This is a genomic window from Hyphomicrobium sp. (assembly GCF_019744875.1).
Taxonomy (GTDB): Bacteria; Pseudomonadota; Alphaproteobacteria; order Rhizobiales; family Hyphomicrobiaceae; genus Hyphomicrobium_C.
Genome location: NZ_JAIETU010000015.1, coordinates 1 through 56,863, shown reverse-complemented (window position 1 = coordinate 56,863; position 56,863 = coordinate 1). Strand labels below are relative to the sequence as shown.

Genomic DNA, 56,863 nt, shown 5'->3' with positions numbered 1-56,863 from the left:
GGGGGAGACACTGTTCTCCATTCCGGGCGCGATCGACGTTACTTCCGACACCGTGCTGCACACCGGGCGCGTCGGACTGGCGTATCGCTTCGGCGGCGGTGGCAGCGACAGGGCGCCGTACGAACGCCTCACGAGTTCATGGACCGGATTCTACGCCGGCATCGGCACCGGTGTCAGCGGGCTCGATGGCGAGATCAATGCTTACTCGCCATTTTTCGGCTCATCCAGCAACGAGGGCATGGGCGGTGGCGACTTTGGCGGCTCCATCATGGTCGGCTACGACCACCGGGTGGCGCCGAGCTGGCTCATTGGCGTGTTCGGCGCCGTGGACAAGACGCTGCAGGACTCCGAGATCGAAGTCAGCGCCTTTGGCTCGACAGTCGGCACAGTTCAGCTTCCGCAGATGGACGAGCTCTACACCGTGGCCGCGAGAGCCGGATATCTGCTCGCCAGCGACACGCTCGTCTACGGCCTGGTCGGATATTCGTGGCTCGACATGAGCGACCTCCATATCGTGTCGGTCGGCTTCCCGACCGACACGCTCTCCATACCGTCCTTTGGCGGCGTGACTGTCGGCGGTGGTGTTGAAACGCTGATCGGAAAGAACCTCTCGCTCCGCGCCGAGTATCGTTATGCGGCCATGGGCGAGGAAACGCTCATCAGCACTCCGATCGGAACCGTGACGTCCGAAGCGGATGTCCACACGACGCGCGTGTACCTCAACTACCGGTTCGACTAGCACACCAGCTTCCGCCCAAGCAAAAAGCCCGGCCGCTCTGCAAGCGGGCCGGGCTTCATGCGTTGGGTTTTGCGAGCGGTCAGTTGCTCTTGGTGGTGATCTGGTCGTAGACGCCGCCGTCGGCGAAGTGCTCCTTCTGCGCTTCAGCCCAGCCGGCGAAGTACTGCTCGAGCTTGAACGTCTTGATCTCCGGGAAGCGCGAGGCGTTCGCCTTCAGCACTGCTGCGTCACGCGGCCGGAAGTTGTGCTTGGCGATGATCGCCTGCGCATCCGCCGTGAACAGGAAATCGAGATAGGCCTTTGCTGCCTCGCCCGAGTTGCGCTTCTTCGTCACGATGTCGTTAACCGCAACCGGCGGCGCGGCTTCGATGCTGAGCGAGGGATAGACCACGTCGAACTTGTCGCCGAACTCGGCCGCCACCAGCGCCACCTCGTTCTCGAACGTCACAAGCGCATCGCCCACGTCGCGCTGCGTGAACGTGGTCGTGGCGCCGCGCCCGCCGCCATCGAACACCGGCACGTTGCCGAACAGCTTGGTGACGAAGGCGCGTGCCTTTTCCGGCGTCTTCTCGTTCTCGAGCGCATAGCCCCACGCCGCAAGGTAGGTGTAGCGGCCGTTGCCCGATGTCTTGGGATTGGGAATGACGACCGAAATGCCGGGCTTCACGAGATCCGACCAGTCCTTGATGCCCTTCGGATTGCCCTTGCGGACCAGGAACACGCTCGTCGTGGTGTAAGGCGCGGCGTCATGCGGGAACTTCGTCTTCCAATCCGCGGCAATCACGTTCTTGCTCGCGAGAAAATCCAGGTCGGTCGGCTGGTTCAACGTTACCACGTCCGCTTCAAGGCCGTTGGAGACCGAGAGCGCCTGCTTGGTCGAGCCGCCATGAGATTGGTTGATGGTGATGTCGGTGCCCTTCTTCGCCTTCCAGAACGCGGCGAAGGCGGGATTGATCTCCTTATAGAGCTCGCGAGAGACGTCGTAGGACGCGTTGAGAAGCGTGTCTTGCGCGTGCGCCGAGATCGGGGCGAGCGCGGCAAGCCCGAGGCTGAGACCGGCGAGAAGGAAGCGGGACGTGGACATCGTATGAGCCTTTCTTGGACGAACGGATCTTGGACGAAACGGAATTTCGGAAAAATGGGCCGGCCTGCGCGGGCAAGCCGGCCCAAGTGTGAACCACATGCCGGTGAAGGCCGGGCCCAGGGAGGTCGTGCATCAGGAGAAGGGGCGTGATGAAAGCGGCGGATCTCGAAGGGTGGATGACCCGGCCGGCGCCACAGGGAGCCAGCCGGGCCGAAGGTCAGGCTGCTCGTGCTTTCTGCTTCGGGGCGCGCCCGAACTGGGCCAGGGCGGCCCGCTCCGCATCGCGCGGCGCAGAGAAGATCTTGCCGTCGAGCGCATAGTAGCGCGGCAGAGAGGCGTGGAAGCGGAAGCTCTTCTCGCTCTCCAGGCGAACGACGATACCGGCGGTCTCATCGGCAACTTCGATAACGTAGGCGTCTGACATGGGGGTGTCCTTTCCCGTCAATGGCGGGCTAATTCGCAAAGGGTGTGAAGGGTTTCAGCAGACCGGAGTCTGCGGATTTACGATCAACAACACCGGCACGAACACGAGGACACGGGATGGCGGAGGCTTGGCTCGCAAGCCGCGGCGGGACGGAGCCCGGTGGGAAAAGTCGCGGAGGTCATGGATGCTCCTTAGCGTTTGGTTACGCGGCGCAAGTGAACTGGAAATCACCGCGGCAATGGCGAAATGCGCTTGCAGGTCCATGAAGCCTGGATTGGCCCGAGGGGTCAAATAACAAGAATTGCAAAGCATAGAACGGGATGGCGTCGCCCGCCCGGCTGTCGGACTGCGCAAACCCGTTCGGCAGCGGAACTTTTTACTGCCCTCGCGCGTCTTCATACGGGATGTCGCGTTATTTTCCGTAGATGCACAGTCAAGAAAGTCTCTGCAACCCGGCCCGCCGTCGTCTTCTCCTTGCTGGAGGACGGCGCGAGCAGGTCGTGCTACTAAGGGCGTAAGTCATTGGGCACGTTCGGGAGTTGGCTGCACGGCGAAGGCCTGAGATTGCGATCCGGCGGGCAACGGACGGCCTGAGAGTTACGTGAGGAGGGCACGGCCCGGAATGGAACGCCCGTTGTCGATCCGACCCCCCTGGCCGGTTTCTTTCCTGTTGGCACTATCGATTGTCGCACTCGCAGTGCCCCTGCTTGCGTTCCTCGGCATGGAAGCCTGGCGTCTCGCGTCCGCGGAGCGCGCCCGGCTTTTCGGCGAGGTCCGCATCGGCGCCGAGCGCATTGCCGCCGACATCGACCAGACGTTGAACGGCTACATCGCCATCCTCGAAACGCTGGCCACAACGCCCGCGCTTGCAGAGGGGGACTACGCAACCGTCTACCGTCAGGCGCAGGCCGCGTTGGGCTCACGCGGCCTCTATGCTTTTTTGCGCGATCTCGATGGCCAGCAGCTTCTCAATACGCGCCTGCCATTCGGCGTGGCGCTGCCCAAGACGACCGGCTTCGATGTCGACGTCTCGCAACTGGCGCGCCCGCACGTCTCCGGCGTCGTCATCGGAACGGTCGCAAATCGCCCTGTGATGGCCGCCAGCGTACCCGTGCTGCGCAATGGCAAGATTCAGTACGTCCTGTCCCTTTCGCTCGAGCCGGCCCTGATGAAGGAGCTGCTCGACCGTCAGCAGTTGCCGGCCGAATGGCGCGCCACCGTGACCGACAGCAATGGCGTAATCATCGCGCGCTCGCGCCTGCACGACGAAAACGTCGGCAAGAAGATGACGGCCCCCCAGGGGATCGCGGGCGGCGGCACTGAAATCTCGAGCGACGATCTCGATGGCCGCACCGTGAAATGGGGAACGGCCCCATCCCGCGTCTCGGGGTGGAATGTCTATGTCTCCGTGCCCTCTGCCTCGGTGGAGGATGCTGCCCGCAACGCGCTCCTCAATTACGTCCTGATCGTCGCCGCGTTCACGTGTGTCGGCATCGCCGGCGCCGTTGGCGTCGCGCGCGTCATTTCCGTGCCCCTCAACCTTGCAGAAAAAGCCGCCAAGGCGCTGGGTGAGGGCCGCGCCGTAACCTTCGAGCCGACGGTCGTCGCCGAGGCCAATGCTGTTGGTGACGCGCTCGTCGAAGCCGCGCGCCTGCGCGAGCAGGCGGAGCAGCAGATCATGCTGCTGATGCGCGAGGTCAATCACCGCTCGAAGAACATGCTCGCCGTCGTGCAGGCCATCGCGCGCCAGATGCCGGTCAAGGATCCGAAGCAGTTCGTGCGTCAGTTTTCGGATCGCATCGTCGGCCTTGCCGCGAGCCAAGACCTGCTGATCGAAAGCAACTGGCAGGGCGTGCGCGTCGCCGATCTCGTGCGCTCCCAGCTTGCGCTCTTTCGCGAGCTGATCGGCACCCGCATCGAGATCCACGGCCCGTCCGTCCGCCTTCAGCCCCCGGCCGCCCAGGCGATCGGCATGGCGCTCCACGAGTTGGCTACCAACGCGAGCAAGTACGGCGCGCTCTCCGACGAGAACGGACGCCTGCGCGTCACGTGGAGCCTGGAAGGCGACGGCGACGACCGTGAATTCCTGCTCTCGTGGGAGGAGAAGGACGGCCCTGAAACCAAGCCGCCCGAGCGGCGCGGCTTCGGCTACACGATCATGGTCGCCATGGTCGAGAAATCGCTCGATGCCACCGTCATCGTGGACTACGCGCCGGCCGGTCTCGTCTGGAAGGTGCGCGCGCCGGCCCGCTGCACCTACGAAGGGCCGGAAACCGCGGGGCGCGCCGCCAAGCGCAAAAAGGACACGGACGCCTGACCGCTTCGGCCAGCGCTCCGCCGTACGCGTTCCGGCGCATTGCGCCTATTTGCAGATGCCCTTCAGGCCGCTGAGGCCGTGGCGTGCAAGATCGACATGGAAATGATCGTGGTGGGCGCGATCGTGATCCGGGCTCAGCACCGTCGTGAACTGCTCGCAGGCGCCGCGACGGATTGCGCGCAGAAACGCCTGCTCGTCCTCGGCGCCTTTCCACCCACGGACCAGCGTAATCTTTCGTCCGCTCGCGAGCGTAAATCCGGAGACGTCGAGCGCGTTGGCATAGCCGTGCTCTGAGAGCTTGGCGCCCGACACGTTGTTCATCGGCCGGCACGAATAGGACGCCGCGACCGTGATCTCGACAAGCTCGGACCCGAGATAATAGCGGGCTGCGGGACCCACGCTTTCGCGGATCCATCGTTCGACCTGCGGGATCATGGGACAGCGCAACATCGCGGCGGGTTTCAAGCGAACCCGCCCGTCGTCGACGGCGGAAAGCTCGAACGGCCGCTCCGTGCCGCAGACGCTGGGGCCACCGAGTGCAGACCGGCTTTTGATGAAGGTGGTGTGGGCGAGAACGCCCGAAGAGAGGCACGAGTTCTCTTCCTTCGCCCGCCAAGGCTCATACTTGGCGACGAATTCCGGACCCGAGCTGCAACCGGAAAGCAGTGCGGTCGCGAGGACCGGCAAGGCGAGAACGCGGCGACTGATACGCATGACGTCGGAACGCTACACCGATTAAGGCTAACGAACGGTGAAGGTCCCATCCTCCGAAAACAACGTGTGCCCCATTTTTCAGGCTGTTTGCGGTCGGGCGTGCGGCGCGCGTGCGGCTGGCGAGCGACATTTTGCGGACGCGTTGGGGCGAAAGTTATCCACAGCCTGTCCCCAACAAACAGAATCCGCCGTCGAACAATCGAAGTCTCTGCTACAATGCGAAGGCTCAGTTGTGTGACGCCAGCCGGATCTCTACCCCTCCCTCTCAGAGGTATGCGAGATCCAACAAGTGGGCGCAGTGTGCGTAAGGCGTCAGACTTTCTCCACGTGCGTTGAGGCCCCGGCCCGTAGATGGACTTGCTCGCTCGGCATCCCCCACGATGTTCCCTCGACGAGCAACGGCCATCGCGCCGGGGCCTTGTGTTTCCCGGGGGCCATCCGAAGCGCGCGTGAACGCGCCAGCCCTCAGAACTTGAGCCTTCAAAACTTGTGACGCGCCAGAAAATCCAGCGCGGCCGCCTTGAAGCTGCGGTCGCCCACGGCCTTCATGTGCTCGCGCCCCTCGATGACGAACGCTTCGGCGCCCGGGATGAGCGCGGCGAGGGCAGGGGCCGGACCGCCCACCACGTCGCCGTCGCCGACCGCCACCAGCACCGGCGGTTTGAGGCTTCCGACAGCCTCCGCCGTGATCGGCGCCCGGGCCGAGCGGATGCACGCCGCCAGCGCCTTGAGGTCGCTCTTGGTCTGCTCGGCGAACACGCGGAACGTCCGCGCCGCGTCGCTCTTGACGTCGTCGGCGCTTGCCGCCTCCAGCGCATGTGCGATCGGCCCAGTTCCGGCCATGCCCCGCACCATGTTGATGCCAAGCCCGCCGAAAACCAGCGACTGCACGCGATCGGGATGCGCGAGCGCGAGAAAGGCCGCGATGCGCGCGCCCATGGAGTAGCCGATGACATGCGCCTTGGCGATCCCGAGGTGATCGAGCAAGCGGCGCGCGTCCTCGGCCATCAGCGGCGCTCCGTAGTCCTCGAGCCGATAGAGCTTTTCGCTTTTGCCATGGCCGCGGTTGTCGAAAGCGACAACGCGGTATCCGGCGCGCGCCAGTTCGGCCACCCACCCGGTCGGCACCCAGTTGGTCGAGACGTTGGATGCAAACCCGTGGATCAGCAGCACCGGCTCCGCCCCGGGCGCGGCCGGCACGTCGAGGTAGGAGATTTCCACCCCGTCGGAGGAGAAGCGATCCATCTGAGGCAGTTGAAGCGTCATGCGTGGCCCTCTTGCAGCGTAGGGACTGGGTAGCAGCGCACGGCGGCGGCAGCAAATACACTGCCCTTTCGGCCGGGTTTCAGACGTCGCACCGGGCGTGTATGCAAGCGCGGTCGGCAACGGATTGTCGCAAGAATGCGCGACAAAACAAAAACTAGAATTCGCCGGTTGCCCCGCTATGCTTTGCCGACGCAGAAACCGCCGCGAGTGACCGGACCCCATGGCCAAGAGCGCAATCCCCCATTTCGCAAACGATCTCGGCGCCGAGAAGATCTTCGTCGGTGTGAGGGAGCTGCAATGCATGGGCGCGCGCGCCCCGTTCGACCATCCGCATGTGTTCCTCGACATGGGCGCCGACAGCCAGATCCTGTGCCCCTATTGCTCGACGCTCTTCGTGCATGATCCCCGCCTTACGGAAGACGAAAGCGATCCTCGGGATTGCCTGGTGTCTGTCGTGGCGGGTCACGCTGCGGCCTGAGCGCGTCCGAGGGCGGCATGACGTTGGAACCGCTCGATCGATCTGAAGCGCGACAAGCAACAGACCTCGGCGGCGTCCTGATCGCCGGCGGCGGCATCGGCGGCCTTGCCACGGCGCTGGCCCTTGCAAAGCACGGCATCGCCTCCGCCGTGCTGGAGCGGCGCTGGGTTTTCGGCGACGACGGCGCGGGCATCCAGATCGGCCCGAACGGAACGCGCATTCTCGAGCACCTCGGCGCAGCCCCGTTCCTGCGCGCCCGCGCCATGACGCCGGACGCACTGCGCGTGCTCGACGCCGCCAACGCAAGCCCGCTCGGCACGTTCCCGCTCGGCCGCTGGATGGCCACGCGGCACGGCTCACCCTACTGGGTCGCCCATCGTCGCGATGTGCATTCGGCGCTCTATTCGGCCGCCGAGCGCGAGCCGCTGATCACGATCAAGATGGGCTTCGGCGTCGGCGTCGTGAAGGAGGAGATGAAACGCGTCTACGCGCAGGGGCCCGACGGTGAATTCGTGAGCGGAGAATCGCTCATTGCCGCCGACGGCGCCTGGTCCGCACTGCGCCTGCGCGCGTTCGGCGGCGGGCTGGCGAACTTCACCGGCAAGACAGCCGCCCGGACCGTCATTCCCATCGACGACGTGCCCGAGGCCCTGCACCGCACGGAGGTGCATCTCTGGCTCGGCCGCGACGTGCATGTGGTGCACTACCCGGTGAGCTCCGGCCACGCGGTGGCGATCGTCGCCATCTTCAACGACGCGCGCATCGCCAACGACTGGAGCACGCTGCGCGACCGGGCCTGGATCGGCGCGCGAACGCGCCATCTCGCGCCGCTGCTGCGCGATCTCTTGGCGCGACCCGAGCAATGGCGGAGCTGGCCGTTGCTGGCGCTCGCCAAGCGGCCACGCTTCGCCGTCGGCCGCACCGCACTGCTCGGCGACGCCGCCCATCCGGTGTTGCCGTTCCTCGCTCAGGGCGGCGTGATGGCGCTCGAAGACGCGGTCGTCATCGCCCACGCCCTCAGCGCCCATCCCGGCGATCCCGCCCGCGCATTCAAGGTCTATGAAAAGCAGCGCCGCGCCCGCGTCGCCCGCGTCGCGCGCGCATCCCGCATGAACGGGCGCATCTATCACCTCGGCGGACCGCTCGCCGCCGCGCGCAACCTCGCGCTCGCCCGAACCCCGCCCGAGCGCTTCATGAGCCGCTTCGATTGGCTCTACGGCTGGCAACCGCCCGCTTGAAGCCAACGTCGCACGCCGTCATGGAGTTGGCGCCATCACCGTCTTTTCCTCCCAAGGGGTAAAGCCGTTGCATCCGCTTGGGAAAGACTGGCGATAAACCTTGAGAGTATCGGCGCTGGGAAGGGAGAGTTCGAGTTCGACAAGTTTGGGCTTATCGGCATTTTCCGGAGCGGGTTCGAACTTGAACCGGACCTCGACGGTCTTGTTGCCGACTGTGGTCAAGGTGCCGATGTTGTTCTTGTCGCCGTCCTTGTCATAAAGGTTCGTTCCGACGTAGCAGAGCAAGGTCCGGCTCGCCGCCAAATTGCGCAGGAATTGGACAAGGGTCGACATGCTGACGTCTTCCTTCTCGGCCGCGGCGAGGACGAGCGGCACGCTGTCGATGAACTGTATGCGACTGCTGCCTTGACGATCCTTGAGCGCGAGGCTTGCGGCTTGCTTCACCTCGCTGTCGTGCTTGGATTGAATGATGACGCCGATGTTCTGTATGACGGGCTCCAGCACGGAGATGGGAACCTCTTGAGGTTCCTTAGCCTTCGCCTTTGCGCCGGGCGCGGCGTTGTCCGGCAGAGCGAGGTCGACTTTGTATTCTTTGAGAACCTTGCGGTCCTCGGGGCGGAAACAATCAGGGTCCCAGTTCTTTTTGAATGGGCCGATGTTTCTGTCGATGTACGAGTTTAGCGCCAATGCGGCATCCGCAGCGACAAGTCGCTCCGACAACGCATTCATGATGTCGCCGCAGACATCGGAAATGTTTGGTTTTTCTGAGCTCAGGCTGTTGATGGCCGGCTTTGAAATGTCGTGACCTTCGATGAAATTCCGAAGGGAATCGAAATTGTCTTTGAAATAAATCTTCTTTGCGAGCACGTTCTGCGAATTGACGGTGGTGCTTTTGTCGGCAAGGAGGCTCGTGAGGTATTCCCCGCTGACATCGAGTTTGAACCGGCCGTAATCCACGCCTGGCGCCTTGAAGTCGTAGACGAAGCCGACCAGATCACCCTTTTTGTGCCGGAACATTGCTGTCCGGGAAAGCTCTTTGGAAACCGAGAATTTCGCAAGGAGAGATTCCGCCGTTTTGAGCTTTTCATTGTAGCTCACCCACGTCGGCAGCTCCACGAGGCTGCTTATTCCACCCGCGACGGTCGCGAGCTGGGCTGCGATGTTGAAAAGATCCTTGGCGTTTTGCAGCGTGACGGAGGTCGAGTTGGTGTGGCGAATGGTCAGCTTAACATAGATGGGCTCATCACTTTTCACCGGAAACCCGAGTTCGCCTTCGAGGGCGAGGGAGTCGAGGTCCTCCAGGCTGGCGAAGCTTTCGTTCTCGGTTACGTAGAAAAGCGGCTTGGTTGCAACCAGCTGAGAGTTGGCCGAATCCCGATACGCATCGAGGGTAACGAGGAATGTCTGGTTCGTGGATATGAAGATGCTTTTCACCCAGGCCCAAAGAGAGCGGTCGAGAAAAGTCTTCACGCGCGCAGGCGAATCTTTGAAGGCGAGCAGATCCTTGTCGACAAAGGAATAGCGGATCTTCGTGTAGCCTAGCGCAACGTCGTCATTGCGTCTTCGAAACTTGAAATGATTGTAATTGGCTGCAGCTTCGCTGGCATTGCCGATGGCCGGCTTGTCGCTGAAATCGGAGGGCGGCTTCGGGTCTTCGGAGTAGACGGGACAAAGCGGACAAGTTTCGCTGGCCGCCTGGCTGGGAAAGGTGAAAACAAAAGGACCGAGAAGTACCGCACAAAAGAGAATGAGACCGCGCAATGACACCTGCATAGTCGCCCCCCACGAAAGAATTTAGGGTGCGACCGCAACTTGACGTTGTCAAGTGGTCTGATGGCGGAGTGTCACTCGGCGGACGACGTAGGGCTTGTCGCTAAAGCGAATTGACGAACGCCAGCAGAGCCATGCGCTCGTCGGCTGAGAGAGCCGCATAGGCGTCGCGCGCGGCCTGCGCTTCGCCGCCATGCCAGAGGATCGCTTCCTCGACATTGCGGGCGCGGCCGTCGTGCAGCAGGAACGTATGCCCGCTCACGGTCTGCGTGAGGCCCACGCCCCACAACGGCGCGGTACGCCATTCTTGCCCGTCAGCGAGACCCTCCGGCCGCCCGTCCGCAAGCCCGTCGCCCATGTCGTGCAGCAGGAAATCGCTGTAGGGCCAGATCAACTGATGGCTGAGGTGCGGTTGCTCGTGAACCGCGCCCGTCGTGTACGACGGCTGATGGCACGCCGCGCAGCCCGTCGCGTGAAACAGCGCTTTGCCTGCAAGAACCGCTTCATCTCCCGCGCCACGCCGCGCGGGCACGGCGAGGTTCTGCGAATAGAAAGTGACGAGATCGAGCAGGTCTTGCGGAAGCTCGAAGCCTCCGGCCTGCTCGGAGTTGCCGTTCGGCGCATTCATGCAGAACGACTGCGCCGGAGTGCAGTCCCCAGCCGCCTGCGGCACGAGCGGGTTCGAAAGGCCGACGTCGCCCGCCGCCGCCGCCGCGCTCTGGTCCATGATGCTCGGCTCGCCCGCCTTCCAGCCGAAGCGGCCGAGACGCACGGCCTTGTCCCGCAGGGACCAGACTTCATTCGTGCGGCCCGAGATGCCGTCCTTGTCGGCATCATCCGGATCGGCCTTGGCGCGAATGTCCGCTTCCGGGATCGCCTCGACCAGCCCGAGACCGATCATCTGCGTCGCGATGCGCGGCGACATCATGAGCTTTGGATGCAGCGGCCCGTAACCGAGGTTGGTGATCGAGTAGGTGGGCTTGCGCAGCGTCACCACCGCGCCGCCCGCCAGCGTCACCGGCACATCCGTATAGTCGATGTGCATCTGCCCTTCGGCCGAGTGCCCCTGAACGGCGATGTTCTGCAGTTGCCCGCCGTAGACTGGATCCGAAATGCTGAGCGCGCGCCGCTCGTCGAGCAGGCGCTTCTGCTCTTCCGTTTCCGGCGGAATGGAGAGGCGCAGAAACATCGAGACGGCCGTCTCGTCGGGCCAATTGGCCAGCGGCGGGCGTCCACGGCCGTCCTTCAGATGGCAGTTCTGGCAGCCGCGCGCATTGTAAAGCGGCCCCAGCCCATCGGAGGCTTTCGTCGACGACGGCGCGGCGACCCAGAGCTTGCGGAAGATGGCGTTGCCGACGCTGAACTTGGACTGGCCTTCGAAGCTGATGCCGTTCGAGAAATGCGAGAACGCATCGCGGTCCGTCACGCTCTTGCGCGAGGTCGCGGCTCCTCCCGGCAGGTCTTCGCCGGGTTCGAGCGTCGCAAGGTGAGAGGGCGCCTTGCTCGCCGATTGAGCGACGAGGCTTGCACCCCCGGCCAGCAGGGGCACGGCGGCCGCGAACAGTACGAGCGTCAAAGTCGGTCCAGAAACAACGCGCATGGACGTCCGACGATCCTCGCTTCAGAGACGGGCTGGGCGGAGCTGCATAGCACGCGCGCCAGCCCGGGCAAGCCTGCCGGGTGAGGCAGCCTTGGGGAGCGTCAGTTCCCGCCGCCCACCTTGTCGGGCTGGTCGAGGCTGTCCGATCCTTCGAACTTGATGTCCTTGAGGTTCAGGACCGCGATGGCGCGTTCCAGTTCCTTGGTCTGCGCGATCAGCGCATCGATGCCCGCCTGCACCGTGGCGGCGCCCTCCGCATTGTTGGGGCCGATCATCTGGTCGTAGGCTTCCACGGTCTCGGCGCGCGCCACCAGCGCATCCATCTTGGCAACCGTCGTATCGAGTGCGGCGCGCACGCGCGCGTCGATGTCAGGCGCCTTGTCGCGCACGAGATCCGACACGCTGGGGCCGGAGACGGTGCTGCCGTCGGTGCGCTTATAGCTGCCGAGATAGACGTTGCGGATGCCGATCACGTCGCCGCGGTGCGAGTTGTGCGTATTGTCGGAGAAGCAGTCGTGCTCCTCCTCGGGGTCATGAATGATGAGGCCGAGCTTCATGCGTTCGCCGGCCAGCTCGCCGTAGGAGAGGCTGCCCAATCCGGTGAAGGCCGCCGTCAGCCCCGCCTTCTCGTCCTTCATAATGAAGGCGCGCGCGTCGCCCTTCGCGCCCCACTGCGCCGTCATCCATGCCAGATCCTCGATCAAGAGGTCGGTGGCGGCCGTAAGGTAGGCGGCGCGGCGGTCGCAATTGCCGTTCGTGCAAGCCTTGAGATCGTAGTCGGTCGCGGGCCGCTCGCCGGCGCCCGCTTCCGTGCCGTGCAGGTCCTGGCCCCACAGCAGGAACTCGATGGCGTGATAGCCGCTCGCGACATTCGCTTCGACGCCGCCCGCCTCGTGCAGCTTGTCCCGGATCAGCTCGGGAGTGATCTTGGATGCGTCGACCGTCTGTCCGCCGATCTTCAGGTGCGGGTTCGCGATCACGTTGGCGGCGTAGAATTCGTTCTCCGGATTGTCCCCGCCGTAGGCTTCCGACACGTAGTCGATCAGGCCCTCGTCGAGCGGCCAGGAGTTGACCCGTCCCTCCCATCCGTCCACGACCGGATTTCCGAACCGGAACGCTTCCGTCTGCATGTAGGGTGTGCGGGCGGCCTTCCAGGCGGCCCGTGCGGCGGCCAGCGTCTCGGCGCTGGGGCTCTTCAGAAACCCATCGATGGCCACCTTGAGCGCGCGCGCGGCCGCGAGGCTATCTCCATACGTCGCCTCGGCAATATTCGAATAATTGACGAGAACGTCTTTCGCCGGCGGGGCTTCGGCGCGCACGGCAGCCCCCGTTGCGGCCAGCGACATCACGGCGAAGGCGACAGCCTTGCAAAACCGGGTCATCGAAACTCCTTGAGGTTGGCAACCGGGGTCGAACCGTCTAGGCTTATTGACGCAAGCAGTCAACAATAGCACTATTCACCAGATTGGAATTAGTCTAGATTGAGGATAGCGGGCAGGCTAACGTGCTCGACAGACGAATCCTCACGGACGAAGAGCTGGATAGACAATGCGCTTAAGCAAGACGACGAACTACGCGATACGCATTCTGCTCGATTGTGCGGTGGCTGCTCCAAACCTCGTGAAGGTGGCCGAGATCTCCGATCGCCGCGACATCACGCTGCAGAATACGTTCAAGATCGTGCATCTGCTCTCGCGCGCCGGCTTTATCAAGGCCACGCGCGGCCGTCACGGCGGCGTGCAGCTTGCGCGTCCCGCCGCCGACATCCGCATCGGCGACGTCGTGCGTGCGATGGAGCTTCTCAACCTCGAGATCGAGCGCGAGGACGCCGGACAGTCTGCCGCGCAAGGTCAGCTCGCAGCGCTCGACCAGCTCTTCGACAACGCGCTCGATGCCTTCATCAGCGTGCTGGACGAGCACACGCTCGAGCAGATGATCAAGGTCCAGCGCAAGGAAAAGCCCGCCAATGCGCGCCGCACGAAGGCCGTAGCCGCCGGGAGCGACATGTCGCGGCGCAGTTCCCCGGCCGCCGCCGATCGCCGCTGAAATCAAATCCGTACTTTTGAATTCTTCAAAAGAAAGATTTGAATGATTTCAAATGTCTATTGCGGCGCTGCTCGCTCTTGACTCGCGCGCCGGAAACAGGTTGCTTACGTCCCAATCAGCGTTCGCGCTGACCGATACCCAACATCCTTTTCGGGGCCTTGAACCCCGACAATAGGAAGGCACGTTCGATGGGACTGTTTTTCCACCCGATTCGGGTGACGCACGCATGTCGTGCGAGCGCAACCGCAAGCACATGCTGCTCGGTTTCCGCCGCTGCCCTCCTCACAGTGGAGGCTCGTCATGCGGCGCTCTAATCTCCACATTCATCCCGCCGTCGCAGCCGACGCCCAGGCGCTGTCTGGCGCGCCGGATGCAGAACGCCTGATCGGCCTCGGCTTCCGCCATTGGGTCGCGGGCTACAAGTCCGGCGACATCGATCGCTGGGAAGAAGCCTGGCGCCTTTACTCCCACGCGCTCGGCCCCAATGCCGCCCGCACGGCCGTGTCCGAACTCTCGGCCTGGGTGCGTGCCGTCAGCGCCGCCGCCCGCCGCGAGATCACGGTTTCCGCAACCGATTGCGCCGCCTTCTGCCGCGACGAATGCCTGGCCGTCTCGATGATCGCGGCCTGCCAGCACAACACCTGCCCCGCCATGCGCGCCTGCGCCTTCGCTCTGATCGAAAGCTCGCTGATCGACGAAGTCGTCCACCACGCCGAGACCTTTGCGCTCACCATGCGCGGGCTCGACCAGGTGCTGCCGCCGGGGCTCATCGTCAATGCCGCCGCGTACGCGTCGCAAGCCCACGTCTCGGCGCGGCAGTAGGCGGCAGGAAACAGCACCATGATCGTATGTTCCTGCCAGCAAGTTTCGGATTTCGACATCGAGCTCGCGCTCCTCGACATCCTGAACCAGCCGCAAGCCCCGATCCCGACGCCGGGCGTGGTCTATCGCTACATGCAGAAGCGCATGCAGTGCTGCGGCTGTGCCCCGCTTGCCGTTGACGTCATTTACGCCAAGCTCGAGGATCTGGAGCGGCGTGGCCTCGTGTGCCCCTATCTCAGCGTCTCGACGCGCGAGCGCCTGTCGCGCATGCAGCGCCTCGGCAAGCAACCCGTGCCGGCCGGCGATCCCGCGCTCTGCGAGTAAGCAGCGAGGCGGCCGGCGCGCATTGCCCCTTCCGCAAAAACCGCGGCTAGCCTAGAAAACGGCGCTGTCTGCCCAGGAGCCGTCGCGTGACATCACATTGGTTACGGAACACGGTGGCGCTCGTCGCCTCCGGCTTGCTCGTCGCGGTCTCGGCCGCTCCCACCGCCCACGCGCTTCCCGTCAGAAAGAGCCACGCCGCGCTGGTCGTGGACTCGATCGACAAGTTCATCATCCCGCACAACGAGGCCTTCAAGGCCGCCACCGCGCGCCTCGCCGGAGCCATGGCGGCCGTCTGCAGTGCAGGCGGAGACGCGCCGTCGCGCGCGGCCGCGACCGCGGCCTTCGCCGACACGGCCCGCGCGTGGGGCTCGCTCGATTTCATCCGCTTCGGCCCGGTCACGCGCGCCCATCGCCTGGAGCGCGTTCTGTTCTGGCCCGACCCGCGCGCCACCGCCCAACGCCAGCTCGGAGCCCTCATCGCCGCGCGCAAGCAGGACGTGATCGCCCCCGGCGCCCTCGCGTCCCAGAGCGTCGCCGTCCAGGGCCTCACTGCGCTGGAAATCCTGCTCTATGACGACAAGGCGCCGCTCGGCACGGGTACAGACGAGACGGCCGTCTATCGCTGCGCCTTCGCGCGCGCCATCGCCGACAACCTCGCGACCATCGCGCGCGAGATCGCGGACGAATGGACCGGCGCGGACGGCTTCCGCCTCAAGATGGTGGCCGCCGGATCGGACAACCCGCTCTACAAGGACGCCTCCGAGACGGCCCGCGATGTCGTCAAGGGCCTGGCCACGGGGCTCGAACTCTGCCGCGATCGCTTCCTGATGCCGGAGCTGACGGCGCTCGCGGCCGATCCGCCGAAGCGCGCGCGCCTGCCGTTCGATCGTGCCGAGTTGATGGGCGCCTACCTCAGCGCGTCGCTGATCGGCCTGCACGACCTGTTCGACGCGACGGGGCTCGTCGCTTTCGTTCCGGCCGACAAGCCCTGGATGGCCGAATTCCTGCCGCGCGCCTGGAAGAGCCTCATTGCCGACTCGGCAACCCTCGACGGCCTGCGCACGAGCCAGCGCGGCTCGGAAGCGCATCTGCACGCGCTGCGGAAAATGCGGTTCGACATCGGCGGCATCCGCTCGATCGTCGTGCGCGAATTGGCGACGAACGCCGAGATCGATATGGGGTTCAACGAGCTCGATGGAGATTGACCGCCGAGGGCTGATGACGGGGGCACTCGCGCTGCTGGCGCTCCCGCGCGCCTTTGGATGCAGCGAGGCATCCGCCGCGGCCGGCGCCTCTCCCGCTCACGTCTATGTTTCAGCCGCGCGCTTTCCGAAAAACGCGTACGGCGTCGTCATCTTCGCAGAGGATGGCCGCGTTCTGCGCGAGATCCCGATCCGCGAGCGCGGCCACGACGTCGCCGTCGATCCCGTCTTCCGGCGCGGCGTTGTTTTCGCCCGCCGCCCCGGCGCGTTCGCCCTGGCCTTCGATATCGACGGCGCGCGTGAACCGAGCCTGTTTGCCCCGCCGCCGAACCGGCATTTCTACGGCCACGGAATTTTCGCCCGCGACGGTCGCCTGATCTACGCGACAGAGCACGATGCCGAAACAGGCGAGGGCGTCATCGGCGTTTACGATGCGACCGGCAACTGGCGCCGCACCGGCGAGTTCCCCTCTTACGGTGTTGGCCCGCACGAGGCGATCGTGCTGGCGGACGGAAAAACGCTTGCCGTGGCCAACGGCGGCTTCAGCAACGATCTGGCGACGGGCCGCGAAAGCATCGGCATCGGCGTGATGGAGCCGAACATCGCCTTCATCGATCTCGCAACGGGTAGCCTCAAGGCGCGTCATGGCCTGTCCGGCGACTTGAACATGCTGTCGCTGCGCCACCTCGTCGAGACGCCGCGCGGCGATGTCTGGTTCGGCGGCCAGTGGCAAGGCGCGATGGAGGAAGCCCCGTCGCTCATCGGCTGCGTCGGGCTCGACAAGTCCGTCCGCCTGCTGGACGCCGCCGACGCGCCGGGCGTGGCGCTGCGCGGCTACATCGGCGCGGTTGCGCTAAGTGCGGACGGCCGCTATCTGGCAGCAACCGCCCCGCGCGCCGACCGCGTCATTTATGCCGATACCGAGACGGGCAAGATCGTCCGCGAAATCGCCATCGACGACAGCAGCGGCATCGTGCCGGCCGGCCGCGCCGAGTTCGCCATGAGCACCGGCAAGGGTGTCGTGCGCATTGGCCACGACGGCGGCGAGCCCGATCTCAGGACCTTCTCCAGCACCGAATTCGACAATCATCTCCGCCGCGTTTGACGCCGCGCCCGCGCAACCGTAGAAGCGTCGAAGTCTTCAGCCGCGGCCGAGACATCATGCGTCTTTCGTCTCTCATTGAAAATCTGGACATTGCTGTGCCAGCCTCTGGCATGGACGCCGCGCCTGCCCCCGGCAGCGACGCCGCAGCGGTCCTGGATGCGCTCGACGTGACCGCACTCTCGGCCGACAGCCGCAACGTCGCGCCCGGCACGCTGTTCGCGGCGCTCGCCGGCGTCAAAGCCGATGGCGCCCGCTTCGTGGCCGACGCAGCCGCCAAGGGCGCCGTCGCCGTCCTCGTGGGCGAGCAGGCGGAGGTGCCGGCCGCGCTCGCCGTGCCTGTCCTGCGGACCAAAGAGCCACGCCGCGCGCTCGCGCAATTGGCCGCGCGCTTTTACGGCAGCCAGCCCGAAACGGTCGTCGCCGTCACCGGCACCAGCGGCAAGACGTCGGTGGCGGAGTTCTCGCGCCAGATATTCGCCGCGGCCGGGCGCAAGGCGGCGTCGCTCGGCACCATCGGCGTCGTGAAGCCGGATGGCGCCGTCTATGGCTCGCTCACCACGCCCGATCCGGTCACGCTGCATGCCACGCTGGCGTCGCTCGCGCGCGAAGGCGTCACGCATCTGGCCTTCGAAGCCTCCTCCCACGGGCTCGATCAGTACCGGCTCGACGGCGTTCGCGTGTCCGCCGCCGCCTTCACCAATCTCGGCCGCGATCACCTCGACTACCACCCCACGACGGAGGCCTACTTCGCGGCCAAGATGCGCCTGTTCGAGGAGCTGCTGCCGCAGGACGCGCCCGCCGTCGTCAATCTCGATGCGCCGCGCGCCGCCGATGTCGCAGAGCTTGCCCGCCGCCGTGGCCTGCGTGTCGTCAGCGTCGGCGCGGCGGGAGAAACCCTGCGCCTCACAAATCTCGAGCGTGACGGCTTCGTCCAACGCCTGACGCTGCTCCACGAGGGCAAAACCTACGATGTCCGCTTGCCGCTGATCGGCACCTACCAGGTCGCCAATGCGCTCGTCGCCGCCGGCCTGGCGTTGGCGGTTGGCGAGAGTGCCGATGTCGTCATCCCGGCGATCGCGACACTCTCCGGCGTCAAAGGGCGTCTCGAAATCATCGGCGAAAGGAACGGCGGGCTCGCCGTCGTCGACTACGCCCACAAGCCCGAAGCGCTCGAAGCAGCACTCGACGGAGTGCGCCCGTTCGTGACCGGCAAGCTCATTTCGGTGTTCGGCTGCGGCGGCGACCGCGACCGCGGCAAGCGCCCCATCATGGGAGCGATCTCGGCGGCGCGCGCCGACGTCACGATCATCACCGACGACAATCCGCGCACGGAAAATCCAGCCGCGATTCGCGCCGAGGTCCTGGCTGGTGCGCCCGGCGCGCGCGAGATCGGCGACCGGGGCGAAGCCATCCGCACGGCCGTCGGCATGATGCAGCCCGGGGACGTCGTCGTGGTGGCGGGCAAGGGCCACGAAACGGGCCAGATCGTGGGCCAGACCGTCGTGCCGTTTTCCGACCACGAATGTGTCAAAGATGCGCTCTCGAAGCCCTAGCCGGCGGACCGCAGCCTCTCTGCCGCCTGCTTCGCCAATCGCCAAGGAACTCCATTGATGTCGCCACCGCTCTGGGCCTTCGACGATCTGGTTCGCGCCGCAGACGGCCGGGCCGAGCGGGCGAACGGCGCGCCGGTCACGGGGCTTTCCATCGATACGCGCACGCTTGCTCCTGGCGATCTGTTCGTGGCCCTCAAGGACCAGCGTGACGGGCACGCCTTCGTCACCCAGGCGTTCCGCGCCGGCGCCGCGGCCGCGCTGGTGGCCGAGGGCTATGAAGCAGCCCCCGACGACGGACCGTTGATCCGCGTGCGCGACACGCTCCGGGGGCTCGAGGATATTGGCCGCGCGGCGCGAGCGCGCCTCTCGCCGGAAGCCCGCGTCATCGCCGTGACCGGCAGCGCCGGCAAGACCGGCACGAAGGAGATGCTACGCGCCGGGCTCTCGCGGCTCGCGCCCACCCACGCCGCCGACAAGTCGTTCAACAATCATTGGGGCGTGCCGCTCACGCTCGCGCGCATGCCCGCAGGTACGCGGTTCGGCGTCTTTGAGATCGGCATGAACCATGCGGGCGAAATCACGCCGCTCACGAAAATGGTCCGCCCGCACGTCGCCATCGTCACGACTGTCGAGCCGGTCCATCTCGCGCAGTTTCCGAGCGTGACCGCCATCGCCGACGCCAAGGGCGAGATCTTTGCGGGTCTTGAGCCGGGCGGCGCCGCCGTCATCAATCGCGACAATCCGCATTTCGCAACGCTGCTGCGCCATGCCGAGGCCGCCGGCGCGCGCGTCATCACGTTCGGCCAGGATGCGCGCGCGGACGTGCGCCCGAAGGTGCTCGAACTGACGTCGGAAGGCACCTCGATCGGCATCGAGATCGGCGGCCGCGAGATCCACTATCGGGTTGCGAGCCCCGGCATTCACATCGCCATGAACTCGCTCGCCGTCGCGGCGGCCCTCGACGCGGCCGGCGCCGACGTCGAGCAGGCGCTCGATGTGCTGTCGTCGTTGCCGCCGCCGCCGGGCCGCGGCTCGCGCTCCGAGCACGAGGTCGCGGGCGGACGCGTCCTGATCATCGACGAGACATACAACGCGAACCCCGCGTCCATGCGGGCGGCTCTGGCCGTGCTCGGCACCGTCCCGCGCAGCGCCTATCGCCGCCGCATCGCGGTGCTGGGCGACATGCTCGAACTCGGGCCCGATGAAAAATCACATCATTTGTCGATCAAGGACGCCATCGACGCCGCCGGCACCGATTTGGTCTTTGCCTGCGGGCCCAATATGGCGCATTTGTTCGCGGCGCTCCGGCCGACTATGCAGGGGGCCTGGGCTGAGCGGTCGGACGGATTGGTCGGGCCGCTGCTGGCCGCACTCGCGCCGGGTGACGCGCTCATGCTCAAGGGGTCGAATGGCAGCCGGATGGGACCGCTGGCCGAGGCTCTGAGACAAGAGATCGGGTCTAGATCCCTGTCTGGGTGACGAACTGAAAACCTGTCCGGTTGAAGGGAAGCGGGGCGCCCGGGCTCCGATCGAGGGGAAGGGAAGACATGCTGTACGAGCTCGTGAGCTTCAGCGACCAGATCGGCATTCTGAACGTCTTCCGCTACATCACCTTCCGCACTGGCGGCGCCATCTTCACGGCGCTGCTGTTCGTGATGCTGTTCGGTCCCGGCATCATCGATCTCCTGCGCGTCAAGCAGGGCAAAGGCCAGCCGATCCGCGAGGACGGCCCCAAATCGCATTTCTCCAAGAAGGGCACGCCCACGATGGGCGGCCTCATGATCCTCGCCAGCGTCACCGTCGCCACGCTGCTGTGGTCGGATCTCTCGAACCTCTATGTCTGGACGGTGCTGATCGTCACGCTCGCCTACGGCGGCATCGGCTTCTACGACGACTATCTGAAAGTCACGAAACAGCAGTCGAGCGGCTTCGGCGGCCGCGCGCGCCTGGCGCTTGAGTTCATCGTGGCCGGCTTCGCCGCGTTCGTGATCATGTCGCTTTCAACGCCGGAACTCTCGGGCACGCTCGCCCTGCCGTTCTTCAAGTCGGCGCTGATCCAGCTCGGCTGGATGTTCATCATCGTCGGCGCGGTCGTGATCGTCGGCGCGGGCAATGCCGTCAACCTCACGGACGGCCTGGACGGCCTCGCCATCGTGCCGGTCATGATTGCCGCCGCCACCTTCGGCCTCATCGCCTACCTCATCGGCAACGTGAAGTTCGCGGGCTACCTGCAGATCCACCACGTCGCCGGCACGGGCGAGCTGGCCGTCATCTGCGGCGCGCTGATCGGGGCGGGCCTCGGATTCCTGTGGTTCAACGCGCCTCCCGCCATGATCTTCATGGGCGACACCGGATCGCTGGCGCTGGGCGGCGCGCTCGGCACCATTGCGGTCGCGACCAAGCACGAGGTCGTGCTGGCCATCGTCGGCGGCCTGTTCGTGCTGGAGACGCTGTCGGTGATCATCCAGGTGACGTCGTTCAAGCTCACCGGCAAGCGGGTGTTCCGAATGGCGCCGCTGCATCATCACTACGAACAGAAGGGCTGGCAGGAGAGCACGGTCGTCGTCCGCTTCTGGATCATCGCGGTCATCCTGGCGCTGGTCGGCCTCGCCACTCTCAAGCTGCGCTGAATAGGCTACTTTAGCGCCCATGATTCGCGTTTCGACTTTCAATGGCCGGACGGTTGCGGTCTTCGGCCTCGGTGCCTCGGGGCTCGCGACCGTGCGCGCGCTCGAAGCGGGCGGGGCAACAGTTGCGGCCTGGGACGACAGCGAAGCCGGCCGGAAAGCGGCCGCCGACGCTGGCGCGTCCCTGGTCGATCTCGCGGCCGCCGATTGGTCGGCCTTCGTCGCGCTCGTGCTCGCCCCCGGCGTGCCGCTGACCCATCCCGAGCCGCACTGGACGGTGCAGCGCGCTGCGGGCGCAGGCGTCGAGGTGATCGGCGACGTGGAGCTTTTCTTCCGTGAGCGCGCCGCGACGTGCCCGGCTTCGCCCGTGGTGGCGATCACCGGCACCAATGGCAAGTCCACCACCACGGCGCTGATCGCCCACATCCTCCGCGACCTCGGCAACGACGTGCAACTCGGCGGCAACATCGGCCGCGCCGTCCTCACGCTCGAGCCGCCGTCCGAAGACCGCATCCATGTGCTGGAGCTGTCGAGCTTTCAAATTGACCTGTCGCCGAGCGCCGCGCCAACGGTGGCCGTGCTGCTCAACATCACGCCCGACCACATCGATCGCCACGGCACCGTCGCGCATTACGCCGAGGTGAAGCGCCGCCTGGTGGAAAAGGCGCAGACAACCGCCGTCATCGGCATCGACGACGACTGGTGCGCAAACATCGCCGCCGAGATCGAGCGCCGAGCCGATGCGCCGAAAGTCCGGCGCATCTCGGTGCGCGAGCCCGTGGCCGACGGCGTCTATTCGCTCGACGGGACGCTGCACGAGCGTACCCATCACCACGAGCAGACGGCTCCCATCTCCCTCGACGGCATCGCGACGCTGCGCGGCGCGCACAACTGGCAGAACGCGGCTGCCGCCGTGGCCGCGGTCGGCGCGCTGCCCGGGGGCGCGCGATATCAGGTCGGCCTCGCGAGCGCGCTCCGCACTTTCCCGGGATTGCCGCACCGTCTCGAAATCGCAGCCCGCCTAGGGCCCGTCGAGTTCATCAACGACAGCAAGGCCACCAACGCCGACAGCACCGAGAAGGCGCTCGCCTCGTTTCCGGGCAACATCCACTGGATCCTCGGCGGCAAGCCGAAGGCGGGCGGCATCACCACGCTCTCATCCTATTTCCCGCGCGTCGCGAAGGCCTACCTGATCGGCGAGGCGACGGAAGAGTTCGCCGCGACACTGGGAACCGATGTGCCCTTCGAGCGCTGCGGCACGCTGGAGGTCGCGGTCGAACGGGCCGGCACGGCCGCGCTGGACGAAGGCCGTCCGGGCGCCGTCGTGCTGCTGTCTCCAGCCTGCGCGTCCTACGATCAGTTTAAGAACTTCGAAGTGCGCGGCGACGCGTTCAAGTCGCTTGTGGCCCGCCTGATTGCATCGCGAGGCGGCCGATGAAATTCTCGCGCGCCGACAAGAGCCGGCTCGCCGAGTGGTGGTTCACGGTCGACCACGTTCTGCTCTACGCGATCATCGTCATTGTCGCCGCCGGTCTCGTGCTGTCGCTGGCGGCAAGCCCCGCAGTGGCGCTCAAGAAGGGTCTTCCGCCCTATTACTTCGTCGAGCGCCACGTGATCTTTTCGCTCGCCGGCGTCGTCATCATGCTGGGCGTCTCGCTGCTCGATCCGCCCGCTGTGCGCCGCCTCGCGGGACTTGTGCTGGCCGGTGCAATGGTCGGCCTCATCGCTGTGTATTTCCTCGGCGAGGAGATCAACGGCGCCCGCCGCTGGCTCTCCATCGAGGGCCATTCGCTGCAGCCGTCGGAATTCGCCAAGCCGGCCTTCGTCGTCGTCTCGGGCTGGCTGTTGGCGGAAGCGCGCCGCCGTCCGGACATGCCAGCCCTGCCGCTGGCGATGGCGCTTTATGCCGCCTTCGCCGGATTGCTCGTCGTCCAGCCGGACGTGGGGCAGACCTTGCTCGCCACCATCGTCTGGACCGCCATGCTGTTCGTCTCCGGGCTCGCGCTGACCGGCGCGGCGATCATCGCCGTCGTGGGCGCGGTCGGGCTCTATGTGGCCTACCTCTATTTCCCGCACGTCTCGTATCGCATCGACCGCTTCATCAGCCCGCAACCGAGCGAATACGGCCAGGGCGAGCGCGCCCTGAGATCGTTCGTCGAAGGCGGCTTCCTGGGACGCGGCCCGGGCGAGGGCACCATCAAGACCTCGCTGCCGGATGCGCACACCGACTACATCTTCGCCGTCGTCGGCGAGGAGTTCGGCTCTCTGGCCTGTCTCGCCATCGTCGCGCTCTTTGCCTTCGTCGTCATTCGCGCGCTGCGCCACGCGGAGCATGAGCCGGATATCGCGACCCGCCTCGGCATCGTTGGGCTGGCGCTCATGTTCGGATTTCAGGCGCTGATCAACATGGGCGTCAACGTCGGCCTGCTGCCGGCCAAGGGCATGACGCTGCCGTTCCTGTCGGCGGGCGGATCGTCCACGCTGGCCATCTCGCTCACGCTCGGCATGCTGCTGGCGCTGACGCGTCATCGCCCGGACGCCGACCGCCTCAAAAAACCGCGCCTGAAACCGAACCTCTCCAGCGTGCGCCCGTGAAGCAGAGAAGCACCATCACACGAGTGCTTCCCGAAAAGTGGGCACCGGTTTTCGGATAAGAAGCACGAGAAAACAATGAACAACGAGAGAAACCTGTGACGCGTTCCATCCTGCTTGCAGCCGGCGGCACCGGCGGACACCTGTTTCCTGCCTTCGCACTCGCCGAAGAGCTTGGCCGCCGCGGCTACGCCGTCGATCTCGTCACCGACATGCGCGGCGACCGCTACGGCACCGGCTTTCCCGCCCGCGCCGTCTATCGCATTCCGTCGGCAACGCCCGGTAACAAGCGCAACCCCATCACGCTCGCGCGCACGGGCTTCACGCTGGCGCGCGGCGTACGCAAGGCTCGCAAGCTGATCCGCGCTGAAAAGCCATCGGCCGTGGTGGGCTTTGGCGGCTACCCGACCATTCCCCCGCTCGTCGCGGCGCGCATGCTGGGCGTGCCCGCCATCATCCACGAGCAGAACGCCGTGCTTGGCCGCGCCAACCGCACGCTCGCCCGCGCCGCCGCCGCCATTGCCACGTCGTTCCGCAAAACGAAGTTTCTGGATGGCCCGCTCGCCGCCAAGGCCCGTTTCACCGGCAACCCGGTGCGCGATGCCGTCATCGAGGCCGCCAAGACGCCCTATCCGCAAATCGAGGACGGCGGCCCGATCCGCCTCCTCGTGTTCGGCGGCAGCCAGGGCGCGCGCTTCTTCTCCGAGGCCGTGCCGCCCGCGCTCGCTACGCTCCCCCAGGTCATCCGCCAACGCGTCAAGCTGGTGCTCCAGGCGCGCGAGGAGGATGTGGCGGCGGTCCGCTCCGCACTGTCATCGGCCGGCATCGACGCAGAGATCGCGACGTTTTTCAAGAGCTTGCCCCAGGTCATGGCTGACAGCCACCTGGTTGTCGCGCGCGCCGGCGCGTCTTCGGTGGCCGAGCTTGCCGTCATCGGCCGGCCGTCGATCCTCGTACCTTTGCCGCATTCTCTCGACAGTGATCAGCTCGAAAACGCGTCCAGCCTTGCCGAATCGGGGGGCAGTTGGTGTATCGAGCAGAAGCATGTGACGCCGCATCGTCTCGCAACGGAGCTTGTCAGGTTGTTCGACCAGCCGGCGGCCCTGGTGACTGCGGCGGCTGCCGCCAAGGCCCAGGGACAGGCCGACGCCGTCCGGCAACTTGCGGATCTCGTTGAGGATGTGGTTGGAAAGCATCACGCTTGAACCTCGCCGCGTCGTAGTTTTGACGAAACGTCACACCGACGGTGTGCCGGTACGCCGCTAGGTTCGCCCCGCAGCAACAGGGACCTCCACGCATGCAGATGCCCCGCGACATCGGGCCGTTTCACATCATCGGGATCGGCGGCATCGGAATGAGCGCCATCGCCGAGATCCTGCTGGCCAAGGGCTACAGCGTCCAGGGCAGCGACCAGAAGGAATCGGCCAACGTCCGCCGCCTGCGCGCCAAAGGCGTGCGCGTGTTCATCGGCCATGACGCGGTTAACCTCGTCGGCGCCCGCCAGGTCGTCATCTCCACGGCCGTCAAGCAGAACAACCCGGAGCTTGAAGCCGCGCGCGCCAAGGGCCTGCCGGTGGTGCGCCGCGCCGAGATGCTGGCTGAGCTGATGCGCCTCTACGCAACGGTGTCGGTCACCGGCACGCACGGCAAGACGACGACCACCTCTCTCATCGCCACCATCTTCGAGACCGCGCGCCTCGACCCGACAGTCATCACCGGCGGCATCATCAACGCATGGGGTTCGAACGCGCGCCTCGGTCAGGGCCGCTGGATGATCGTCGAAGCCGACGAGAGCGACGGCACGTTCACGCGGCTCCCGACGGAGATCGGCGTCGTCACCAACATCGATCCCGAGCACCTCGACTACTTCGGCTCGGTCGAAGCCATGCATCGCGAGTATGAAGCGTTTCTGCGCAACATCCCGTTCTATGGTCTCGCCGTCGCGTGCGTCGATCATCCGGTGGTGCGCGAGATGGTCGAGCGCCTGCAGCTGCGCCGGGATGGCCGCCGCCTGCTGACCTACGGCACCCGCCCCGATGCCGATCTCGTTCTGCGCTCCGTGCGCTCCGAAGGCTACGCCACTATCATCGATGCCGACCTCGGCACGCGCGTGAAGGGTGGAGCGCGCGCGCTGCGCGGCTGGAAGGTGCCGATGCCCGGCCAGCACAACGCGCTGAACGCGCTCGCCGCCATCGCCGCCGCAACCGAAGCCGATCTCGACGACGAGACGATCAGGACGGGCCTCGCCGCGTTCTCGGGCGTAAAGCGCCGCTTCCAGCTCACGGGAACGTGGAACGGCGTGCAGATTTTCGACGACTACGGCCATCACCCGGCCGAGATCGCAGCCGTCCTCGAAGCAGCCCGTGCGGGCGCCCGCGGCCGCGTGTTCGCGGTCGTCGAGCCGCATCGCTACACGCGCGTGCGCGATCTCTTCCGCGATTTTTCCACCTGCTTCCGGGCCGCCGACAGCGTTGTCGTGGCGCCGCTTTACAGCGCCGGCGAGCAGCCCATCGACGGCATCGATCCGGCCTCGCTCGCGGAAGGCATCCGCGCCACGGGCCACGGCTCTGTGACGACCATCGCCGAGCCGCGCGAGCTCGTCGGCCTCATTTGCCGCCACGGCCGCCCGGGCGACATGGTAGTGCTGCTTGGCGCGGGCAATTCCACCGAATGGGCGCACAACCTTCCCGAATGGCTGGCCGCCTCCGAGCCCCGTCGCGCCGGCACGGCGGTCTAAGGCCGCCCGATGACCTTTCCGGATATCACGGCCGATCTCCAAGCGCTGATGCCCGAGCTGCGCGGCCGCCTGTCGGCCAACGCTTCGCTCGCCGACGTCACGTGGTTTCGCGCGGGCGGCCCGGCTCAAGTGCTGTTCATGCCCGCAGACGAAGCGGACCTCGCCTACTTCCTGCAACACAAGCCTCAGTCGATGCCGGTGTTCGTCATCGGGCTCGGCTCGAACCTGCTCGTGCGCGACGGCGGCGTCGAGGGTGTGGTCATCCGGCTCGGGCGCGGATTTTCAGGCATCTCGGTAGAAGACGGCCATCGCTTACGCGTCGGCACCGTCGTGCCGGACGTGAAGGTGGCGCGCGCGGCCGCCGATGCCGGCATCGCAGGCCTCGCATTTTATCGCGGCATTCCGGGCTCGATCGGCGGCGCGCTGCGCATGAACGCCGGCGCACATGGCTCCGAGACGAAAGATGTGCTGGCCAGCGCCCGCGCGGTCGATCCGGCCGGCAATATCCATGTGCTCTCGCTCGCGGATATGGGCTTCACCTATCGCCACAGCGCTGTGCCGCACGATTGGATCTTCACCGAAGCGCTGTTCCAGGGCACGCCGGGCGAAACCGCTGAGATCTTGCGCGCCATGGACGAAGTGGCCGCCTACCGCGAGACGCATCAGCCGATCAAGGAGCGCACCGGCGGCTCGACGTTCAAGAACCCCGAAGGCCACAGCGCCTGGAAGTTGATCGACGCCGCCGGATGCCGCGGCTTCCGCGTCGGCGGCGCGATGGTGTCGGAGAAGCACTGCAACTTCCTGATCAACGATCGCAACGCCACCGGCGAAGACATCGAGCGCCTGGGCGAGATCGTGCGCGCGCGCGTGAAGGCCCATTCGGGTGTGACCCTGCAATGGGAAATCATCAGGCTGGGGCGCGCGGCCGAGGGCCGCGCCGAAGGAGAGGCGTTAGCGGAGATGGTGGGTTGATGTCGAAGCTTGGAGCACCCCCGCCGCGCACGTTCGAGCACGTTGCCGTACTGATGGGCGGATTGTCCGCCGAACGCAGCGTCAGCCTGAGGTCTGGTGCGGCCGTGGCCGAAGCGCTCGCGGGCGAAGGCTACCGCGTCACGCCCGTCGATGTCGGCCGCGACGTCGCCGCTCGCCTCGACGCCCTTCGCCCTGACGTGTGCTTCAATGCGCTGCACGGCCGCTACGGCGAGGACGGCTGCATCCAGGGCATCCTGGAAATGATGCAAATTCCTTACACGCATTCGGGCGTGCTCTCGTCTGCGCTGGCGATGCACAAGGAGAATGCCAAGACAGTGATGCGGGAGGCCGGCGTTCCGGTCGCCGAGGCCAAGCTCGTCTCGCGCGCGGTCGCGGCTGCCGCCCACGCAATGCCCCCGCCGTATGTCGTCAAGCCGGTCGATGAAGGCTCGAGCGTCGGCGTGCTGATCGTCCATGACGGCTCAAACGACTGGTCGCAGGCCATCCTCGCGGGCGGGCCGCCGGACCAGATCGTGATGTGCGAACGCTTCATCGCCGGGCGCGAGCTGACGTGCGCGGTCATCGGCGACTTCGCCACCGATGTCATCGAGATCGTACCCCTCAAGGGGCTCGCCTTCTACGATTTCGAGGCCAAATACGCACCCGGTGGCTCCAAGCACGAGCTTCCTGCGAATATTTTACCGGATGTTTACCAGTTGATCCGGAAATACACGTTGGCGGCCCATGCTTCGCTCGGGTGTCGCGGTGTGTCGCGTGCGGATTTCCGCTTCGACGACACGGCCGGCGGAACCGGCGAGCTGATCTGCCTCGAATTGAATACGCAGCCGGGCATGACGGGAACGTCATTGGTGCCGGAATTGGCAGGATTTGCGGGCTGGTCGTTCGGCCAACTCGCCAGATGGATCGTCGAGGACGCGAGTTGCTCCAGGTAGGGCAGAGCTGGATGAATTGGAGGCAGGCGCATCGCGCGGACCTGCTCGCAACCACTCACGACCCCGCCCACGACGACGACATCCCCGACAACGAGCCTCCCGCTCACAAGGGGCCCTATCAGGTCGAAAGCCCGTTCGACGATCCGCATGCGCCGGCAGCCGCGCCGCGCCGCGCGTGGCGTCCGAGCCGCGTGCGCCTGCTCGCAGGCGCCCTCGCGCTCGGGCTTGCGCTGGGCGCAGCCGAGGAAGCCGCCCGCCTCAACGGCTATACGCTCGACATGCAGCACGTCGCGCGGATTGCAGGCTTCGGCATCGACCAGGTCAACCTCAAGGGTCACACCTTCAGCTTCGATCGCGACATCTTCGATGCGCTCGACCTCGCCAACGTGAAAACGTTCGCAGCCCTCGATCCCGCCGCCGTCAAGGCGCGCATCGAGCGCCTGCCGTGGATCGACACCGCCGAGCTCTCGCGCGTCTATCCCGGACGCCTCGACATTCGCGTCACCGAGCGCACGCCCTACGCGCTCTGGACGCGCGACGACCGCCACTACCTGATAGACAAGACCGGCCGCGTACTGGCCGCCGTCAGCGGCGACACGCTGCCCAAGTTGCCGCACTTCGTGGGTGAAGGCGCTGCCGCCGGGGCCGCCCCGTTCATGGAGCAGCTCGCGCGCTATCCGGAAATTTCAGCGAGCTTCGCCACCGCCGAGCGCGTGTCCGACCGCCGCTGGAGGCTGAAGCTGACCAACGGCACGACCATCGAGCTGCCCGCCGACGGCGAAGTCGGCGCGCTCGAGGCCATCGCCGGCGATGAGGCCCTGAAACGTCTCGTCGTCGCGGGCAACACGACGCTTGATTTCCGCGGCCCCGGCCGCCTCGCCATCCGCCCCGAAAAGCAGCCTGCCGCGCCGGCTCCCGCGCCTGGCACCGGCTCATGAGACGGGGGCAGGCATGACGCGAGACAAGGCAAAGCGAAAGAACGGCCGCAAGCATATCGTCGGCGTGCTCGATATCGGCACGAGCAAGGTCGCGTGCCTGATCGCCGCCGTGGAACCGGGTGGCGTCGGTCCAGATGGCGGCGGCATTCGCATTCTGGGACTCGGCCACCAGCGCGCCGAAGGCGTAAAGGGCGGCGTCATCATCGATCTCGACCGGGCCGAGCAGGCGGCGCGCGCAGCCGTCGCCCAGGCCGAACGCATGGCAGGTGTCGAGCTGGCGGAGGTCCACGTCTCGGTATCCTGCGGACGTCTCACGTCGCACAACTTCTCCGCCAAGGCGGATGTCACGAGCGGTCTCGTGTCCGAAGTGGATCTCGACCGCCTGCTGGCCGCCGGCCAGTCCTATGTCGAGCAGGGCGGACGCTCGCTCGTGCACCTCAACGAGGTCGCGCTGCGGCTGGACGGTGCGCCGGGCTCGCGCGACCCGCGCGGCATGGCGGCGCGCGAGATCGCGCTCGATCTGCATGCCGTCTCGGCCGATGAAGCCCCCCTTCACAACCTGCTGATGGTCGTCAACCGCTGCTACCTCGAACCCGCGAGCTGCGTTCCCGCCCCGCTGGCGAGCGCGCTCGCCGCAACGAGCGAGGATGAGCGCCGCCTCGGCGTCACCGCCATCGACATCGGCGCGGGCGCGACCAGCCTTGCCATGTTCGCCGAGGATCGCTTCCTCTACGCGTGCTCGGCGCCATTTGGAGGCGCGCAGATCACCTTCGACATCGCGCGGGCGTTGCATACGCCCCTTGCGGAGGCCGAGCGAATCAAAGCGCTTTATGGCACAGTGGTCTGTGCTCCGTCGGATGAGCACGACGTCTTCTCCTATCCGGGTGCCGGAGAGGAGCACGACGTCACGCATCAGATGACGAAGGCCGAGCTGGCCGAGGTTGTTCGGCCACGCGTAAGGACGATCGTCGATCATATCCGGCAGCGTCTGGATGCGTGTGAACTAACGGCATATGCCGGGCGTTGTGTCGTGTTGACGGGCGGAACGAGCGCGCTGACTGGCTTGGCCGATTATGTTGCGGCGGAGTTGGGGCGTCCCGTTCGCGTATCGGGTCCGCAGGCCGTGTCCGGGCTACCGCCGGCGCTTTCTGGGGCCGCGTTTTCGACCGTCGTCGGGCTGTTGCTCGCGGATCGGTCGGAACACGCCGGACGCAGGGTTCTGGGCGGCTCGAATGCCGGCGCCGGGAGCTACCTGAAGCGGGTAGGCTCGTGGCTTCGGGAGGGATTTTAGTTGAGCGGCGCGCATCGTTCGCCAGGGGGCAGCGGCGTCGTTCTCGGTAAAAATTGCCGGGGAGCCGCGCAGCGGACGCCTCCCCCGCGTTGAACGGGGGCAAAATGGGCGACGCGGGACAGCGTTTTGATTTCTCGGATTTGAAGCCCAGGCTGACCGTCATCGGCGTCGGCGGAGCGGGCTGCAATGCCATCAACAACATGATCGCGACCGGCCTCTCCGGGGTCGATTTCATCGTCGCGAACACGGACGCGCAGGCCCTCGCCACGGCCGCAACCGAACATCGCCTCCAGCTCGGCGTCGAGCTGACGGAAGGCCTTGGCGCCGGATCGCGTCCCGAGATCGGTGAAGCGGCCGCCGAAGAAGCGGTCGACGACATCCGCAATCAGATCAAGGGCTCGCATATGGTGTTCATCGCCGCCGGTATGGGCGGCGGCACGGGCACCGGCGCGGCGTCGGTCATCGCGCGCGTGGCGCGCGAGCTTGGCATCCTGACCGTCGGCGTCGTCACCAAGCCGTTCCTGTTCGAAGGCGCACGCCGCATGCGCATCGCCGAGGCCGGCGTCGCGGAGCTGCGCCATGTCGTCGATACGCTGATCGTCATCCCGAACCAGAATCTGTTCCGCATCGCCTCCGACAAGACGACCTTCGCGGAAGCCTTCGTGATGGCCGACCAGGTGCTCTATTCGGGCGTCGCCTGCATCGTCGACCTGATTCTCAAGGAAGGCCTGATCAACCTCGATTTCGCCGACGTGCGCACCGTCATGAGCGGCATGGGCACGGCGATGATGGGCACGGGCGAGGCAACCGGCGAGCGCCGCGCCACGGTCGCCGCCGAGGAAGCCATTTCGAATCCGCTGCTCGACGATGTGTCGCTGCGCGGCGCCAAGGGCCTGCTGCTGTCCATCACCGGCGGCCCCGGGCTGACGCTGTACGAGGTCGACGAGGCCGCCAGCCGCGTGCGCCAGGAAGTCGATCCGGAAGCCAATATCATTGTCGGCGCCACGTATGATCCGTCGCTGGGCGACCGGATTCGCGTGTCGATCGTCGCGTCCGGCATGAGCCGCGCCGGTGAAGCCGAACGCGCTCCGCCCGCGCCCGCCGAGGATTGGGTGCGCGTTACGCAGCAGCAGCAGCGCCCTGCCGCCCAGGGGAATTCGCAGCCGCCCCGCCCGCCGCAGCCGCAGTCGCGCGGGGATGACTATGGCTATGACCGCCAGCACGACACGCGCGGTGGCGCCTACGATCTTCAGCAGCGCCTGACCGAGGCGCTTCAGCAGCCGCTGCCTCAGTCCGCCTCCTATGGCGCGCCGCGGCCGGGCATTCCCCCGGCTCTGCCTGCCGACAACGCGCGCCGCACGGCCGGCGAGCCCTGGCGCGGCCCGGGCAATGTGCGGATCGAAGACGGTCCGCCCCAGCTTCAGGCCGCATCGGCCCCGCCGCCGCTGCCGCCGCACGGTTATTCGCCCGAATATGCCCAGGGCGGCCAGTTCGCGCCCCAGCCGCCAACGGAAGTCCGCCGCCCCGCGCGGGGGCGCCCGGAGCAGGGCGAATACGCCCCGCAGCACCAGCCGCAGCGCGGCTACGAACAGGGCTACGGCGAGCCTGCGCAAAGCGAGGCCGAGCCGCGCCGCAGAATGGGGTTGTTCGAGCGCCTGACGGGGCGCGTGCGCAGCTCCGCTGATTCGCCCGCGCCCGCGCATCCGCCGGCTGAAACATATGGCTACGATGAGCGCTCGAATGCGGCCCCGCCGCGCGAGAGCGACGCATACGGACAATATCCGCGGACGCAGCCGCCTCAGGCGCAGAACAGCCAAGACGCTGAATTGCCAGTATTTTTTAGAGAGCGCAGGAAGTAGAAAATCACGCTTGCGGCTGGCTGGATGACCGACCGACCCAGCCGTCGAAACCGTAACACACGGTAAGAAAGCGTGATTTGTGCCACAGCGGGACGGGGGCTATCGTTTCTTAATGACGATCGGTTCGTCCTAAGTCTGCTCCGCCCAACTGCCCTCGGACTTGCCATTAAGAGTAAGCCAGGCAGACACGAAATCGGGGAATTTCGGGTGAGCAGATATCGAACGTCGGTCGGGGGCGGCAAATCGTTCAGGGACGGTTTGCTGAAGAACATCGAGGGACGGCTCAGCATGTCGAATCGATTCATTGGCGCGCGCCAGACGACGATTGCCCGCGATATTAAGGTCAACGGCACGGGGGTGCACAGCGGAGCGCCGGTTTCGGTCATCCTGCATCCGGCAGCAGCCGACACTGGGCTCCGTTTTCTAGTGACCAAGCGCGGCCGAGTGACCGCCGATATCCCCGCCAAGGTCTGCAACGTCAAGAATCTCACGCTCTGCACCGTCATCGGCAATGAAGAGGGCGTCACGGTTTCCACCGTCGAGCACCTTCTCGCCGCCCTCCGCGGCCTCCAGATCGACAACTGCGTCATCGAGATCGACAGCAAGGAAGTGCCGATCATGGACGGCAGCTCGGCGCCGTTCGTCGAGGCGATCGATGAAGTTGGCGTCCGCGAGCTCTCGGCTCCGCGCCGTTTCCTCAAGGTTCTGAAGCCCGTACGCGTCGAGGAAGGCGAGTGCTGGGGCGAGCTGACGCCGCACTCCGGCTTCCACCTCGACGTCGAAATCGATTTCCCATCGCCGATCATCGGCAAACAGCGCCTCGCCTTCGAAATGAGCCCCGGCGTTTTCCGTAACGAGCTCTGCAACGCCCGCACGTTCGGCTTCATGAGCGACGTCGAGCGCCTCTGGAAGGCCGGTCTGGCCCTCGGCGCCAACCTCACCAACACCGTCGCCATCGGCGACGATCGCGTCATGAACCGCGAAGGTCTCCGCGATCCGCAGGAATTCGTCCGCCACAAGATGCTCGATGCCGTGGGCGATCTCAGCCTCTCCGGCCACCCGATTCTCGGCGCCTATCGCTCGGTCAAGGGTGGTCACCGCCTGAACTCGCTGGTGCTCCAGAAGCTGCTCGAGGATAGCTCGGCCTGGACCATCGTGCAGGCTCCGCGCGTCCGCGACACCCGCCCGATGGTGTTCGAGCGCGCCGCAGTCGCTGCTGCTGGCGAGTAAGTTTTCCACTTCGTTTGGGAAGACCGGCCGGGCCTGTGCCGCGCCAGAGCGTGTGCTGCAGGCGGTGCCTCTAACACCATGTTTTCCAAGTCACTTCGCCCCGAGGTTCGCAGTCCGCAAGGCGGCACGGGCCTCACATCAACCACATTGTGAACCTACCGTGGGACAAGCATTGCGAGGGGGCGGTGCTGGCTTCAGGCCTGCAATGAAACGTGCTATTGAACGCGAAACGCGTCACGTAGAGATTTGACGGCCGTGTCGTCGTTTCGGGGAGTTGGGTAGGGAATGCGCAAGACGCCGAAATTGGCCGCGGCCTATGTTTGGTGCGCCATTGGATCAGCGGTCCTGGCGCTCGGCGGCTGCGCGTCGTCGACGGACACGTCCATTCTCAACACCGATCCGCCCGAAAAAATGTACGCCGACGCCGACGCCCTCATGAACAAGGGCAAGTTCGACGCCGCCGCCCGCAAGTTCGAAGACCTCGACCGTTCGCACCCCTATTCCTCCGAAGCGCGCCGCGCCATCGTGCTGGCGGCCTATGCCTACTACAAGGCCGGCAAAACTCCGGAAGCCATCGCCTCCGCCGAGCGCTACACGGTCATGCATCCGGGCACGAAAGACGCCCCGCTCGCCCACCACATCATCGCGTCGTCCTACTTCGACGACATGAAGACCTCCGAGCGCGACCAGACGGCGACGCGCAAGGCGCTCGAGCAGCTCAGGATCCTGAAGTCGCGCTATCCGGACAGCACCTACGCGCGCGACGCCGACAACCGCATCCGCATCGCCGAGGACAACCTCGCCGCGTCCGAGATGGAAGTCGGCCGCTTCTACCAGAAGGACAAGAATTTCATCGCCGCCATCAACCGCTTCAAGACGGTTGTGTCGGACTACCAAACGACGGCCCACGTCGAAGAGGCGCTGATGCGTCTCACGGAGTGCTACATGGCGCTCGGCGTGGTCAACGAGGCGCAGACGGCGGTCGCCGTGCTCGGCCACAACTTCCCGGAGTCGAAGTGGTACCGGAACGCGCACGCGCTGCTGAAGTCCGAGGGACTGGCGCCGGCCGTGAACAGCGAGTCCTGGATTACCAAGGCCTGGAAGTCGGTGCCGAAGCTCTCGCTTGGCGGCCCGGGCTGATCCAGCGACCCCGGATCCCGCTACAGGGTGCGATGCGCCTGCTTTTTCGTTATGAAGCCGCATGGCAAAGTCGAAGCGCTCCGCGCCCACCCTCGATGATCTGACAGCGGCCGACGCGGAAGCCGAGCTCGCGCGCCTGGCCGCGGAAATCGCGCGCCACGACGAGCGCTATTTTCTGGCCGACGATCCCGAGATCTCCGACGCCGACTACGACGCGCTCCGCCGCCGCAACGAGGCGATCGAACAGCGCTTTCCCGAGCTGATCCGCAACGACAGTCCCTCCAAGCGCGTCGGCGCCGCGCCCTCCGCGACGTTTTCCAAGGTGCGGCACGGCGTGCCGATGCTCTCGCTCGGCAATGCCTTCGCCGACGAGGACGTGACGGAGTTCGTGGCCCGCGTCCGGCGCTTCCTGTCGCTCTCGGCCGAAGAGCCCCTGGCCATCACGGCCGAGCCCAAGATCGACGGCCTGTCGATTTCGCTGCGCTATCAAAACGGTGAGCTCGTGGGCGCCGCCACGCGCGGCGACGGCGCGGAAGGCGAGAACGTCACCGCCAACGTCAAGACGATCCGCGAGATTCCCGCCCGCCTCAAAGGCCGTGATCTGCCCGCAGTCGCCGAAGTGCGCGGCGAAATCTATCTGCGCCACGACGATTTCGCGGCCCTCAATGCGGCGCAGGCGGAAGCCGGAAGCAAGGTGTTCGCCAACCCGCGCAATGCCGCCGCCGGATCTCTGCGCCAGCTCGATTCGTCGATCACCGCTGCGCGCCCGCTGCGCTTCTTCGCCTACACCTGGGGCGAGCTGAGCGCGCTTCCCGAAAACACACAGCACGGCATGGTCGAGACGTTCGCGTCGTGGGGGCTGCCCGTCAATCCGCTGATGCGGGTGTGCGCGACGGCCGACGACCTGCTCGCGTTCTATCGCGAGATCGGAGAGCGCCGCGCCTCCCTCGGATACGATATCGACGGCGTCGTCTACAAGGTCGATCGCCTCGATTACCAGGATCGTCTCGGCTTCGTCTCCCGCTCGCCCCGCTGGGCTATCGCCCACAAGTTTCCGGCCGAGCAGGCGACCACGGTTCTGCGCGACATCGAGATCCAGGTCGGCCGCACCGGCTCGCTGACGCCAGTGGCAAAGCTCGAACCGGTCACCGTCGGCGGCGTCGTCGTGTCCAACGCCACGTTGCACAACGAGGACGAGATCGCTCGCAAGGATGTGCGTATCGGCGACACCGTTGTCGTCCAGCGCGCAGGCGACGTCATTCCCCAGGTTGTCCGCCCCGTCATCGAGAAGCGGCCGGCCGATGCCGTCCCGTATGTGTTCCCGAAGGTTTGCCCTGCGTGCGGCAGCCATGCCGTGCGCGAGGCCGACAGCGACCCAGAGGCCGGCGGCGTCGTGCGTCGCTGCACGGGCGGCCTCATCTGCCCGGCGCAGGCCAAGGAGCGCCTGAAGCACTTCGTCTCGCGCCTCGCCTTCGACATCGAGGGGATGGGTGAGGAAAAGATCGAGGCATTCTTCGACGAGGGTCTGATCCGCCGCCCAGCCGACATCTTCACGCTCGAGGCGCGCGACAAGGAGAGCGCCGATCCGCTCGCCAAGCGCAAAGGCTTCGGCGCCAAGTCCGTCGACAAGCTGTTTCGCGCCATCGATGCGCGCCGGACAATCGGCCTCGAGCGGTTTCTGTTCGCGCTCGGCATTCGACACATCGGCGAGACGACCGCCAAGGATCTCGCCAAGGCCTATCGGACGATGGAAGCCTTCCGCGCAGCGGTCCAGGCGGCCGTCGTCGCGGGCGCGGACAGCGAAGCCTACGAGGACATCGACGCCATCGAGGGTATCGGCACGACGGTGGTCGATGCCCTGATCGATTTCTTCTCGGAGCCGCACAACGTCGAGGCGGTCGACGATCTGTTGGCCCATGTCACGGTTGCGCCGTTCGTGCCTCATGCCGCCGTGGAGTCGCCGGTGACAGGCAAGACGGTCGTCTTCACCGGCAAGCTGGAGCAGCTCGGCCGCAGCGAGGCGAAGGCTCAGGCGGAACGGCTGGGGGCGAAAGTGTCCGGCTCGGTGTCGGCCAAGACCGATTACGTCGTGGCCGGCGCGGATGCGGGCTCGAAGCTCACGAACGCGCAGAAGCTTGGCGTCACGGTGTTGACCGAAGATGAGTGGATCGCGCTCATCAAGGGATAAGGCGAGGCGAGAGCGGCCAATAAAAAAGCGGAGGAGCGAACCGCTCCCCCGCGTGAAACGATGCCGAAGGCCTTAGCGCTTGTAGTACTTGTCCATGTACTGCTGCCAGCCCTTCTTGCCGTTGCCGGTGCTCACCGTGTCACCCTTGGCCACGTAATTGTTCTTCCGCACCTTGGCGATCTGCTTCGGCGCATATTCGGAAGCGATATCGAGGCCGCGCTCGCGGTCGTCGTCATACCACTCCTTCTTTTCCTGCTGCTGCTTGGCCGCGGCCGCCTTAGCGGCAGCCTCCTTCTTGGCCTTCGCAGCTTGAGCCGCCTTGGCGTTCGCCTGGGCGCTAGCCTGTGCGTTCGCCTGGCCACGGCCCTTGGCCGCAGCATCCGCATAGCCCGACCCCATGCCGGCGAGGCCGACGATAAGGCCGAGAGCGACGAGTGAATTTTTCCAAGACATGACCGCGCCCCTTTCGAGTTCTCTCTGTTGAAGCAAAACTGACGTTCGGCACGCAGTGCAGTGAGTTCGCGCCTGAGTACGGTCGAAGCATCGGAGGCCCTATGCCGCCCGGCCCTCGCAACCGATCCATCGGCACAGTGACGAAAACATCTTAGCCCCGCTGTTCCGGCCGGAACAGGGCACGCCAAAATGCAAAGGGGCGCCTCGCGGCGCCCCTGTCAGTCGATCTAAGGGTTTGAAATTCAGTCTAATTCGACCAGCCGTTGTACGGCCAGACGTTACGTACGTCGACGTGGTAGGCCGGCAACTTGTGCCGCGCGGCCGATTGCGAAGCGGTTTTCGGACGCGGCGTGGAGGCACGCAACGCCCGGCCCGTCGCCTTCTGGCCCTTCTTGGACGCGGTGTCGGAGGCGGCTTCCTCGTCCGTCAACGAGCGCGGTGGCGTATCGCTGGCGGTCTCCGCCTTTGCCGGCATATCGGTCTCAGACGGCTTGTTGGCCGACGTCTCGATAGCGCTCTTCTGCTCGGACCCGAGCGTGGTCGTCTGCGGCGCAGGCGTCGACTGCGGGGCTTCCGGCTGGACGGCGGGCGGCGAAGCAACAGGTGCAGCCGCCTGCACGGCCAGCTTTTCCTCGCTGACGCGCTTGGCTTCGATCGCTGCTTCGAGAGCCTGCTGCGCGCGCTTCACGTCTTCCTTGAGCGACGTCACGCTGTCTTCGGCGGCGAGGCGCGCTTTTTCTGCCTCGGCGGCTTTCTCGATGCCGGCGCGCGATTGTGCCTCGATTGCGTTCGCGCGTGCGCGCTCGGCTTCGAGCGCCTCGTCGGCCTTGCGCTTTTCGGCGCGCACCTTCACGAGCTCCGCGTACGCCTGCTCCGCTTTGGCCGCCGATTGCGCGTCGGCCGCAGCCGCCATGCGCTGGAGAAACTCTTCGCGGATGTCGCCCGCGAACCACCACGAGGCCGCGCCGAGCCCGAGCAGTGCGACAAGCCCCATGAGCTTGCGACCGCGACGCGGGGCAGGCTCGGGCGTCGGCGTGCTGACGGCAGGCGCCGCGACGGCCGCGGCGGGCATCTGCATGCCCCGCCCGGGATTGTACGTTCCGAAGTTCCAGATATGGCCTTCCGGATCGCGGCAGGAATAGCCGCGCCGCCCGAGGCCATCGCTCTTGATTTCGAGCACGATCTCGGCGCCAGCGCCTTGCGCCCGCGCATAGTGCGCATCCGCATCGTCGACGACGAGATAACAGCTCTGTGTTTCGACGCCGCCCACCTCGTCGGGCTGGCGCATGAGCTTGTCGAGGTCGGTGTCGCGCACCGCCCCCATCATCATGAGACCGCCGCGATAGCTCATCTGGCCGTAGATCGCGGCGCCGTCGCTATCGGAGACAGATATCTGCTTTTCGAATTCGAATGCCTGCTCAAGCCAGCTCATCGCCGCCGCAAGGTCGCGGTAGCGCAAGAGAGGCATGAGGTTTGGAGCGGGCAGAGTGCTGCTCGCGGTCATGAAACGCTCCAAAATGATGGGCCAGCGGATAGGCGCCGGGTACGCATGGCGCACGGCAGATCGACTTGTCGACGGTGCAGCGCTGGGCCGCGCACAACCGAATCACAATTGATAAATCATAGTAGAAATTCGCCGTGACGCATTGAAAAAATGAAACAAATCGAGGTCGGCGCTCGCGAACTCTTTGGCCGGAATCAGAAAAATGCCGAAAATGCTGGAGGCGCGAGGCCGGCAAACGTGTTCGCGTGCCCGCGATAAAGGGATCGTCCGCCCGCGGCCACAGGCGAGATCAGGGAGGCGGGATCAGAGATGGTAGAGTGCCGATCAGAGTGGTCGCGTCGCCGCCTCGAGCCACGCGCGCACGGCCCCATCCACCTCCGGCCCGATCGTGCGCGCGACTTGCGCATGATAGGTGTTGATCCAACTCGTCTCTTCAGGCGAGAGCATCTCTTTGACGATCAGGCGCCGGTCGATCGGCACGAGCGTCAGCGTTTCGAAGGCCATCACCTCGCGGTCGCCGCCCGCCGGCCGCTCGGGCTCGCGGGTCAGCACCAGGTTCTCGATGCGGATGCCGTACGCGCCCTCTTTGTAGTAGCCCGGCTCGTTCGAGATGATCATGCCCGGCTCGATCACCGCCATGCCCGCGCGCGAGATCGACTGTGGGCCCTCATGCACGGAGAGATAGCTGCCCACGCCGTGCCCTGTGCCGTGATCGTAATCGAGCCCATGCTGCCAGAGCGCGCGGCGCGCGAACGCGTCGAGATCGATGCCGCGCGTCCCCTTTGGAAAGCACGCCGTGGCAATGGCGATGTGACCCTTGAGCACGAGCGTGAACCGGCTCCGCGCCTCGTCCGGCGGCGCCCCGATTGAAATCGTGCGTGTGATGTCGGTCGTGCCTTCGAGATACTGCGCGCCCGAGTCGAGCAGGAAAAGCTCGCCCGCGCGCAGGCGCCGGTTGGTGGCCTCCGTCACGCGGTAGTGAACGATGGCGCCGTTGGGTCCGCTGCCGGAGATGGTGTCGAACGAGATTTCCTTCAGCGCCTGGCTGCCCGCCCGCTGCGCTTCGAGCGCCTGCACGGCCGAGATCTCATCGACCGGCTTGCCCGCTGCGATCGCCCCGTCGAGCCATGCCAGAAACCGCACCACGGCCGCCCCGTCGCGCACATGCGCGATCATGGCGCCCTTGATCTCCGTCGCGTTCTTGATCGCTTTGGGCCCGATGCACGGGTCCGCGCCCCGCACGGCGCTCTTGCCGAGCGCGCGAGAGAACCAGAAGGCGGCGCGGTCGTGATCCAGCCGCACACGCCGCTTGGCTTGGCGGAGCGCCTGAATGCGGGTCTTGAGCGCGGCGGCCGGTGCAACCTTGACGACGCCGTCGAGCTGCGATTGCGCCTCGCGCGTCAGTCTTTCCTTTGCAACGAAAAGCTCCGGCTTGCCGCTGGCGGGCACGATCGCGAACGCCAGCACCACCGGATTGTGCGCCACGTCGTGGCCGCGAATGTTGAACAGCCAGCACACCGAATCCGGCGACGTCAGGATGACGGCGTCCTGCCCGGCCGCCTTGAGCGCCTTCTGCACGGCGGCGATCTTGCTGTCGGCGGCCTCGCCCGCGTACTTCATTGGGTGCGCCTGGATCGGCGCGTTCGGCGGGGCCGGCCTGTCCTTGCCCCACACCCAGTCCACCAGGTTGCGTCGCGTCGGCTTGAGCGCGATGCCCGCGGGCGCCAGCGCGTCGCGCAGATACGCGATCTCCGACACCGTGTGCAGCCAGGGATCGAACCCCACCACATCGCCGGACTTGAGCTTCTCGCGCAGCCACGGCGCAAGCTGGGTGCGCGCGATGCCGGGGAACTCGAAGCCACCCCCGCTGCACTCGGCGCGGACCTGCACCGTGTAGCGCCCATCCACGAGCACCGCCGCGTGCCGGCGCGTGATGGCAGCCATGCCCGCGCTGCCCGTGAAGCCCGTGAGCCAGCGCAGCCGCTCCGAGCAGGGCGCCACATATTCGCCCTGGTGCTCGTCGCCGCGCGGCAGCAGCAGCGCCTGCAGCCCCTCGCTGGCCAGCACGCCCCGCAACCGCTTGATGCGGTCCGGCACGTCTTGGGAATCGGACGGGGCGGAAAACGTCTGGAACATCGCGGGAAGCCCTCTTGTTCGCCGAGGCCGGTCTAGCCGCGCTTGGCGAGCATCAGTGTCGACCAGCCTTCGTAACGCCGGTGGTGGAGAAGCGCGAAGCCCTGCGCGAGATAGGCCGCAATCACGCGCGCCGCTTCGCGGTTGAGAATGCCCGACAGCATGAGCACGGCGCCCGGCGCGGCGGCGCGGCGGATGTCGGGCGACAACGTGATCAGGGGACCGGCCAGGATGTTGGCGATGATGAAATCGAACGGCGCCGCCGCCCGGATCGAGGGCGAGGAGACGCCCGGTCCGCACACGAAGTCGATGCGCGAGCCGACGCGGTTCACGGCCGCGTTCTCGCGCGCGACGACCACCGACTGCGCGTCGATGTCGACGCCGTGGATGGTGGCATGCGGCCAACTGCGCGCGGCCGCGATGGCGAGAATGCCGGAGCCGCAGCCGAGATCGAGAATGCGCCGGAAGGGCCGACGGCGTTCGCTGAGGCGCGCGATGCCCATCAGGCAGCCATAAGTGGTGGCGTGATGCGCCGTGCCGAAGGCTTCGCCGGCCTCGATCAGGATGGCATGCGGGCCCTGGGGCACGCGGTCCCTGTCGTGGCCGCCATGCACGGTGAACTTGTGCGCCTGGACCGGCGGCAGCGACGCTTGCGACAGCGCCACCCAGTTGAGATCCGGAATCTCGTCGACATGGAACGCGGGCGAGGGGAGACCGAGCAGATCGGAAAGCTCAGCTTCGAGCTCGCGCGGCTCGCGGCGATCCGAGAAGTAGGCTTCGATCCGCCAGCCAGTGGGTCCGTTCGCGCCCGCTTTGCCTTCGAATACGGTCAGCGCGTCGGGCGGCGGCTCGAGGAGATCCTGCAGCGCGCTTGCGATTTGCATAGCCTGGCCGCGCGTCTCGACCTCCGTGATGAGTTTTTGAGGGGTCATGGGTCTTCGTGTTGAAAGCGATGATGAAGAGAACGGAAGCCGGCAGCGTCCGGCCCCGCGGCCGGGCCGCGCCGCGAGGATATAGCACAGCCCGCCGGGTCGTCAGATAAGGTCTTCCGGAGAGTTGAAAATGCCATCGGGCGCGGGCGCCATGGCCTGATCGACCTCGCGGCCCTCTTCGCCTTCCGGATCGGGCAGGTTGTCGAGAAAAACGACCCACTTCGCATCGAGGTGGATCGCAGCCTCTTTCGGCCCGAGCGTGCGCAGCGTGCCGTCCGGATCCTCGGTGACGATGCCGTCGGCGATGAGCCGGCTCAGCGCGTCCTCCAGATCGAAATCCACAGACACGCCGAAGCTGGCCGTCAGGTACTGCTCGATGGCCGCGTCGATGGCCGGCAGGTCCGAGTGATTGGCCTTTTCCTTGGCGAGCACGCTGTAGAGCAGGATTTCCTCTTTCACGTCTTCCTCGGCCGCCCGGTCGGCGAGCTTGATCAGCACGCCGCGATTGTCGGCCATGGCGTGGAAGTAAAGGTTCTGCGCCATCACCACCATGTAGCGCTGCTTCTGATTGAGGAAGCCCATGGCCTGCCGGAAAGCGACGCCGCCGAGGCCGAGCACCGCGCCCGCCGCCACCAGCGGGTTCGTGGCCGCGACCGCGATCTTGCCCGCAGCACCGAAGGCGCCGACACCGAGGCCCGCGCTGCCCGTGAGGCCAAGGCGCAGCTTGTCGAACAGGCGAAACTTAACCCGCGTGTTCGGAAACACCATTTCGATGTCAGAGCGCGGGATGTGCTTGAACAGCTTGATGTAGATGTTCTTCTCGTTGACCGCGGGCGGGATCATGGCGCGCAGGTTGCGCACGGTGCGCTCGGCTTCCCGCCGGGGCACGCGGTGCTGCTTCATGATCTCGAGCACGCGCGTCTCGAACGGCTTCAGCTTGAACAGCAGAAACAGCCGCTGGAAGATCGGCACATCGAACTCTTCCTTGCGCATGAAGCGGTGCAGCCGCCGGCGCTGGTCGCGGCGGCTCGACGCGCCGCGGTAGTAGATGAGGATTTCCTCGAACGCGCTGAAGTCGACCTGCAGATCGAGGCCGTAGTGCGATTCCTTGGTCAGGATCATCGCGACGTCCGTCGGATCGATGCGGACATAGTTGGCCTGCGTCAGGATGCTTTCGATGTCGCGCACCACGCGCTTCTGCATCGCGGCCCGTTCGTCGTCCGTGAACGTGCGCGTGACGAGAAGGTCGCTGTCGGGGCTGAAGCTCTCGTAGGCCTGCAACAGGTTGGCGAGCCCGACGCTGTGCTGCTGGCGGCGCCAGTATTCGAGATAGCGGAAGAACCGCCGTGCCGCGCCCGCGCGCCCGCCGGGCCAGGCCTGCCCGGTCGTCAACCGGTCGATCAGCGCGTAGGTCGTAACGGGGATGAAGCGCTCGCGTGGGCGTGCCGCGTCGTTCGGCAGAACGTCGGGCGCGGGCTTGCCGGCAGCGGCTTCCGAAGCCACCGGCCGTTCAACCGCCGCCTCTTGCAACGGCATCGCACTGTCCTGGGCCATCCCACCCTCCCGTCCGCGCCGTGTTCCCCAGTCTGAACCGGCGTCGAGGATTTTTACGTCCTCGCAGCACGATGGTCCAGCGCCGCCGATTCGTGGTTAACCGGCACGCGGCCGCGAAGAGCGCGCTGGCGGGAGCACAGTAGGCCGCGCTATGGCGCAGGAATTTGACGGTATCCACCGTCTCTCCGCGCAAACGCAGTTTCAGGCGCGATGGTAGGGATGCCCAGCCAGGATGGTGGCTGCGCGGTACAGTTGCTCGGCGAGCACGATACGCGCGAGCCCGTGCGGCAACGTCATGGGTCCGAGCGAGATCTTGAGCGCCACGCGATCGGAGACAGCCTCTCCGTGCCCGTCCGCGCCACCGATCAGGAAGGCGACCGTGCGCCGCCCTTCGTCACGCTGCGCACCGAGCCAGCGGGCAAAGGCCTCGCTGCCGAAGGTCTTGCCCCGCTCGTCGAGGGCGACCATGAGATCGGCGCCTTCCGCCGCCCCGATCAGGCGCTGGGCTTCGTCTGCCTGCCGCTGCTTGGCGCTGGATTGGCGGGCTTCGGGAAATTCGGCGAGCGTGAGCGGGCCGAGCGCCACCCCGCGGCCGGCCTCGTCGATGCGTTTGGCGTATCGCTGGTAGAGTTCGCGCTCGGGCCCGTCTTTCAGGCGGCCGATCGCAACGATGGAGAGGCGCATCTCACTCCGCTCCTGCGTGAGCAGAGCCCGCGCAAGGCACGGCTCGCGCACACGCAACGCCGCTGTGCGGCAAACATCTAACGCCGCCACGCGGCAAACATTCAACGCCGCCACGCGGCGAATATCCGATACCGCTGAGGCGGCGTGCATCCCGCGGCGCGGGCGACATCGCTCCGCGCCGGATCTGCGGTCGTCGTGCGGCGGACGTCAGTGCGACGTCTGCTCGCCGGGTCTCGAGGCGGACCACATCTTCTCGAGATTGTAGAACTCGCGAACTTCGGCCCGGAAGACGTGCACCACGATGTCGACGGCATCGATCAGCACCCAGTCGCAGGTCTGGAGACCTTCGACGCGGACATTCTCGAAACCGCTGTCCTTGAGGTGCTTGCGAAGCTGTTCGGCGATGGCGCCCACGTGGCGGTCAGTCCGCCCGGTTGCGATCACCATGAAGTCGCCGATCGACGACTTGCCCTTGAGATCGATCGAGACGATCTCTTCGGCCTTTGCGTCGTCGAGCCAGGCGACGACTTTTTTAAGAAGTGGCTCCGAGCCTGCGTGCTCGCGCACGATCTCGGCGGGAGGCGCACCCTTCCGGGCGCCCTCAATGGCGGTTCGCATCTTTTTGGAAATGTCCTTTCCCTTCGATCACCAGTGCCCATCCATGCACAAGGCCATCTCAGGTGGCATCGAGCAGTTCGGTCGACCCGCGTTACATCTTCGCCGGGCTGTCGTCCACCACCCGCACGGCAGAACCGCTGTGCGGGCAACCCCAAAGATAGCCGCCGATTGCGACGCCAGCAATAGGTGCTAGTACGGAGTGTCGCACCCCCTTGCGAGACGTCGCAAGAAAGTGCGCAACAATATGAAATAACAAGACTATTTAGGGGATGGTTGCGGTCGCCGACTGCCCGCGCGAATGGCTGTTGAGGATTCGGGCGACAGCCGGAGCGTGAGGTAGGCCCAGGCGGGCGGCGCCCGGAGCGCGAGCGTGCCCGCCATCCGGTCGTCCACCCGGTAGCGTGCGAGCGCGCGGGCGGCGGGGGATGCGAGGGCCGCCAGCCGCCACTGCGGACGGTCCGCCACCACGAACGGCATCAGCGCGGCGATCCGCTCCCACGCCGCCCAGCGATGGAAGCCCGCCAGATTGTCCCCGCCCATGATCCAGACGAAGTGGACGCCGCGAAAACGCCGCTTGAGATAGGACAGCGTCACGACGGTCGCCGGCGAGCCGAGGCAGGCCTCGAAGGCCGTCACCTTGATCCGCGGATGCGTCGCGAGCTTGCGGCAGGCCGCCAGTCGTTCGTCGAGCGGCGCCAGATCGTCGTGGTTCTTGAGCGGGTTGCCGGGCGAAACCAGCCACCAGACCTCATCGAGGCCGAGCCGCTTCAACGCCTCTTCGGAGATCGCCACATGCGCGCGATGGGGCGGATTGAAAGAGCCGCCGAGCAAACCGATCCGCTGGCCGGGCTGCGCCTGCGGCGTGCGCGCGGCGATCGAGCCGAAGCTTTTGGCGAGAAGACGAGCGGACATAGGACCCGTGAATTGAGGAGCGAATGGGCCCAAACGCCCGCGCTTCCCCGGGAAGCCAGACCTTGAGAGGACAGACCGAGGAAAGGCAGAGCAAGCCCGCTATTCGGCTGGTGTAAACACCAGCCGGCTCCGAACGATATAGAGCACCACGAAGCAGATGAGCACGGCGATTGTCTTCGCGATAGCGGGTTTAAAGCCCAACCAGTAAATGCCGCCGCCCGTCACCACGGCCGTGAGCACCAGCCCCAGCAGGCCCGTTGCCATGAACTGGGCAAACAGGCGCTTTTCGCCCTTGTGGCCGCCATCGTCGCCGAACACGTACAGCCGCGACAGGCGATAGTTGAGCGCCAGGGCCGCGATGTAGGCCACGATGCTGGACAGGACCGGCAGGTCCGTCGCGTGCGTCAACGGCAGGAAAATCGCGTAGTCGAGCGCCAGACTGGTGAGGTTCACGCCCGTATAGCGCAAGAGACGGCGCAGCCGGGCCGAGCGGTCGGGCTTTGAGGGGCCACCCGCAAGGGTCGCCTGGCCTGTCGCATCGGCCGTTTGATTCACCGTGTCCACTCGTCGCTCTCCCGGAAATGGCTTGGCGTCCGTATTTACCTAGGGCAAATACCCTAGGTATTCTATATGTGAGTCTGAACGGTGCCGGTCACTGCGGTGTCATGGCTCATTTTTGAGGGGGCGCGAAGTGAGCTTAGTGTCCGACCTTAACGCGGCCGAAGGCTCCGCGATCCCCGATGCCAGCCCGGCTGGCCCGCGCGAGGGCGAAGCGTCGTCCGTCGATGCCGAGGCGATCAGATCGCTGAAGGGGCGCGACAACTGGACGAACTGGGCGCATCTCCTCCGGATCTACGCAGTCATCGCGGTCACGATTGCAGGCGCGATCGGCGCCAATATATGGCTCGCCGCCCAGGGTTACGCGTGGGGCTGGGGCGTGCTGATCAACGCATTGGCCGTGCTCGTGCTCGGCGCCGCGCAGCATCAGTTCGGCGGCGCCATCCATGAAGGCACGCACTTCCTCCTGTTCAAGGATCGCCGCCTGAACGAGCTGGCGTCCGACTGGCTGGCTGCCTTTCCGATCTACACCTCGACCTACCAGTTCCGCATCCACCATCTCGCCCACCACCAGTTCGTGAACGATCCAGAGCGCGATCCCGACATCGCTCAGCTCAAGGAAAGCGGCCACTGGCTCGATTTTCCCGTGCCGCCCATCGAGCTGCTCTGGAGCTTCGTGAAGGCGTTGTCGCCTCTCAAGCTGATGGCCTTCACGCTCATTCGCGCCAAGTACTCGGCCGTCGGCTTCGATCGCCATGCCTACGTCGATCCGGACGACCAGGGGTCGAAGTGGCCGCTGCGGGTGGGCGTCATCTATGGCGTGGCCGTCCCGATCGTGGTCTCCGAGCTGATCCGGCACGCCTACAACGAGACGGCCGTCGCGGTTCTCGTCACGGCGACTGTCGTCGCGCTCGCCTACCTTCTGATGGTGCCCGATCGCGCGTTCATCCAGACGCGCCTCGCGCCGGTGATCTCCCATCGCGCGACGATGATTGCCCGCGTGTCCTACTTCGCCGCGCTCTACGGAACGCTCACGCTCGTGTCGGTGATGGGGTGGGCGCCGGCCTGGCACTATTTCCTGCTGTACTGGGTCGTGCCGCTTTTCACGTCGTTCCCCATCTACATGATGCTGCGCCAGTGGGTGCAGCACGGCAACGCAGATCGCGGCCGCTACACCAACACGCGCGTGTTCCTGACGGGGCCGCTCGCGCGTTATGCGGTGTTCCCGTGGGGCATGGACTATCACCTGCCGCATCATCTGATCGCGTCGGTGCCGCACTACAATCTGCCCCGCCTGCACGAGCTTCTGCTGCGCGATCCGGTCTACCGCGAGAAGGGCGTCGTGCTGCACGGTTTCGTTACGTCGAACGACGGGCCGTCGGCGCTCGCGGCCTTGGCTCCGGCGCACGCGCCGGCCGCGCGCGAGCGGGCGTTCGTGGACAATGCCGCGCTCGAGTACGCCGAGCTGCGCGATGCGGCGGCCATTGCGCTCGAAGCCACCCGCTCGGCGGAAGCGCACTAGGGTCGGGCCGAAAAGTGCGGCGCGAACCACGCAGCACGGACACGAACATGGACCGAAACGCCATCTCCTCACCAATTAGTAACCGCTCTCGGGAATGGTAGAGGGCACACGCGCGGCGCCGGCATCACTCGGGGGGCGGCGGTGCTCTGGGGCGAACCACATGACGGCGCGTGACGAACTCGAAATCCTGATTGTCGAGGACAGGCAGGTGATGCTGAAGATCATTCGCCGTCTTCTCGTCCAGCTCGGCTATGCGCACATCGACGAGGCCGTCAACGGCCTGCAGGCCATCGAGAAGATCCATCAGAAGCACTACGACCTGATCCTGTCCGACTGGAACATGGACGGCATGAGCGGCTTCGATCTCCTGAAGCAGGTCCGCGCCGAGCCCGCCACGCACGACACGCCGTTCGTGCTCGTGACGGCGGAATCGAAACCGGAAAACATCCTCGCCGCTAAAGCGGCCGGCGCCACGGGCTATCTGGTGAAGCCCTTCAAGCTCGACGTGCTGGAAAAAACGCTCGACGGCGTCATGGCCCGCACCGGCTTCGTCTCGCTGACGACGGCCGCGTAAGCGTTCCGCCGGTCTCTGCCCATCTCCGCGCGAACACCCGCTCGTAATCCTGAGCGGCGTCCGATCCACGCAACCGTGACGCCTGCCTCGCCGACGCCGGTCGCGCGGGGCCGACGCAAATCGCAATCGCGACGTCCGCCATTCAGCTCTGTGTCAGCCGCCTATGGCACCTAGCATGAGGTGTCTTTGAGCCTGCAATCACGTTGCTGACCCGCAGCGCTCGCAGCTCCGGCGATGAGGAAATCATGCTGCTCCTGAAGAAGAGTCGGACTAGTACGGCGATGCTGGCCTGCGCGATTGCGGCCTGCGTCCCGCTGGGCGCTCGCGCCGGCCCACCGTTTCTGACCGACGACCCGGAGCCGACCGAAACAGGCCATTGGGAGATCTACGCGCCGTTCATCGAAGGCGATGGTCAGCACAACAGTTTTCAGGGCTCCACCGGCGTCGAGCTGAACTACGGCGCCGTGCGAGATCTGCAGATCACCGTGGGGCTGCCGGTCGATTTCAGTCATGACGACAACGGGTGGCGTTCGGGCGCCGGCGATCTCGCCTTCTCGGCCAAGTACCGGTTCTACAACAACGAGGCGGCCGGCCTTCAGATTGCAGTCTTCCCCGGCATGACGGTGCCAACCGGAACCAACGGCATGGGCGCCGGGACCGTCACCGGCCTCCTGCCCGTCTGGATCCAGAAAGACCAGGGCCCCTGGTCGATCTTCGGCGGCGGCGGGTATGCGATCAACCCCGGCGCAGGCAATCGCAACTTCTGGACTGGCGGTCTTGCCGTGACGCGGAAGCTCGGCGAGCGGCTCGTGCTCGGAGCGGAGGTCGAACGCCAGGGCGCCGACACGGACGACGGCCGCGCCACCACCAGCCTCGGCGTGGGAGGCACCTATCAACTGCAAACGGCCCTGACGGTGCTCGGGTCTGGCGGTCCCACATTCGAAGATCGGGACGGCACGAGCGGCTATCACGCGTACCTGGGGCTGCGGCTCGATTACTAGCGGATTGAAAGATGCGATTGGACGACGTGCGTCACGCGACGAGCATGAGCAAGGTCCCGGCGGTGACGCTGGGATTCTGGATCATCAAAATTCTGGCAACGACACTCGGCGAAACCGCCGGCGATAGCGTCACGATGAGCTGGCTCGGCGAGACCACGCCGGACGCCGGAGGCGTGAGCGGCTATCTGATCGGCACCGCAATCTTCGGGGCGATCCTGCTGGTGCTGGTGTGGATGCAAATTCGCGCCCGCAGCTTCAATCCATGGCTGTACTGGGCCACGATCATCGCATCCACCACGGCCGGCACGACGCTCGCGGATTTTGCGACGCGGTCGCTGGGGATCGGGTATCCCGGAGGCTCCATTCTGCTGCTCGCGCTCGTCCTGCTGTCGTTGTTGACGTGGTACCGGAGCGAGGGAAGCGTATCGGTCGACACCGTCGTCGAGCCGCGGGTCGAGCTGTTCTATTGGGTGACGATCACCTTTTCCCAGACCCTGGGCACCGCGCTTGGCGACTGGATTGCGGACGCCGGGCTTGGCTATTCGGGAGGAGCGCTCGTGTTCGGTGTGGCGCTTGCGATAGTGGCCGGGCTCTATTTCTGGACGACCCTATCGCGCGTTGCGCTGTTCTGGGCTGCCTTCATTCTGACGCGTCCGCTCGGCGCGACGGTGGGAGACTTTCTCGACAAGCCGCTCGACAAAGGCGGACTGGATCTCAGCCGGCCGCTTGCGACCGCCGCGTTGGCCTTGGTGATTGTGACGCTGATCCTCCTGTTTCCACAGAAGCCCGGGCAACACCCGGCTTAAGCGGCACGCGCGCGATACGGCGTCGAACTAGTGCGGCAGCGCGGCAATCGATTCGCACATTTCCATGAGGCCCGTGAGAGCGTTGTCCGCAAACACCGGCTTGTCCGAGTAGCTGTCGAGGCAGGCAACCACCTCCGCGAGCTTGATGTCGGCCGTCTTGAACTTATATGCGGCGGTCCAGGCATCCTTTTCCGCTTGCGTGGCGTGGCTCCAATCGGGCGCCTTGCTTTTCTGATCGAGCGGCGCCGATAGGGCAGGTCCCGCCGCAACCATCAGAACGGCCCAGATGGCGACATGTGCGGTCTTCATGGACACGGCCTCATCGCGACTTCCAACGCTCGTGGAGTGTGTCGAATTCGCCTTCCCCCGGCAAGTCAGTTCCGCTTGGGCCGTCGTCTATATTTTTCCGCTCAGAGCGTGATGGCGCGCTGCCGTCTAGCTCGTCTTCCTTTCGAACGTGTCGCGCGCCTTGAGCACGCGGCTCATGTTTGCGACAGCCCACTCGACAACCGGCGCCATCGCGACGTTGAGAGAACGACCGAGCGGCGTCAGTTCGTACTCGACAGTCACGGGCACGGTCGGAAAGGCGCGCCGGGTCAACAACCCATCCTGTTCCAGCGCACGCAGGGTCTGCGAAAGCATTTTTTGCGAAATGCCGTCGATCTCCCGTTTCAGGACGCTGAACCTCTTGGGTCCGCCCTCGAGCAGGGAGAGCACAAGCACGACCCACTTGTCCGAAATTCGGTCGAGAAGCTGTCGCGTGGGACATCCGGCGGCGTACGGGTTCCATTTCACGGAATCGCCCTCAACAGATTGCTATAGGTTACCAATGGGTACCTAGATATCAATATAGTGCCTTCTATACAACGGGAACTAGCGCGCCTAGATCCTCTCCGTTGGCGGCGAGATGCTCATGAGGTGCGTGCCTGATGAGGTGTTGACCGCCGAATACCGCGATGCAGCGAGACCAGGAGGATCACATGTCGGACCCAAAAGCAGTGCTGGCAGAGTTTGGCGCGAAGATTTTCGAGAAGAAGGAATTCTCGGCTCTTAGCGACCTCATGCGGAAAGACTACGTTCAGCACAATCCGCTCGTTCCGCAGGGCCGCGAGGGATTTCAGGAATTCTTCGAGGCCTGGTTCAGGGCGTCACCGGATTTTAATTATGAACTGCAGCAGATCGTGTCGGAGGACGACAAGGTTTGGGCCTATGGAATCTATTCCGGGACGCACGCCGGAGCGTGGCTGGGTATCCCTGCCACCGGCAAAGCGTATCGGTTCGCCGCGGTTGACATCTTTCGCGTGGAGAATGGCCAGCTTGCGGAGCATTGGGATGTGCTCGACGTGTACAGCCTCTTCAAGCAACTCGGCACCATCGGCTAGCGCTGCTAAACAAGCGAGGGCCGCGCGTTCCAGGCGCGGCCTCGAACAATCGGCGCATGCGCCGATTTAAGCATTATCGAAGACAATCCACTGGACGGCATCAACCCGATCGCAGATCCTGCCATTCGCGTCGAAGTTGCCATGAAGACCGGCAGCATCGATATAACTGCATTGAGCCAGTGAGGACCACCAGTGAGGATCAGGTGAGCGCCCGTTCCGGAGTGCTGTCCCGTACCCTTGGCAGGGTGATCGCGGGAGTTCGGTTCCTGTTTCTGGCGCTGGTGAGCGCGTGGGGCACGCTGGCCATCCACTATTCCAATCTGCCGTGGCCCTGGCTGCGCACGGCGCTCGCCGTCGCTTTCGCGGCCTTCGCGATCTGGGCGCTCTGGCTGTCGCGGCCCCGGCGCACGACCGCATTCGCCGTTCTGTTCCTCGGCGTGGTCGCGTGGTGGATCTCCATTGCGCCCTCGCACGATCGCAATTGGCGTCCGGAAGTCGCGGTGATGCCGCGAGCGACGATCGACGGCGATCGCGTGCGCATCAGCGGAGTTAGAAACTTCGACTTCCGCACCCGCGACGATTTCACGGCGCGGTATGAGGATCGCGAGGTGCAGCTCTCGCACCTCAAGGGCATCGACTTCTACGTCTCATACTGGGCTGAAGGCTGGGTCGGGCACACGTTTCTGAGCTTCATCTTCGACAATGCGCCGCCACTCAGCATCTCCATCGAAACCCGCCCCGAGGTGGGCGAGGGCTTCAACCCGATTGCCTCGCTCTTCAAGCAGTTCGAATTGATCTACGTGGTCGGCGACGAGCACGACCTCGTGGGCCTGCGCGTCAATCATCGCCAGGAGACGGTCTACCTCTACCGCCTCAACGCCACGCCTGAAGACGCGCGCCGGCTCCTGATGGTCTACCTGGAGCGGATCAACGAGCTGGCTGACCGGCCGGAGTTTTATCATCTGTTGAGCAACAGCTGCACGATCAACATCATCCGCTACGCGAACGCTGCGGGGCGCGAGGGCCGGTTCGACATCCGCCATCTGCTGAACGGCCTGATCGACAGCTACCTCTATCATTCGGGTCGCATCGACACGACGCTGCCGTTCGATGAATTGCGCCGCCGATCCCTGATCAACGACGCCGCGAAAGCCGCCGATGGCGCGCCCGATTTCTCGGACCGCATTCGCGCGTCTTTGCCGACCGTCTCTCGCTGAGATAAGCGGAGACGCTCACGCCCCCGCTGGAGGTGCTGCGCTGCGTGCCTAAACCGGCCGGATCTGCCCGGAGCCCCGCACCACGTACTTGAAGCTCGTGAGCTGCTCGACACCCACCGGCCCGCGCGCGTGCAGCTTGCCCGTCGCGATGCCGATCTCCGCGCCGAAACCGAACTCGCCGCCGTCGGCAAATTGCGTCGAGGCGTTCCAGAGCACGATGGCGCTGTCCACCTCGGTCAGGAAGCGCTGCGCCACAGCTTCGTCTTCCGTGATGATCGCGTCCGTATGCTGCGAGCCATAGCGGGCAATGTGCGCCATCGCCCCGCCGACGCCATCCACTGTCTTGACCGCGATGATCGCATCCAGGAACTCGTGGCCGTAGTCGTCTTCGGTCGCGGCGTTGACGCGCGCGTCAGCCGCCTGCGCCGCCGCGTCGCCGCGCACCTCCGCGCCGGAGGCGATCAGCGCCTCGATCAGCGTGGGCAGGGTGGAGGCCGGTGCGTTGCGATCGACCAGCAGGCATTCCGTCGCCCCGCACACGCCCGTACGCCGCATCTTGGCGTTGACGACCACGGTGCGCGCCATGTCGAGATCGGCCTTGGCGTCCACGTAGGTGTGGCAGATGCCTTCCAGATGCGCGAACACCGGCACGCGCGCTTCATCCTGCACGCGCTGCACGAGGCTCTTGCCGCCGCGCGGCACGATAACGTCAACGCAGCCACCGAGGCCGCCGAGCATGTGCCCGACCGCCTCGCGGCTCGTCGTCCCGACATACTGGATCGCGTCCGCGGGAAGCCCGGCCGCCGCGATGCCTTCCGCGATGCAGGCGTGAATAGCGACGCTCGAGTGATGGCTTTCCGAGCCGCCGCGCAGGATGGCGGCATTGCCGGACTTGAGGCTCAGCGCGCCGGCGTCCGCCGTCACGTTGGGGCGGCTTTCGTAGATGATGCCGATCACGCCGATCGGCACGCGCACGCGCTCGAACTTGAGACCGTTGGGACGCGTCCACTCGGCCAGCACCGCCCCGACCGGATCGGCCAGCGCCGCTACGTCTTCGAGCCCGACGGCAATGGCTTCCACGCGCTTGTCGTTGAGCACGAGCCGGTCGACGAACGACTCCGGGCGGCCCGCGGCGCGTGCGGCCGCGACATCCTTCGCGTTCGCGTCGAGGATCTTCTGGCGGTCGCGGCGCAGCGCCTTGGCGGCATTCAGAAGGGCGGCATCCTTGGCCGCCCGCGGCGCCAGCGCCAGCACATGCGAGGCCTTGCGCGCGTTCGTGCCGATGGCGCGCATCAGCGCATCTGTTCCGCCGTCAATGTCGGTTGCTTTCTGCATGGCTCGTATACTTCGGGTCGCTGAGGGCTGACGTCAATGGAGTTGGGGCCGGGTTTCCGGCAGGTCGCACGACAGGAGCTAGCGATGCAGCGCCATGTCGTTGCGGTGGATCAGCTCTGGCCCACCCTCGAACCCCAGGATTTCGGCGAACTCGGAAGACTTGTGGCCGAGAATGAGCATCGCTTCCCCATGCGCGTAGGCCGACAGGCCTCGCCCGAGCTCGCGCCCGTCGGGTGCACGGATCACCACCGCATCGCCGCGCTCGAAGCTGCCTTCCACCCGTCGCACGCCCGCCGCCAGCAGGCTCTTGCCCGCCACGAGCGCTTTTTCCGCGCCCGCGTCGATGTGCAGTGTACCGCGCGCTTCGAGCTGCCCGGCGATCCAGCGCTTGCGCGCCGTCACCGGGTCCTGCTTGGCCAGGAACCACGTCACCTTGCAGCCGTTCGTGATGGCGCGCAGCGGATGCAGCACCTTCCCCGTCGTGATCACCATGTTCGTGCCGGCCCCGAGCGCGATCCGCCCGGCCTGCACCTTGGTCTTCATGCCGCCCTTGGAGAGCTCCGTGCCCGCGTCGCCCGCCATGGCCTCGATCTCGCCCGTGATCTCGGTCACGAGCGGAATGTGGCGCGCGTCGGGGTTGTCGTTCGGCGGCGCCGTGTAGAGCCCGTCGATGTCGGACAGCAGCACGAGGCAATCGGCCGACACCATGCCGGCCACGCGCGCCGACAGGCGGTCGTTGTCGCCGTACTTGATCTCGGCGGTGGCGACCGTGTCGTTCTCGTTGACGACCGGGATGGCCTTGAGCCCGAGCAGCGTTTCGATGGTGTGGCGCGCGTTGAGGTAGCGCCGCCGCTCCTCCGTGTCGCCGAGCGTCAGCAGGATCTGCGCCACCGTCAGCCCGCTCTGGGCGGCCAGCTCCTGGTAGGCGTGCGCGAGGCTGATCTGCCCAACGGCCGCCGCCGCCTGCGACTGCTCGAGCGCGAGCGGTCCCTTCGGCAGGCCGAGCTTGTGCCGTCCAAGCGCGATCGAGCCGGATGACACCAGCACCACGTCGCGTCCCTGGCGCACCAGCTCCGCCACGTCGGCGACGAGCGACGCCAGCCATTCGGACTTGAGCGTGCCCGTGTCGCGGTCAGCCAGCAGCGCCGAGCCGATCTTCACGACGATCCGGCGCGCGTTCGTCCACTCGGGACGGGCGTGAGAGGCGTCGGTGGTTGCGGCGGGGTGGGACATGGACAATGCGCTGATCGAAGGAGCCGGGGCCGGAGGCAGGGTTGAAGATGTGTGGCGCTGTCTAGCATGCGCGTCGTCCGCGAGGCGAGACTCCCTTTGGCGCGCGGTTTATGTCGCGCACCGCATTGATGTGCGCCGGCCGCGGGGCCGGGTGCGGGAGGCTCTGCGGGCCACCGTGAAACTACCTAGTCCGGCGCGTTTTTGAGCCCGTAAACCGGGCTCCAAATGAGTCCGGCCTTCACAAGTTGATTCACCCAAACGCCTTAACCCGATCGCCGCGCGCTCGAATTGCCGAGTTCATTTGTTGTCGCAATTTTACTTGGAAATATTGTGCCTTTTCAGTCGTCTAAGTATAGCCGCAAGATAAACGAAGCAGTATGATGGCTGCGTTGTTTGCATCGCACCAAGCAACGCCACGCCCATAGCAAACCCCAAAAAATGGAGTTCTCATGAACCTCCAAGAGCAGCGCTTTGCCTGCTTGCGGATGGCGATGGAGCTCGGCTGCAAGGCCGACTCGATCGTTCAGCTTGCAAGAGAAATGAGTGAGTTCATCGAGGGTGCACCTGCTGTCGCACCCGCTCCCGCCCCCGTGGCGGAGGCCAGGCAGCCAGAAGCATCCGCCGATGCCATCGCGGCGTGCGGAACGGCCCTGACTGAGCCGTTCCCGGAAGTTGAAGCTGTTGCCGAAGCTGCCGCTGAAGAGCCGGCTGCCGAAGCGGAGATTGAGGTTGCTGCCGAGGCCGCGGCCGAGGAAGCGCCTGCGGAAGAAGCGGCCGCCGAGGAAGCCGCCGTTGAAGTCGCGGCCGAGGCTGCCGCTGAGGAACCGGCTGTCGAAGCCGCAGTCGAAGCGGTCGCTGAGGAAGCTCCCGTGATGGAAGCGGCCGCCGAAGAACCGGCTGCCGAAGAAGCTGCACCGGCTGGTGACGGCGAAGGAGCGGAAGCACCCGCGGCTGTGGAAGCAGCTTCGGAAGCCTCCGAGGAGGCCCCTGCTGCGGAAGTCGCGGCCGAGGCCACGTCTGAGGCGGCGCCCGCCGCTGCCGACGCTCCCGCCGAAGTCGTAGCCGAAGCCGCATCCGAGGAAGCCGCCGCCGAAGCAGCACCCGCTGCAGAGGAAGCACCTGCTGAAGTCGCCGCCGACGCCGCATCCGAGGAAGCCGTCGCCGAAGCAGCACCCGCTGCAGAGGAAGCGCCTGCCGAAGTCGTAGCCGAAGCCGCGTCCGAGGAAGCCGCCGCCG

The 56,863-nt window shown here is 65.8% G+C and carries 50 protein-coding genes and 1 pseudogene (1 of these 51 cut by a window edge); 31 read left to right on the top strand and 20 right to left on the bottom strand.

Translation table 11 applies throughout. The features are described 5' to 3' along the window. Positions 1 to 739, top strand: the 3' portion of a protein-coding gene (locus K2Y42_RS19545; RefSeq protein ID WP_291155930.1) for an outer membrane beta-barrel protein. 569 nt of this gene lie to the left of the window's left edge; only the last 739 of its 1,308 coding nucleotides appear in the window; its start codon lies beyond the left edge, outside the window; its stop codon occupies positions 737 to 739. A 79-nt stretch (positions 740 to 818) separates the two neighbouring features. Here K2Y42_RS19545 and K2Y42_RS19540 read toward each other — a convergent pair whose 3' ends face one another. Continuing rightward, entirely contained in the window at positions 819 to 1,823 is a 1,005-nt protein-coding gene (locus K2Y42_RS19540) for a sulfate ABC transporter substrate-binding protein (RefSeq protein ID WP_291155928.1), read from the bottom strand. Between the two features lie 217 nt (positions 1,824 to 2,040). Next, complete coding sequence (locus tag K2Y42_RS19535; RefSeq protein ID WP_291155926.1) at positions 2,041 to 2,247, bottom strand: hypothetical protein; 207 nt, start codon at positions 2,245 to 2,247, stop codon at positions 2,041 to 2,043. Between the two features lie 670 nt (positions 2,248 to 2,917). Here K2Y42_RS19535 and K2Y42_RS19530 point away from each other — a divergent pair. Next, entirely contained in the window at positions 2,918 to 4,564 is a 1,647-nt protein-coding gene (locus K2Y42_RS19530) for a sensor histidine kinase (protein ID WP_291155923.1), read from the top strand. A gap of 45 nt (positions 4,565 to 4,609) precedes the next feature. On the opposite strand, the gene K2Y42_RS19525 is transcribed toward K2Y42_RS19530, so the two are convergent. After that, positions 4,610 to 5,278: an extensin family protein gene (locus tag K2Y42_RS19525; protein WP_291155920.1), complete on the bottom strand. Its 669-nt coding sequence runs from the start codon at positions 5,276 to 5,278 to the stop codon at positions 4,610 to 4,612. A gap of 480 nt (positions 5,279 to 5,758) precedes the next feature. Beyond that, the gene (locus K2Y42_RS19520; protein WP_291155918.1) at positions 5,759 to 6,544 is read right to left on the bottom strand and encodes an alpha/beta fold hydrolase; all 786 of its coding nucleotides are present in this window, start codon (positions 6,542 to 6,544) and stop codon (positions 5,759 to 5,761) included. A 220-nt stretch (positions 6,545 to 6,764) separates the two neighbouring features. Here K2Y42_RS19520 and K2Y42_RS19515 point away from each other — a divergent pair, with 220 nt between their 5' ends. After that, on the top strand, positions 6,765 to 7,022 hold the full coding sequence (locus tag K2Y42_RS19515) for a zinc-finger domain-containing protein (protein WP_291155915.1): 258 nt from the start codon (positions 6,765 to 6,767) through the stop codon (positions 7,020 to 7,022). Positions 7,023 to 7,039: 17 nt separating this feature from the next. Beyond that, positions 7,040 to 8,260: an FAD-dependent monooxygenase gene (locus K2Y42_RS19510; protein ID WP_291155913.1), complete on the top strand. Its 1,221-nt coding sequence runs from the start codon at positions 7,040 to 7,042 to the stop codon at positions 8,258 to 8,260. 18 nt (positions 8,261 to 8,278) lie between these two features. Here the strand turns inward: K2Y42_RS19510 and K2Y42_RS19505 are convergent, their stop codons facing one another. The 3 genes from K2Y42_RS19505 to K2Y42_RS19495 form a co-directional block, all read right to left on the bottom strand. After that, positions 8,279 to 10,033, bottom strand: coding sequence for a hypothetical protein (locus tag K2Y42_RS19505; protein WP_291155910.1), 1,755 nt, complete (start codon positions 10,031 to 10,033; stop codon positions 8,279 to 8,281). A 100-nt stretch (positions 10,034 to 10,133) separates the two neighbouring features. After that, entirely contained in the window at positions 10,134 to 11,630 is a 1,497-nt protein-coding gene (locus tag K2Y42_RS19500) for a di-heme oxidoredictase family protein (protein ID WP_291155907.1), read from the bottom strand. A gap of 101 nt (positions 11,631 to 11,731) precedes the next feature. After that, on the bottom strand, positions 11,732 to 13,012 hold the full coding sequence (locus K2Y42_RS19495; RefSeq protein WP_291155904.1) for an imelysin family protein: 1,281 nt from the start codon (positions 13,010 to 13,012) through the stop codon (positions 11,732 to 11,734). Positions 13,013 to 13,178: 166 nt separating this feature from the next. Here K2Y42_RS19495 and K2Y42_RS19490 point away from each other — a divergent pair, with 166 nt between their 5' ends. The 20 genes from K2Y42_RS19490 to ligA all read left to right on the top strand — a co-directional run bounded on the left by K2Y42_RS19490 (position 13,179) and on the right by ligA (position 37,209). Further along, the gene (locus tag K2Y42_RS19490; protein WP_291155901.1) at positions 13,179 to 13,676 is read left to right on the top strand and encodes an Rrf2 family transcriptional regulator; all 498 of its coding nucleotides are present in this window, start codon (positions 13,179 to 13,181) and stop codon (positions 13,674 to 13,676) included. 300 nt (positions 13,677 to 13,976) lie between these two features. After that, positions 13,977 to 14,498, top strand: a complete 522-nt coding sequence (locus K2Y42_RS19485) for a hypothetical protein (protein ID WP_291155898.1) — start codon at positions 13,977 to 13,979, stop codon at positions 14,496 to 14,498. Positions 14,499 to 14,516: 18 nt separating this feature from the next. Then, entirely contained in the window at positions 14,517 to 14,822 is a 306-nt protein-coding gene (locus K2Y42_RS19480; RefSeq protein WP_291155896.1) for a hypothetical protein, read from the top strand. Positions 14,823 to 14,908: 86 nt separating this feature from the next. After that, entirely contained in the window at positions 14,909 to 16,027 is a 1,119-nt protein-coding gene (locus K2Y42_RS19475; RefSeq protein WP_291155893.1) for an imelysin family protein, read from the top strand. Between the two features lie 13 nt (positions 16,028 to 16,040). Continuing rightward, complete coding sequence (locus K2Y42_RS19470) at positions 16,041 to 17,129, top strand: DUF1513 domain-containing protein (RefSeq protein WP_291155891.1); 1,089 nt, start codon at positions 16,041 to 16,043, stop codon at positions 17,127 to 17,129. Between the two features lie 110 nt (positions 17,130 to 17,239). Next, a complete protein-coding gene (locus tag K2Y42_RS19465; RefSeq protein WP_291155950.1) occupies positions 17,240 to 18,682 on the top strand; it encodes a UDP-N-acetylmuramoyl-L-alanyl-D-glutamate--2,6-diaminopimelate ligase in 1,443 nt (480 codons plus the stop codon). A gap of 57 nt (positions 18,683 to 18,739) precedes the next feature. Further along, a complete protein-coding gene (locus K2Y42_RS19460; protein WP_291155889.1) occupies positions 18,740 to 20,161 on the top strand; it encodes a UDP-N-acetylmuramoylalanyl-D-glutamyl-2,6-diaminopimelate--D-alanyl-D-alanine ligase in 1,422 nt (473 codons plus the stop codon). Positions 20,162 to 20,229: 68 nt separating this feature from the next. Continuing rightward, a complete protein-coding gene (mraY, locus tag K2Y42_RS19455) occupies positions 20,230 to 21,312 on the top strand; it encodes a phospho-N-acetylmuramoyl-pentapeptide-transferase (RefSeq protein ID WP_291155886.1) in 1,083 nt (360 codons plus the stop codon). A gap of 19 nt (positions 21,313 to 21,331) precedes the next feature. Further along, complete coding sequence (gene murD, locus K2Y42_RS19450; protein WP_291155884.1) at positions 21,332 to 22,747, top strand: UDP-N-acetylmuramoyl-L-alanine--D-glutamate ligase; 1,416 nt, start codon at positions 21,332 to 21,334, stop codon at positions 22,745 to 22,747. Beyond that, a complete protein-coding gene (locus K2Y42_RS19445; RefSeq protein WP_291155881.1) occupies positions 22,744 to 23,904 on the top strand; it encodes a putative peptidoglycan glycosyltransferase FtsW in 1,161 nt (386 codons plus the stop codon). The genes murD and K2Y42_RS19445 overlap by 4 nt, the downstream gene beginning before the upstream one ends. Before the next feature lie 95 nt (positions 23,905 to 23,999). After that, positions 24,000 to 25,106: an undecaprenyldiphospho-muramoylpentapeptide beta-N-acetylglucosaminyltransferase gene (gene murG, locus K2Y42_RS19440; protein WP_291155878.1), complete on the top strand. Its 1,107-nt coding sequence runs from the start codon at positions 24,000 to 24,002 to the stop codon at positions 25,104 to 25,106. 92 nt (positions 25,107 to 25,198) lie between these two features. Continuing rightward, positions 25,199 to 26,638, top strand: a complete 1,440-nt coding sequence (gene murC, locus K2Y42_RS19435) for a UDP-N-acetylmuramate--L-alanine ligase (RefSeq protein WP_291155876.1) — start codon at positions 25,199 to 25,201, stop codon at positions 26,636 to 26,638. A gap of 9 nt (positions 26,639 to 26,647) precedes the next feature. Further along, positions 26,648 to 27,610: a UDP-N-acetylmuramate dehydrogenase gene (gene murB / locus K2Y42_RS19430; RefSeq protein WP_291155873.1), complete on the top strand. Its 963-nt coding sequence runs from the start codon at positions 26,648 to 26,650 to the stop codon at positions 27,608 to 27,610. Then, positions 27,610 to 28,563, top strand: a complete 954-nt coding sequence (locus K2Y42_RS19425; RefSeq protein ID WP_291155871.1) for a D-alanine--D-alanine ligase — start codon at positions 27,610 to 27,612, stop codon at positions 28,561 to 28,563. Before murB ends, K2Y42_RS19425 begins: the two co-directional genes overlap by 1 nt. 11 nt (positions 28,564 to 28,574) lie before the next feature. Continuing rightward, a complete protein-coding gene (locus tag K2Y42_RS19420) occupies positions 28,575 to 29,501 on the top strand; it encodes a cell division protein FtsQ/DivIB (RefSeq protein ID WP_291155869.1) in 927 nt (308 codons plus the stop codon). Between the two features lie 13 nt (positions 29,502 to 29,514). Beyond that, positions 29,515 to 30,792: a cell division protein FtsA gene (ftsA, locus tag K2Y42_RS19415; RefSeq protein WP_291155867.1), complete on the top strand. Its 1,278-nt coding sequence runs from the start codon at positions 29,515 to 29,517 to the stop codon at positions 30,790 to 30,792. Positions 30,793 to 30,896: 104 nt separating this feature from the next. Beyond that, the gene (gene ftsZ, locus K2Y42_RS19410) at positions 30,897 to 32,651 is read left to right on the top strand and encodes a cell division protein FtsZ (RefSeq protein WP_291155864.1); all 1,755 of its coding nucleotides are present in this window, start codon (positions 30,897 to 30,899) and stop codon (positions 32,649 to 32,651) included. A gap of 288 nt (positions 32,652 to 32,939) precedes the next feature. Continuing rightward, positions 32,940 to 33,881, top strand: a complete 942-nt coding sequence (gene lpxC / locus K2Y42_RS19405) for a UDP-3-O-acyl-N-acetylglucosamine deacetylase (protein WP_291155861.1) — start codon at positions 32,940 to 32,942, stop codon at positions 33,879 to 33,881. A gap of 285 nt (positions 33,882 to 34,166) precedes the next feature. Continuing rightward, on the top strand, positions 34,167 to 35,021 hold the full coding sequence (locus tag K2Y42_RS19400; RefSeq protein ID WP_291155857.1) for an outer membrane protein assembly factor BamD: 855 nt from the start codon (positions 34,167 to 34,169) through the stop codon (positions 35,019 to 35,021). 61 nt (positions 35,022 to 35,082) lie between these two features. Continuing rightward, a complete protein-coding gene (gene ligA, locus K2Y42_RS19395; protein WP_291155855.1) occupies positions 35,083 to 37,209 on the top strand; it encodes an NAD-dependent DNA ligase LigA in 2,127 nt (708 codons plus the stop codon). Positions 37,210 to 37,281: 72 nt separating this feature from the next. Here ligA and K2Y42_RS19390 read toward each other — a convergent pair whose 3' ends face one another. From K2Y42_RS19390 to K2Y42_RS19350, 9 genes are all read right to left on the bottom strand, one after another. Next, positions 37,282 to 37,662, bottom strand: a complete 381-nt coding sequence (locus K2Y42_RS19390; RefSeq protein WP_291155852.1) for a hypothetical protein — start codon at positions 37,660 to 37,662, stop codon at positions 37,282 to 37,284. Between the two features lie 247 nt (positions 37,663 to 37,909). Further along, a complete protein-coding gene (locus K2Y42_RS19385) occupies positions 37,910 to 39,166 on the bottom strand; it encodes a VOC family protein (RefSeq protein WP_291155849.1) in 1,257 nt (418 codons plus the stop codon). A gap of 324 nt (positions 39,167 to 39,490) precedes the next feature. Then, the gene (locus K2Y42_RS19380) at positions 39,491 to 41,302 is read right to left on the bottom strand and encodes an aminopeptidase P family protein (protein WP_291155846.1); all 1,812 of its coding nucleotides are present in this window, start codon (positions 41,300 to 41,302) and stop codon (positions 39,491 to 39,493) included. A 32-nt stretch (positions 41,303 to 41,334) separates the two neighbouring features. Then, complete coding sequence (locus K2Y42_RS19375) at positions 41,335 to 42,231, bottom strand: 50S ribosomal protein L11 methyltransferase (RefSeq protein ID WP_291155843.1); 897 nt, start codon at positions 42,229 to 42,231, stop codon at positions 41,335 to 41,337. Positions 42,232 to 42,333: 102 nt separating this feature from the next. Beyond that, a complete protein-coding gene (locus tag K2Y42_RS19370) occupies positions 42,334 to 43,785 on the bottom strand; it encodes a TMEM143 family protein (RefSeq protein ID WP_291155839.1) in 1,452 nt (483 codons plus the stop codon). A gap of 201 nt (positions 43,786 to 43,986) precedes the next feature. Continuing rightward, positions 43,987 to 44,469 (bottom strand): 23S rRNA (pseudouridine(1915)-N(3))-methyltransferase RlmH, encoded by a 483-nt coding sequence (gene rlmH / locus K2Y42_RS19365; protein WP_291155836.1) that lies wholly within the window; start codon positions 44,467 to 44,469, stop codon positions 43,987 to 43,989. Positions 44,470 to 44,676: 207 nt separating this feature from the next. After that, complete coding sequence (gene rsfS / locus K2Y42_RS19360; protein WP_291155833.1) at positions 44,677 to 45,087, bottom strand: ribosome silencing factor; 411 nt, start codon at positions 45,085 to 45,087, stop codon at positions 44,677 to 44,679. A 258-nt stretch (positions 45,088 to 45,345) separates the two neighbouring features. Continuing rightward, positions 45,346 to 45,999: a nicotinate-nucleotide adenylyltransferase gene (locus K2Y42_RS19355; RefSeq protein WP_291155830.1), complete on the bottom strand. Its 654-nt coding sequence runs from the start codon at positions 45,997 to 45,999 to the stop codon at positions 45,346 to 45,348. A gap of 99 nt (positions 46,000 to 46,098) precedes the next feature. Then, positions 46,099 to 46,563 carry a GtrA family protein gene (locus K2Y42_RS19350; protein ID WP_291155827.1) on the bottom strand — a complete coding sequence of 155 codons (465 nt, stop codon included), beginning with the start codon at positions 46,561 to 46,563 and terminating at the stop codon, positions 46,099 to 46,101. Positions 46,564 to 46,690: 127 nt separating this feature from the next. On the opposite strand from K2Y42_RS19350, the gene K2Y42_RS19345 reads away from it, so the two are divergent. The 4 genes from K2Y42_RS19345 (at position 46,691) to K2Y42_RS19330 (ending at position 50,460) form a co-directional block, all read left to right on the top strand. After that, positions 46,691 to 48,079, top strand: a complete 1,389-nt coding sequence (locus tag K2Y42_RS19345; protein ID WP_291155824.1) for a fatty acid desaturase — start codon at positions 46,691 to 46,693, stop codon at positions 48,077 to 48,079. Positions 48,080 to 48,239: 160 nt separating this feature from the next. Further along, positions 48,240 to 48,653 (top strand): response regulator, encoded by a 414-nt coding sequence (locus K2Y42_RS19340; protein WP_291155821.1) that lies wholly within the window; start codon positions 48,240 to 48,242, stop codon positions 48,651 to 48,653. Positions 48,654 to 48,898: 245 nt separating this feature from the next. Next, positions 48,899 to 49,654, top strand: coding sequence for a transporter (locus K2Y42_RS19335; protein ID WP_291155818.1), 756 nt, complete (start codon positions 48,899 to 48,901; stop codon positions 49,652 to 49,654). Positions 49,655 to 49,698: 44 nt separating this feature from the next. Continuing rightward, positions 49,699 to 50,460, top strand: coding sequence for a hypothetical protein (locus K2Y42_RS19330; protein WP_291155815.1), 762 nt, complete (start codon positions 49,699 to 49,701; stop codon positions 50,458 to 50,460). 27 nt (positions 50,461 to 50,487) lie between these two features. Here the strand turns inward: K2Y42_RS19330 and K2Y42_RS19325 are convergent, their stop codons facing one another. Continuing rightward, complete coding sequence (locus tag K2Y42_RS19325) at positions 50,488 to 50,769, bottom strand: hypothetical protein (RefSeq protein ID WP_291155812.1); 282 nt, start codon at positions 50,767 to 50,769, stop codon at positions 50,488 to 50,490. A 126-nt stretch (positions 50,770 to 50,895) separates the two neighbouring features. Then, on the bottom strand, positions 50,896 to 51,255 hold the full coding sequence (locus K2Y42_RS19320) for a helix-turn-helix domain-containing protein (RefSeq protein WP_291155809.1): 360 nt from the start codon (positions 51,253 to 51,255) through the stop codon (positions 50,896 to 50,898). Positions 51,256 to 51,440: 185 nt separating this feature from the next. Here K2Y42_RS19320 and K2Y42_RS19315 point away from each other — a divergent pair, with 185 nt between their 5' ends. Together K2Y42_RS19315 and K2Y42_RS19310 are read left to right on the top strand one after the other, a co-directional pair. Then, on the top strand, positions 51,441 to 51,842 hold the full coding sequence (locus tag K2Y42_RS19315) for an ester cyclase (protein WP_291155806.1): 402 nt from the start codon (positions 51,441 to 51,443) through the stop codon (positions 51,840 to 51,842). A 203-nt stretch (positions 51,843 to 52,045) separates the two neighbouring features. After that, positions 52,046 to 53,059, top strand: coding sequence for a DUF4105 domain-containing protein (locus K2Y42_RS19310; protein ID WP_291155803.1), 1,014 nt, complete (start codon positions 52,046 to 52,048; stop codon positions 53,057 to 53,059). Positions 53,060 to 53,107: 48 nt separating this feature from the next. Here the strand turns inward: K2Y42_RS19310 and K2Y42_RS19305 are convergent, their stop codons facing one another. Next, positions 53,108 to 54,394 (bottom strand): glutamate-5-semialdehyde dehydrogenase, encoded by a 1,287-nt coding sequence (locus tag K2Y42_RS19305; protein ID WP_291155800.1) that lies wholly within the window; start codon positions 54,392 to 54,394, stop codon positions 53,108 to 53,110. Positions 54,395 to 54,472: 78 nt separating this feature from the next. Continuing rightward, positions 54,473 to 55,627 carry a glutamate 5-kinase gene (gene proB / locus K2Y42_RS19300; protein ID WP_291155798.1) on the bottom strand — a complete coding sequence of 385 codons (1,155 nt, stop codon included), beginning with the start codon at positions 55,625 to 55,627 and terminating at the stop codon, positions 54,473 to 54,475. A 449-nt stretch (positions 55,628 to 56,076) separates the two neighbouring features. Between proB and K2Y42_RS19295 the strand changes: the two are divergent. Continuing rightward, positions 56,077 to 56,863, top strand: a pseudogene (locus tag K2Y42_RS19295) (hypothetical protein); the annotation flags it as partial.

Excerpts from the sequence above, each read along its gene's own strand:
- K2Y42_RS19505 (WP_291155910.1), bottom strand. The coding sequence starts at position 10,033 with ATGCAGGTGTCATTGCGCGGTCTCATTCTCTTTTGTGCGGTACTTCTC.
- murB (WP_291155873.1), top strand. The coding sequence starts at position 26,648 with ATGACCTTTCCGGATATCACGGCCGATCTCCAAGCGCTGATGCCCGAG.
- K2Y42_RS19535 (WP_291155926.1), bottom strand. The coding sequence starts at position 2,247 with ATGTCAGACGCCTACGTTATCGAAGTTGCCGATGAGACCGCCGGTATC.
- K2Y42_RS19330 (WP_291155815.1), top strand. The coding sequence starts at position 49,699 with ATGAGCAAGGTCCCGGCGGTGACGCTGGGATTCTGGATCATCAAAATT.
- K2Y42_RS19540 (WP_291155928.1), bottom strand. The coding sequence starts at position 1,823 with ATGTCCACGTCCCGCTTCCTTCTCGCCGGTCTCAGCCTCGGGCTTGCC.
- K2Y42_RS19400 (WP_291155857.1), top strand. The coding sequence starts at position 34,167 with ATGCGCAAGACGCCGAAATTGGCCGCGGCCTATGTTTGGTGCGCCATT.
- mraY (WP_291155886.1), top strand. The coding sequence starts at position 20,230 with ATGCTGTACGAGCTCGTGAGCTTCAGCGACCAGATCGGCATTCTGAAC.
- K2Y42_RS19460 (WP_291155889.1), top strand. The coding sequence starts at position 18,740 with ATGTCGCCACCGCTCTGGGCCTTCGACGATCTGGTTCGCGCCGCAGAC.
- K2Y42_RS19325 (WP_291155812.1), bottom strand. The coding sequence starts at position 50,769 with ATGAAGACCGCACATGTCGCCATCTGGGCCGTTCTGATGGTTGCGGCG.
- K2Y42_RS19385 (WP_291155849.1), bottom strand. The coding sequence starts at position 39,166 with ATGACCGCGAGCAGCACTCTGCCCGCTCCAAACCTCATGCCTCTCTTG.
- K2Y42_RS19445 (WP_291155881.1), top strand. The coding sequence starts at position 22,744 with ATGAAATTCTCGCGCGCCGACAAGAGCCGGCTCGCCGAGTGGTGGTTC.
- rlmH (WP_291155836.1), bottom strand. The coding sequence starts at position 44,469 with ATGCGCCTCTCCATCGTTGCGATCGGCCGCCTGAAAGACGGGCCCGAG.
- K2Y42_RS19340 (WP_291155821.1), top strand. The coding sequence starts at position 48,240 with ATGACGGCGCGTGACGAACTCGAAATCCTGATTGTCGAGGACAGGCAG.
- K2Y42_RS19495 (WP_291155904.1), bottom strand. The coding sequence starts at position 13,012 with ATGACCCGGTTTTGCAAGGCTGTCGCCTTCGCCGTGATGTCGCTGGCC.
- K2Y42_RS19515 (WP_291155915.1), top strand. The coding sequence starts at position 6,765 with ATGGCCAAGAGCGCAATCCCCCATTTCGCAAACGATCTCGGCGCCGAG.
- proB (WP_291155798.1), bottom strand. The coding sequence starts at position 55,627 with ATGTCCCACCCCGCCGCAACCACCGACGCCTCTCACGCCCGTCCCGAG.
- K2Y42_RS19305 (WP_291155800.1), bottom strand. The coding sequence starts at position 54,394 with ATGCAGAAAGCAACCGACATTGACGGCGGAACAGATGCGCTGATGCGC.
- murC (WP_291155876.1), top strand. The coding sequence starts at position 25,199 with ATGCAGATGCCCCGCGACATCGGGCCGTTTCACATCATCGGGATCGGC.
- K2Y42_RS19465 (WP_291155950.1), top strand. The coding sequence starts at position 17,240 with ATGGACGCCGCGCCTGCCCCCGGCAGCGACGCCGCAGCGGTCCTGGAT.
- rsfS (WP_291155833.1), bottom strand. The coding sequence starts at position 45,087 with ATGCGAACCGCCATTGAGGGCGCCCGGAAGGGTGCGCCTCCCGCCGAG.
- K2Y42_RS19370 (WP_291155839.1), bottom strand. The coding sequence starts at position 43,785 with ATGGCCCAGGACAGTGCGATGCCGTTGCAAGAGGCGGCGGTTGAACGG.
- K2Y42_RS19470 (WP_291155891.1), top strand. The coding sequence starts at position 16,041 with ATGACGGGGGCACTCGCGCTGCTGGCGCTCCCGCGCGCCTTTGGATGC.
- K2Y42_RS19335 (WP_291155818.1), top strand. The coding sequence starts at position 48,899 with ATGCTGCTCCTGAAGAAGAGTCGGACTAGTACGGCGATGCTGGCCTGC.
- K2Y42_RS19355 (WP_291155830.1), bottom strand. The coding sequence starts at position 45,999 with ATGTCCGCTCGTCTTCTCGCCAAAAGCTTCGGCTCGATCGCCGCGCGC.
- K2Y42_RS19425 (WP_291155871.1), top strand. The coding sequence starts at position 27,610 with ATGTCGAAGCTTGGAGCACCCCCGCCGCGCACGTTCGAGCACGTTGCC.
- K2Y42_RS19380 (WP_291155846.1), bottom strand. The coding sequence starts at position 41,302 with ATGTTCCAGACGTTTTCCGCCCCGTCCGATTCCCAAGACGTGCCGGAC.
- K2Y42_RS19375 (WP_291155843.1), bottom strand. The coding sequence starts at position 42,231 with ATGACCCCTCAAAAACTCATCACGGAGGTCGAGACGCGCGGCCAGGCT.
- murD (WP_291155884.1), top strand. The coding sequence starts at position 21,332 with ATGATTCGCGTTTCGACTTTCAATGGCCGGACGGTTGCGGTCTTCGGC.
- ftsA (WP_291155867.1), top strand. The coding sequence starts at position 29,515 with ATGACGCGAGACAAGGCAAAGCGAAAGAACGGCCGCAAGCATATCGTC.
- K2Y42_RS19480 (WP_291155896.1), top strand. The coding sequence starts at position 14,517 with ATGATCGTATGTTCCTGCCAGCAAGTTTCGGATTTCGACATCGAGCTC.
- K2Y42_RS19390 (WP_291155852.1), bottom strand. The coding sequence starts at position 37,662 with ATGTCTTGGAAAAATTCACTCGTCGCTCTCGGCCTTATCGTCGGCCTC.
- K2Y42_RS19315 (WP_291155806.1), top strand. The coding sequence starts at position 51,441 with ATGTCGGACCCAAAAGCAGTGCTGGCAGAGTTTGGCGCGAAGATTTTC.
- K2Y42_RS19520 (WP_291155918.1), bottom strand. The coding sequence starts at position 6,544 with ATGACGCTTCAACTGCCTCAGATGGATCGCTTCTCCTCCGACGGGGTG.
- ligA (WP_291155855.1), top strand. The coding sequence starts at position 35,083 with ATGGCAAAGTCGAAGCGCTCCGCGCCCACCCTCGATGATCTGACAGCG.
- K2Y42_RS19485 (WP_291155898.1), top strand. The coding sequence starts at position 13,977 with ATGCGGCGCTCTAATCTCCACATTCATCCCGCCGTCGCAGCCGACGCC.
- K2Y42_RS19420 (WP_291155869.1), top strand. The coding sequence starts at position 28,575 with ATGAATTGGAGGCAGGCGCATCGCGCGGACCTGCTCGCAACCACTCAC.
- K2Y42_RS19510 (WP_291155913.1), top strand. The coding sequence starts at position 7,040 with ATGACGTTGGAACCGCTCGATCGATCTGAAGCGCGACAAGCAACAGAC.
- K2Y42_RS19525 (WP_291155920.1), bottom strand. The coding sequence starts at position 5,278 with ATGCGTATCAGTCGCCGCGTTCTCGCCTTGCCGGTCCTCGCGACCGCA.
- K2Y42_RS19490 (WP_291155901.1), top strand. The coding sequence starts at position 13,179 with ATGCGCTTAAGCAAGACGACGAACTACGCGATACGCATTCTGCTCGAT.
- ftsZ (WP_291155864.1), top strand. The coding sequence starts at position 30,897 with ATGGGCGACGCGGGACAGCGTTTTGATTTCTCGGATTTGAAGCCCAGG.
- K2Y42_RS19500 (WP_291155907.1), bottom strand. The coding sequence starts at position 11,630 with ATGCGCGTTGTTTCTGGACCGACTTTGACGCTCGTACTGTTCGCGGCC.
- lpxC (WP_291155861.1), top strand. The coding sequence starts at position 32,940 with ATGTCGAATCGATTCATTGGCGCGCGCCAGACGACGATTGCCCGCGAT.